This window comes from Pueribacillus theae (genome assembly GCF_003097615.1).
GTDB lineage: Bacteria > Bacillota > Bacilli > Bacillales > UBA6769 > Pueribacillus > Pueribacillus theae.
The window spans coordinates 1-44,379 of record NZ_QCZG01000031.1; the positions used below are offsets into that span (position 1 = coordinate 1).

At 39.8% G+C, this 44,379-nt stretch carries 33 protein-coding genes and 1 pseudogene; 3 read left to right on the top strand and 31 right to left on the bottom strand.

Features of this window, described 5'->3' with window-relative positions:
- Positions 1–95: 95 nt before the first annotated feature.
- Positions 96–1,214, bottom strand: coding sequence for a citrate synthase (gene citZ / locus DCC39_RS13505; RefSeq protein ID WP_116555428.1), 1,119 nt, complete (start codon positions 1,212–1,214; stop codon positions 96–98).
- Between the two features lie 293 nt (positions 1,215–1,507).
- Between citZ and ytvI the strand changes: the two genes are divergently transcribed.
- Positions 1,508–2,617, top strand: a complete 1,110-nt coding sequence (ytvI, locus tag DCC39_RS13510) for a sporulation integral membrane protein YtvI (protein WP_116555429.1) — start codon at positions 1,508–1,510, stop codon at positions 2,615–2,617.
- An 86-nt stretch (positions 2,618–2,703) separates the two neighbouring features.
- Here ytvI and DCC39_RS13515 read toward each other — a convergent pair whose 3' ends face one another.
- The 16 genes from DCC39_RS13515 to DCC39_RS13590 form a co-directional block, all read right to left on the bottom strand.
- The gene (locus tag DCC39_RS13515) at positions 2,704–4,626 is read right to left on the bottom strand and encodes a TRAP transporter permease (protein ID WP_116555430.1); all 1,923 of its coding nucleotides are present in this window, start codon (positions 4,624–4,626) and stop codon (positions 2,704–2,706) included.
- A gap of 133 nt (positions 4,627–4,759) precedes the next feature.
- Positions 4,760–5,929 (bottom strand): TAXI family TRAP transporter solute-binding subunit, encoded by a 1,170-nt coding sequence (locus DCC39_RS13520; protein WP_165820875.1) that lies wholly within the window; start codon positions 5,927–5,929, stop codon positions 4,760–4,762.
- Positions 5,930–6,154: 225 nt separating this feature from the next.
- Positions 6,155–7,546 carry a sigma 54-interacting transcriptional regulator gene (locus DCC39_RS13525; protein WP_116555432.1) on the bottom strand — a complete coding sequence of 464 codons (1,392 nt, stop codon included), beginning with the start codon at positions 7,544–7,546 and terminating at the stop codon, positions 6,155–6,157.
- 80 nt (positions 7,547–7,626) lie between these two features.
- Positions 7,627–8,592 (bottom strand): NAD(P)H-dependent flavin oxidoreductase, encoded by a 966-nt coding sequence (locus DCC39_RS13530; protein ID WP_116555433.1) that lies wholly within the window; start codon positions 8,590–8,592, stop codon positions 7,627–7,629.
- 206 nt (positions 8,593–8,798) lie between these two features.
- Positions 8,799–10,364: an acyl-CoA synthetase gene (locus DCC39_RS13535; protein ID WP_116555434.1), complete on the bottom strand. Its 1,566-nt coding sequence runs from the start codon at positions 10,362–10,364 to the stop codon at positions 8,799–8,801.
- A gap of 120 nt (positions 10,365–10,484) precedes the next feature.
- Complete coding sequence (gene dctP, locus DCC39_RS13540) at positions 10,485–11,603, bottom strand: TRAP transporter substrate-binding protein DctP (RefSeq protein WP_240613653.1); 1,119 nt, start codon at positions 11,601–11,603, stop codon at positions 10,485–10,487.
- An 80-nt stretch (positions 11,604–11,683) separates the two neighbouring features.
- Complete coding sequence (locus tag DCC39_RS13545; RefSeq protein ID WP_116555435.1) at positions 11,684–12,868, bottom strand: acetyl-CoA acetyltransferase; 1,185 nt, start codon at positions 12,866–12,868, stop codon at positions 11,684–11,686.
- 16 nt (positions 12,869–12,884) lie between these two features.
- Positions 12,885–14,285, bottom strand: coding sequence for an OB-fold domain-containing protein (locus DCC39_RS13550; RefSeq protein ID WP_116555436.1), 1,401 nt, complete (start codon positions 14,283–14,285; stop codon positions 12,885–12,887).
- A gap of 27 nt (positions 14,286–14,312) precedes the next feature.
- Positions 14,313–14,723, bottom strand: a complete 411-nt coding sequence (locus DCC39_RS13555; protein ID WP_116555437.1) for a MaoC family dehydratase — start codon at positions 14,721–14,723, stop codon at positions 14,313–14,315.
- 24 nt (positions 14,724–14,747) lie between these two features.
- Positions 14,748–15,200 carry a MaoC family dehydratase N-terminal domain-containing protein gene (locus DCC39_RS13560; protein WP_116555438.1) on the bottom strand — a complete coding sequence of 151 codons (453 nt, stop codon included), beginning with the start codon at positions 15,198–15,200 and terminating at the stop codon, positions 14,748–14,750.
- Positions 15,201–15,291: 91 nt separating this feature from the next.
- Entirely contained in the window at positions 15,292–16,203 is a 912-nt protein-coding gene (locus DCC39_RS13565; RefSeq protein ID WP_116555439.1) for an SDR family NAD(P)-dependent oxidoreductase, read from the bottom strand.
- A gap of 30 nt (positions 16,204–16,233) precedes the next feature.
- Positions 16,234–17,757, bottom strand: coding sequence for a class I adenylate-forming enzyme family protein (locus tag DCC39_RS13570; protein ID WP_116555440.1), 1,524 nt, complete (start codon positions 17,755–17,757; stop codon positions 16,234–16,236).
- 30 nt (positions 17,758–17,787) lie between these two features.
- Positions 17,788–18,966 carry an acyl-CoA dehydrogenase family protein gene (locus DCC39_RS13575; RefSeq protein WP_116555441.1) on the bottom strand — a complete coding sequence of 393 codons (1,179 nt, stop codon included), beginning with the start codon at positions 18,964–18,966 and terminating at the stop codon, positions 17,788–17,790.
- A 242-nt stretch (positions 18,967–19,208) separates the two neighbouring features.
- The gene (locus DCC39_RS13580) at positions 19,209–20,750 is read right to left on the bottom strand and encodes an AMP-binding protein (protein ID WP_165820876.1); all 1,542 of its coding nucleotides are present in this window, start codon (positions 20,748–20,750) and stop codon (positions 19,209–19,211) included.
- 4 nt (positions 20,751–20,754) lie between these two features.
- Positions 20,755–22,353 (bottom strand): long-chain-fatty-acid--CoA ligase, encoded by a 1,599-nt coding sequence (locus tag DCC39_RS13585; RefSeq protein ID WP_240613654.1) that lies wholly within the window; start codon positions 22,351–22,353, stop codon positions 20,755–20,757.
- Positions 22,354–22,535: 182 nt separating this feature from the next.
- Complete coding sequence (locus DCC39_RS13590; protein WP_116555443.1) at positions 22,536–24,314, bottom strand: acyl-CoA dehydrogenase family protein; 1,779 nt, start codon at positions 24,312–24,314, stop codon at positions 22,536–22,538.
- A gap of 203 nt (positions 24,315–24,517) precedes the next feature.
- On the opposite strand from DCC39_RS13590, the gene DCC39_RS13595 reads away from it, so the two are divergent.
- Positions 24,518–25,243 (top strand): IclR family transcriptional regulator, encoded by a 726-nt coding sequence (locus tag DCC39_RS13595; protein WP_116555444.1) that lies wholly within the window; start codon positions 24,518–24,520, stop codon positions 25,241–25,243.
- A 45-nt stretch (positions 25,244–25,288) separates the two neighbouring features.
- Here DCC39_RS13595 and DCC39_RS13600 read toward each other — a convergent pair whose 3' ends face one another.
- From DCC39_RS13600 to DCC39_RS19850, 7 genes are all read right to left on the bottom strand, one after another.
- On the bottom strand, positions 25,289–26,068 hold the full coding sequence (locus tag DCC39_RS13600; RefSeq protein WP_116555445.1) for an enoyl-CoA hydratase/isomerase family protein: 780 nt from the start codon (positions 26,066–26,068) through the stop codon (positions 25,289–25,291).
- A gap of 47 nt (positions 26,069–26,115) precedes the next feature.
- Positions 26,116–26,886, bottom strand: a complete 771-nt coding sequence (locus DCC39_RS13605) for a citryl-CoA lyase (protein WP_116555446.1) — start codon at positions 26,884–26,886, stop codon at positions 26,116–26,118.
- A gap of 53 nt (positions 26,887–26,939) precedes the next feature.
- A complete protein-coding gene (locus DCC39_RS13610) occupies positions 26,940–28,115 on the bottom strand; it encodes a TAXI family TRAP transporter solute-binding subunit (RefSeq protein ID WP_116555447.1) in 1,176 nt (391 codons plus the stop codon).
- A gap of 27 nt (positions 28,116–28,142) precedes the next feature.
- Positions 28,143–29,300: an acyl-CoA dehydrogenase family protein gene (locus DCC39_RS13615; RefSeq protein WP_116555448.1), complete on the bottom strand. Its 1,158-nt coding sequence runs from the start codon at positions 29,298–29,300 to the stop codon at positions 28,143–28,145.
- 27 nt (positions 29,301–29,327) lie between these two features.
- Positions 29,328–30,512: a CaiB/BaiF CoA transferase family protein gene (locus DCC39_RS13620; protein WP_116555449.1), complete on the bottom strand. Its 1,185-nt coding sequence runs from the start codon at positions 30,510–30,512 to the stop codon at positions 29,328–29,330.
- An 18-nt stretch (positions 30,513–30,530) separates the two neighbouring features.
- A complete protein-coding gene (locus DCC39_RS13625) occupies positions 30,531–32,645 on the bottom strand; it encodes an acetate--CoA ligase family protein (protein ID WP_165820877.1) in 2,115 nt (704 codons plus the stop codon).
- 461 nt (positions 32,646–33,106) lie between these two features.
- Positions 33,107–33,277, bottom strand: a complete 171-nt coding sequence (locus tag DCC39_RS19850) for a hypothetical protein (protein ID WP_116555451.1) — start codon at positions 33,275–33,277, stop codon at positions 33,107–33,109.
- A gap of 125 nt (positions 33,278–33,402) precedes the next feature.
- Here DCC39_RS19850 and DCC39_RS13635 point away from each other — a divergent pair.
- Positions 33,403–34,439, top strand: a pseudogene (locus tag DCC39_RS13635) (IS630 family transposase).
- 149 nt (positions 34,440–34,588) lie between these two features.
- Here the strand turns inward: DCC39_RS13635 and DCC39_RS13640 are convergent.
- The 7 genes from DCC39_RS13640 to DCC39_RS13670 form a co-directional block, all read right to left on the bottom strand.
- A complete protein-coding gene (locus DCC39_RS13640) occupies positions 34,589–35,365 on the bottom strand; it encodes an enoyl-CoA hydratase/isomerase family protein (protein ID WP_116555452.1) in 777 nt (258 codons plus the stop codon).
- A gap of 2 nt (positions 35,366–35,367) precedes the next feature.
- The gene (locus DCC39_RS13645; RefSeq protein WP_116555453.1) at positions 35,368–36,573 is read right to left on the bottom strand and encodes a CaiB/BaiF CoA transferase family protein; all 1,206 of its coding nucleotides are present in this window, start codon (positions 36,571–36,573) and stop codon (positions 35,368–35,370) included.
- Positions 36,574–36,586: 13 nt separating this feature from the next.
- Complete coding sequence (locus DCC39_RS13650; RefSeq protein ID WP_116555454.1) at positions 36,587–38,713, bottom strand: hydantoinase B/oxoprolinase family protein; 2,127 nt, start codon at positions 38,711–38,713, stop codon at positions 36,587–36,589.
- 45 nt (positions 38,714–38,758) lie between these two features.
- Positions 38,759–40,816, bottom strand: a complete 2,058-nt coding sequence (locus DCC39_RS13655; RefSeq protein ID WP_116555455.1) for a hydantoinase/oxoprolinase family protein — start codon at positions 40,814–40,816, stop codon at positions 38,759–38,761.
- Positions 40,817–41,671: 855 nt separating this feature from the next.
- Positions 41,672–42,979, bottom strand: a complete 1,308-nt coding sequence (locus DCC39_RS13660; RefSeq protein WP_116555456.1) for a hydroxymethylglutaryl-CoA reductase, degradative — start codon at positions 42,977–42,979, stop codon at positions 41,672–41,674.
- A 78-nt stretch (positions 42,980–43,057) separates the two neighbouring features.
- Positions 43,058–43,606, bottom strand: coding sequence for a helix-turn-helix domain-containing protein (locus DCC39_RS13665; RefSeq protein WP_116555457.1), 549 nt, complete (start codon positions 43,604–43,606; stop codon positions 43,058–43,060).
- A 196-nt stretch (positions 43,607–43,802) separates the two neighbouring features.
- On the bottom strand, positions 43,803–44,379 hold a 577-nt coding region (locus DCC39_RS13670; protein ID WP_205948515.1), incomplete at its 5' end, for an AMP-binding enzyme.

Consider the following 44,379-nt stretch of genomic DNA (forward strand, 5'->3'; position numbering starts at 1 on the left):
GCTACACTTTTTTAGTGTAAGCTCCAACGCCTTACTTTTTATTTACTGGGGTTTTGTCCCAGCCTCTATTTGCTGCTCTGCTTGAACAATATTATTTAGTTGCGTTTTTCGATTGGAACGTAAGTTTGGTTGATTTTTCCAGTGTATTCAGCACGAGGGCGAATTAATCGGTTATCGCTGTATTGCTCCAAAATATGTGCTGTCCAACCAGAGGTGCGGCTAATTGCGAAAATAGGAGTGAAGAGGTCGTGCTCAATGCCTAGGCTATGGTAAGTAGACGCGGAATAGAAATCAACGTTAGGAACTAAGCCTTTTTCGTTTTTAATAATGTCTTCAATTTGAAGGGACATTTCGTACCATTTTGATTCACCAGTAATGCTTGTTAATTGCTTAGACATTTCGCGCAAATGTTTTGCACGAGGGTCTCCTTTACGATATACACGGTGGCCGAAGCCCATAATCTTCTCTTTATTGGCAAAAGCTTTATCTAAATAAGGACGAATGTTTTCCAGTTCACCAATATCAGACAGCATCTTCATAACCTGCTCGTTTGCTCCACCGTGCAATGGCCCTTTAAGAGCGCCAATCGCGCCTGTAATTCCAGAATACATATCAGATAGCGTAGCAACACAAACACGGGCAGTGAACGTTGACGCATTTAACTCATGGTCAGCATGTAAAACAAGTGCTTTGTTGAAAGCTGTTTCTGAAATTTCATCAGGTTCCTTTCCAGAAAGCATATAAAGAAAATTCGCAGCATAACTTAACTCTTTTTTAGGTTTTACTGGTTCTTGTCCATTTCTAATTCTTGCAAAAGCTGCAACAATTGTTGAAATTTTTGCTTGGATCTTTATTGCTTTCTCGTAATTTGCTTCGTCGCTCATGTTATCAGCTTCGCTATCATATAATGCAAGAGCAGAAATGGAAGTGCGTAAAGCAGCCATTGGATGAATTTCTTTTATTGGATAAGACTTCATTTGGTCAATGATTTCTTGTGGGATTTCAGCGTTCTCCGCTAACTTTGCTTTTAAATCGTCAAGTTCAGATTTCGTTGGCAGCTTATCATTCCACAACAAATAGACGACTTCTTCGAAGCTAGCGTTATCAGCTAAATCGTCAATGTTGTAACCTCTGTATGTAAGTACATCGTCTACAATTGAGCTTATAGCAGAATTTGCCGCTATAACACCTTCTAAACCACGGGTTGCTGTCATAAATTATCTCTCCCTTTCCTTAATGAATTGTCATCTTAGACCATTTTATAAAAATAAATTAGTGATCTGCCCTGTGCTAAAACACATAAGCAACTACAGCCAAATATAATTATAAACAATTATTGAACATTTTGGAATGAATATTAAGAAATTCTTTTTATTTGGATACCCTTGTTATATAACAAAAAAACATCATTCATTCACTTTCCTTCCTTTGTCGGGTAGGAAAAATAACATGGATATTGTAAAATACATAATGATGCCTCTTATTAAAAAAAGGTGGTTACCAATACATGAACCGTAATGTTGTCTATAGTGTTATCCGTTTTATTTCATTAATAATCATCTTATTTTTAAGTTGTCTTTTGTTGTATTATGCCGCAAAAGTAACATATCCTTTCATTATTGCATTCGCTTTCGCCTTTTTAATAAATCCAATTGTTAACTTCTTTGAAAAAAGATGGAAAATAAGGCGGGCTTTTTCTGTTCTTTTAACGATGTTACTTATTTTGCTCGTTGTTGCCGGCATTGTTACGATCATCGTGATGGAAGCGATTAATGGATTTATTTATTTGGCTGATATTGTTCCAGGCAAATTCCAAATTCTTGTCCGCTACTTAGAAACGTTCTTCGTTGACAGCATTTTGCCGTTCTACAATCAACTGGCGTTGATGCTTGACAATTTAGATCCATCTTATCAAAATACGATCATTGAAAATGTTGAATCGATTGGTTCCCAAATTACAGACGGCTTTAAAAATGCAATGCAGGCACTTGCCACTGGCATTTCCGCCATCATTGTCAGCCTGCCTAACTTTGCGACTGCGTTTATCATCTCACTTCTAGCAACGTTCTTTATAAGTAAAGACTGGTATAAATTAAAAGAAATGTTTCGCAAAATCACTCCAGAGAAAGCAGTGGAAAGCGGTGGAAATCTATATAATGAATTAAGAAAAGCCCTTTTTGGCTTCATTAAAGCCCAGGCGACACTTATTTCCATTACAGCTGTTATCGTATTGGTCGGTCTTTTAATTTTACGGGTGGATTATGCCATTTCAATTGCGCTTATTATCGGTTTGGTTGATCTGCTGCCTTACTTAGGAACTGGCCTTATCTTTGTTCCATGGATTATCTACAGTTTCTTTACAGAAAATTATTTTCTAACGATTGGATTGTCTGTTCTATACAGCATTGTCGTTGTCCAAAGGCAAGTGATGGAACCGAAAATTCTTTCATCTAATATTGATATGGATCCGCTTGCGACACTTATCGCTTTATTCGTCGGATTTAAGCTTTTCGGCTTTTTAGGATTGATTCTCGGCCCTGTTCTGCTTGTTGTCGGTAAAACACTTTACAAAACGGGTGTGTTTAATGAATTGTGGAGATTTATCGTTGTGAAATAAAGAAGCTGCTTGTCCCCAGATACCGTGGGACAAGCAGCTTCTTTAAATTTTCAACTGATTTTTAATGCCCAAAAATAGTTTGAAGCTTATGCTCCTTCAAGATTTTCTTTTCCTGATTTTGAACGTGTCATATATTTAAAAAGGAAGACAAGTATGATGATGACAATCCCAGATATTTCTACTGCAGTTTGAGGGATGAACATCATAATTCCGGCTACAAACAAAATAATTCTTATGATTGGATTTATCTCGCCTCCCCCTAACAAATATCCTTCTAAAGCGCTGGCGATTACAAATATACCGATCGTTGCCAATATAATGGCGATTACGGTTTCAGTCCATTCTCCACGCCCAATTAGAATCTCCGGATTGTACACCATGTAAAACGGCACAATGAATTTAACAGCGCCAAGTTGGACCGCTTGAAAACCGGTTTTCATCGGGTTCGCCCCTGCGATGCTTGCCGTTGCGAAAGCTGCCAATGCAACAGGGGGTGTAATATAGGATACAGTTGCCCAATAGACAACGAATAAATGGGCTGCAATTGGATCAACACCAATCGCCACAAGTGCCGGCGCCATGATAATTGCTAAGAACACATAGACTGCTGATACGGTCATACCCATACCAAGTACGAAACATGTAATGGCTCCGCCGAGGAGAATGAGGAGTGTATTGTCTCCAGCAGCAGCTACCAATTCTCTGGAGAATGAGAAGGAAACCCCTGTAGCCGACAAGGCTCCTACGATAAAACCAACTCCAGCAATCAATACAACAATGTCAGCCAAAACTTTTCCTACATTGACTAACATATCAAAAAATTGTTCCTTGTTCATCCGCGTTTCTTTTTTAATCATTGCGATAATGATCAAAGCTAAACTTGCATAATAAGGTGCTTGTCCCTCTGAATTAAGCACAGCCAAGAAATAAATCATGAGAGCAATGGCTAGGATGTAATACCATCCTTCTTTTAGTGTTTTCCAGAAGGAAGGAATTTCTGATTTTGGCATCCCTTTCAAATGATTTCTAGCCGCATTTCCATCAATTTGTATAAATACGCCTAAATAATATAAGAGGGCTGGAATTGCTGCAGCCAACGCGATTTCATAGTATGGTACGGCCAAAAATGACGCCATAATAAAAGCAGCCGATCCCATAATTGGAGGTGTGATTGTTCCACCGGTCGAAGCAGTCGCTTCAATTGCGGCGGCATAGTGTGGCTTGTAGCCCGTCTTTTTCATCGCTGGAATCGTCATCGCTCCGATTGTAACAGCGTTTGAAACCGCACTTCCGCTTAACATTCCAAAGAACGCACTGCCGACAACCGCAACTTTCGCGGAACCTCCGCGTGATCTTCCAAAAATAGAGAGTGCCAATTTAAAGAAAAAGTCTCCGCCGCCTGTCCGGGTAATGACGACCCCGAAAACGAGGAAGCCTAGAAGTAAATTCCCGATTGTTGAATACGCGATTCCGAATACGCTATTTGAACTCATAATATGGTTTCTTGCAGTCGTTAAGAAATCATAGGATTGCCCTTGCAAAAAGCCAATGGGTACATCTGCTGCGATCAAAGGATAAAGGGAGATCAACCCACAAATGAGCATGAGCACAAGCCCCCCGACTCTTCTCAACGCCTCTAGTAAAAGCGCCCAAAGAATAATACTGAAAACAGTCGGCAGCATGGGGGCATTCCAGTCCCAGCCTTCCAAAATAATCCGGTTTCCTTGCATTCCGAAATAAGTAACGATAACCAACGAAACGACAAATAGAATGATATCAAACCATTTCACAGAGTCTGTATGCGTTTTTCTCGCTGGAAAAATCAAAAAGGATATTGGCATAAAAGCAGCCAACAAATAGTAAAGGTAAGAAGTTTCAATCGGATTGAATCCGAAAGCTTCTAAATAAAACAACTTGTTAATCGATAGGAAAATCCCCAATAGCATTGAGATGACAACAATAACTTTCCAAAACAAGTTTAGTCTTTCGTTCTCTCTTTCGTTTTCCATTCTTTAATCACCCCGCACATACAATTTTTCCAAATCTCCCCTTTTTGAAATGCTTAAAAGACATTCTGTAAAAAAGAGAAATAGAATGCCAGGAGGTAAAGCCGAGATGCTGACATTCTATTCAAGTCTAAAGTTACTTCACAAGTTCTGCTTTTTTCTCTAACCAAAATGCTGGAAAATCTTTATCAGAAATTCCTTCGTCTTTCGCTTCTTTCACAGCTTGATCCCAAGCTTCTTGAAGTTTCTTCTGCCTTTCAACTAACTCATCGTTTTTCGCTTGTTTTTCATCATCCCACATGTTATTTTCCTTGAAGAATTTAATGGCTCCTTCATGGAATGGTACGCCACGTGGTTCAGTTAATACTTCGTCTTTTGAGTATAAATAAAGTGTGCTTGTCGCATCTTTGTACTTATCAAATGTATCATTGAAAGCTTTAATTAATTCATAAACCGTATCAGGATCTTGATCTGCATAGCCTCCGATAAGATAAGCATGTCCCATAATATTCGTGTCTTTGTCCATTCCTGCGCCATCGTCAATAGTTCTTGGGAAGAACCAAGAAGCAACATGTTCAACTCGTTTCCAGCCTTCTTTATCGTCTGGATCCATTTCCAGCCAACGAACGCCGCCTTTACTATCGGCTTCAAACATTGAAGAAGCTGCCGGGTTGATACTTGCAACGTCAATTTGTCCTTGAACCAGCGCTTCCCCTTGCCCTGCATAAGAAGTTAACTCAACAACTTTCACGTCATCCCATGTTAAACCAGCGAATGCCAGCATGGCTTCCGTTTTAATATTAATCGAAGAGTTTCCGCTAATGAATGGAACTTTTTTTCCTTTTAGGTCTTCAATTGATTTAATATCGGATTTTTCTTTAACACCCAATCCAAACGGACTGATTGGCGCCCAATAACCTTGTACGTTTTGCGGACCCCATTCAGGTGAAGCAAATTCTTCGATCGCTTCAAATGAGAATTGAATCTCGTCACCCAATTTTCCAATCGAGGCTTTCCCGTCTCTCAAAGGAATCATACGGCCTACGCCACTTGCGGAAGGCAGCATTCTCACTTGTGTTCCATATTCATCAGTAAGACTGTTTGCGATCGCTGACATTTCTGCATAGCCACCAGAACCTACGTCATATACGCTCCAAGTCATTTGTTTTGGCAATCCAGATTCTGAAGCCGCGTTATTATTGTCTGAATTCCCTTTCTTTTCACCAGCATTATCATTGCCGCAGCCTGCTGCTATAAGCAATACAGCGAAAAGTGCGAAAAATAGAAAGTATTTTTTCTTAAACAATCTAGGTTCCCTCCTAAAAATATCTTTATCTTATTTTTTCTTTAACTCCATCCATTCATTCAAAATTCGATCCTCCCTTACTTCGCTAACGTTTTCATGCAAAAATAATTTTATAGATAAAAAAACTTATAGTCAATTAGAAAGAAAATTAAAAATCGGCATTTGCTTGTGAAGATTTTATATATAAATATAATAAAAAAGTAACCCTAATAAGTGTTAGGGTCATCATATGATGCCGTACTTATTCATTTTTTCATAAAAAGTGGACCGGCTTATTCCTAACAATCTGGTAGCTTTTGCCTTATTTCCATTCGTTTCGATTAACGCTTCCTCCAGCTCTTTCTTTTCATTGGAAGGTTCTATTGTTCTTTTCATGTTGTTTTCTTTCAATTCGTCCGGCAAACTTGACATCGTTATCTGCCCTTGCCCTGTTAAAGCCATTCCCCTTTGAATGATATTTTTTAATTCCCTTATATTCCCCGGCCAGTCGTATGCATAAAGAAGACCGGCCGCTTCTTCAGCTAACCCAGCAACCGAAGTGCCCAGCTCATCATTCAATTGTTGAATAAATGTATTAGCAAGCAACAGGATATCATTTTTTCTTTCGTGAAGCGGGGGAATCGTGACACTCATTACATTCAGTCGGTACAATAAATCTTCTCTAAATTTCTTTTCTTTGATTAATTTTTCCAAAGGAGCATTTGTTGCAGAAATAATTCGGACATCCACTTGAATGAGCTGGTTTCCCCCCACACGGTAAAAGCTCTTTCCCTCAATAGCACGCAATAGCTTCGACTGCAAATTTAATGGCATATCGCCGATTTCATCCAAGAAAAGCGTTCCGCCGTGTGCAAGCTCAAATTTTCCGGCATGTCCCTTTCTTTCAGCCCCGGTGAAAGCGCCAGCTTCGTATCCAAAAAATTCGGCTTCGAGCAACTGTTCAGGTATTGCCGCGCAGTTAATTGTAACAAACGGTTTATTGGAACGGCTGCTGCTTGCATGAATGGCATGAGCAAACAACTCTTTCCCTGTTCCGCTTGCTCCGCGTAGAAGGACTGGCAAGCTGCCTTTTGAAATTTTCTTTAAGGTCTGGATTATTTCTTCCATTTTGCTGTCCCGTGTTATAATGTCCTGCCATGTGTAGAGCGATGTAGAAGAACCATTTATCGGATCTTTTTTTGTTGAAAGCTGGTTAAAATTCCGTAAGCTTTGAAGTTCATTTAATTCTTGTCTGAGATGATTTGACAGCTCAGCAAATGCTCTTGTTACGCTTTGCTTTGTCAGCAGACCTGCGATTTTTCCATTTTCGTCCAAAATGACCGTTTCGCCGACTTTCGAATGCTGCACTCTATGAATCAACTGGTCCATCGTAATATCATTAGCTGTAATCGTAACATCTTTGATAATATACGGGGCGATTTCAGAATCGAGAGAAGCTCCACTCAAAATCATACGATACAACGAACTCCTCGTAAAAATACCGAGTAAATTGCCTTCTTCATCCCCGATTGGGATCGTGTTGTATTTTGTTTCCAGCATATACTCTGTAGCATCTTTTAACGTATCATGTACTTGAAGATATGTGTTGACAGGCTGCATAATATTCTCCAGTTTCATTTGAATGCCCCTCCCAAACCAGAAGTCAGATGTCAGAAGCCGGATTTAGCAAATTTTTTTCTTGTTTAAGAAAGCCCAGCTTAGTTTACTCTTTCTTGTATAAATGCTGAAGACTTCTTCGCTTCAGATACCATTTGCTCGATGAGTTCTTTCACAGACAATACTTCCTTGATGAGTCCGACAGATTGTCCGCATGACCAAATGCCGCCATCTAAATCGCCTTCAAAATAGACATGCTTCGCCCGTTGGCCTGTAATTAAAGGAAGCAGCTCTTCCAATGTTGCTCCTTCTTTTTCAAGCCGATCGACTTCTTTACTCACTTCGTTAACGGCTACCCTTGAAGGGCTTCCGATATTTCTCTGTACAACGATCGTATTTGTTTCATCTGCTTCAACCATCCAATTTTTTACATTGTCATGGATCGTTGCCTCTTTCGTTGCCATAAAGCGTGTGCCCATTAAGACACCTTCCGCACCGAGCGCGAGCGCACTGACAAGCCCTCTTCCATCAGCAAATCCCCCGCCTGCAATAACAGGGATAGCGACAGAATCAACGACGCGCGGCAAGACAACCAGTGTACCGACATCACTCATGCCTGGATGGCCGCCTGTCTCATTCCCGACAACGATGACGGCGTCAACGCCTAATCTTTCCGCTGTCTTTGCATATTTTGGACCGACAACTTTGTGCATGACTGTGAAGTTATTGTCTTTTAATAATGGCATTAACGGTTCAGGGCTTCTTCCGCTCGTTTCAACAATTCGCACGTCTTCTTCAATCATCACTTCGATAAAATCTTCATTGGGCGTTGCGGTTTGGCTTGGAAATAGATTTAGATTTACGCCGAAAGGCTTGTCTGTCAGTTTTTTGATTTTCTGGATTTCTTTACGGAGCGCTTCCGGCGTTCCTTGAGTTTTCGAGGTGATAATTCCCAAACCGCCTGCTTCAGATACGGCAGCAGCTAATTCACCTCTTCCAACTTGAAACATTCCTCCGCAAATAATGGGATATTCAATTCCGAGCAATTCAGTAATTTTTGTTTTCATGATTTTGTCTCCTTAATGTATTGTTTTTTATGAGTAAATCATAATCGATCATTCCCCGGAATTTGAAGAGTCTTTTTTACGAATTTACTTCTTCAAATCGAAGCTCAATGCCTCCAATTTCTTTTAATCAACCGCCTTCTTTCCCCTTTAATTTATTAATTGGCTCTACGTTTAGCATGTTCCCAACAAGTTCTACTCATCGTTTTTTACTCGTTAACTTTTTCACCCGCTTGTTTTCGGAGTACTTGCTTTAAAACCTTTCCACTCGCATTTCGAGGCAATTCATCGATGAATTCGACAATTTTTGGCTTTTTATAAGAAGCCAAATGTTCCGTACAGTAGGAGATAACCTCTTGTTCGCTTAAAGATTGTTCTGGCTTTAAGACAATCATTGCTTTTACGCTTTCCCCCCAATCCGCGTCAGGAACTCCTATCACCGCACATTCCAAAATGCTTGGGTGTGTATATAGCACTTCTTCAATTTCAGCCGGATAAATATTCTCCCCGCCGCTGATAATCATATCCTTTTTACGATCAACGATGTAAATAAATCCTTCCTCATCATATGTAACGAGATCTCCGCTATGGAACCAGCCGCCTGAAAAAGCTTCCTCTGTCGCTTCAGGGTTATTGTAATATTCTTTCATTACGGTTGGGCCACGGTATACGATTTCTCCGACTTCGCCAACAGCCACATCATTCATCTTATCGTCCACTACCCTGACTTCTAGATTAATAATTGGTTTTCCTACAGAGCTTGTTTTTCTTAATGCGTCTTCATGATTTAAAGAGGTTGCTGATGGGCTTGTCTCCGTTTGTCCAAACGCTTCATGATAAGAAGCGTTTTTAAACGTTTTCATAATCTTTTTCTTTAGTTCCAAAGGACAGATTGCTGCCCCTGCGGTACATTCTGTCATTGACGTCAAATCATACTTTTCCAAATTGGGAACTTGAAGAAGGAAGTTCCACATTGCTGGAACCAACATCATCGAATTAATTTTTTCTTTTTCAATCGTTTCGAGAATGTGTTCCGGATTAAAATCCCTATGGATGACAGCTGTACCGTTAAGCAGACAGTTTTTAATGACGTTAGCCATTGCTGCCACATGAAACATCGGAGGAACAATTAACTGTTTTGTGTATAATGGACTCCTTGTCTCCCACATTAGCAAAATACGATTAATGACTAAATTTTTATGTGTCAGAACAGCACCTTTTGGCCGCCCAGTTGTACCGGACGTATATACAATCATGCCGGGGTCATTGTCACTAAGCTGTTCACATGGCTGATAAGCAACGTTTGTTTCAAAAATAGAATCATAATTTATGAAATTACTATTTTTCTCACGATTTCCTGCAACAACGATTGATTTAACTTTAGGTATTCGCTTCCGAATTGAAGAGATTGCATCGGTGTATTCCTTGTCGATAATTAACATTTTTGAGTCAGAATTGTTGATGATATACTCCATTTCAGCTGGTGCCAATCGAAAATTAATCGGCACACCTACCGCCCCTGATAGAGAAACGCCAAAAAAAACTTCAATAAAGTGAAGCCCATTTTTAAAAATGAATGCGACCTTATCATCGTGCTTGATCCCTTGGGATTGAAGCCATCCAGCAATATGTGTCGCCCGGTCATCGATTTCCTGATAGGTTAATCTTTTGTCTTCAAAAATGAATGCTTCTTTATTTGGAGTTTTATGTGTTGCGCGCTTAAGCTGTTCTCCAATTAAAAGCTGTCTGGATAATAGCAGGGAAGATGTAGTCATTTCAATACCTCACTTTATGTGAATTACCGCCAATTGGCGGTAATTACTCATCTTACAATTATGCTTGCAATCAAATTCATTCCATCCTATTCGACTGTGCCGTTTTTTATATAAAGCAGCTTAGTTTTCTTCTAACAATTTTCGGAAATCTTCTATCATCTTATCGCCTTCGTAGCCTCTTTCGTTGGCATCTTTGACCCAAGCATCCCACGCGGCTTCACCTGCTTCTTTAAAATTTTCTAATTCTTTTTCAGGTAATTCAATAATTTCACCGCGGTCACTTAAAACTTCTTCCAATTTATCAAAAGCACCGGCAAGTTGGTCTGAATAAGACTTCACAAAAAGTTCTGTCAATGCAGGGTTTAATTCTTCATCAAACAGTTTTTGCAAATCATCTGGAAGTTTGTCATGGAATTCTTTGTTCATAACCGGAATTAACGTTGTAGTAGCTATATTGGCCTTCGTAATGTATGGAGCTGGTTCGTAAAATTTATAGCCATATGCCCCAACAGGCGAGTAAAACGTCGTTTCGATCGTTTTTTTCTGAAGCCCTTCATACGTATCATCTACTGTAATTGATACTGGAACACCGCCTAAAGCTTTTATAAGCTCTGTTTCACTTTTACTGCCTGCACGTATTTTTGCCTTTTTCATATCTGTAGCTGCTTTTACAGGCTTAGTCGAAAATATGTTGTAAGGGTCTGATGTAAACGCATCCATAGCAATAACGCCAGTTATGCCTTCTTTAACAAATTTTTCGGCAAATTCCTTTAAGACAACGGCACCTTCTTCTGGACTTTCAACAGCAAAAGGGAGATTACCGATTGAGTACGGAAAAAATTCGGTGTCATAGGAATAAGCTGCCGCCAATAAGCCAACTTCATACAACCCGCCTTTTACATCTTGATACACAGATGGTGTTTTACCTAAAGTCGCTCCATGATAAATATTTACTTTTACTTGGCCATCTGTTTTTTCCTCCACCATTTCCTTCCAAGGCTCATAAACATTGGTTGCAATATGATGGGTAGAAGGTGCCCAGTTGTTTATATTTAACTCAAATACTTCACCGTCTTTAGACTGGCTTGACTCGTTTGACTGGTTTTCCGTTTCATTTTTTTCCGAGCCTGTACTGCTGCTCTCAGTTTTACCGCCACCACAGCCGACTAGGAGAATGCCAATTAATAAAAATAGGAATGTTGCAAATATTCTATTTGAAAAAGCTTTGTTATTCATCATAGTTAACCCCCTAAAAAAATATCGTTTGTTTTAAATCTGTCCTGGGTGGTGGATGAACCACCCAGCAACAACGGTTTAAATTAATCGGATTTCTCTTTCCCCACGATGGACACAAATGAAACACACTGCCATGGGGTACCACCAAGGTTATGGGTTAAGCCGATTTTAGGATTGTCAAGCTGCCTCTGTCCTGCTCTTCCTTGAAACTGAAGATACATTTCATACAGCATCCGAAGCCCGCTTGCTCCAATTGGATGGCCGAAAGATTTCAAACCGCCGTCAGGATTGACTGGAAGCCTTCCTTCGAGCTCAAATGCGCCATCAAGGACGTCTTTCCAACCTTCGCCGCGCTCACTAAAGCCTAAGTCTTCGTAAATGACGAGTTCTGTAGGAGTGAAGCAATCGTGCACTTCCGCCATATCAATTTCTTCCCGCGGGTTTGTGATCCCGGCTTCCTTATAAGCCGCAGTAGACGATGCGACGTTTTCCTGGATCGAAGTGAAATCAAAATCTTGCCTTATTCTTCCGTCGCCTGGGCCTGCGGCAATCGAAAGCGCTTTGACGTACATTGGGTCTTTGCGATATTTATGCGCATCCTCTGAACGGACGATAATTGCCGCGGCAGCGCCGTCTGCAACGCCGGAACAGTCCATGATACCTAGTGGGGCAGCAACCATTGGCGACTTTTTGATTTGCTCGATTGGTACTTCGTTCCGGAATTGGGCTTTCGGGTTTAAGGATCCGTTATAATGATTTTTCCAAGCGATTCTTGATAATACTCCTTTCCCTTGCTCAGGATCCAAACCATACTTTTTAAAATATGCGGGCGCAAGAAATGAAAAGCTTGCCGGCGCAGTGATGTTTGGAGCGGTACCGTCTGAAGGTGGTTGAGGCCTTGTCAATCCGCTATAACCGGAATCCTTTAGCTTTTCTACTCCAATCGCAAGCACGATATCATAAACGCCTGAAGCAACAGCGTAGCACGCGTTACGGAAAGCTTCTGAGCCAGTTGCGCATAGGTTCTCGACTCTCGTAACCGGAATATATTGTGTTTTTAGAGGGCCGGCCAAAGTGAAGCCAGCATAACCTGATGCCATCGTACCAAGCCATGCTGCTTCAATATCAGTTGGCTCAATTCCCGCATCTTCAAACGCGTCATAGGCCGCATCAACGAGGAGGTCATCCACACTTTTATCCCAGTGTTCGGCAAATCTTGTACACCCCATCCCGATAACAGCGACTCGATCTCGAATTCCTTTACTCATTTCGTTTCCACTCCTTTCACCTTTTCGGTCTTGCTTTCCAGAAGTAATTATGGATTCCGCCTGCTTCAAACAGCTTGCGGAAGGTTAATTCAACTTCCATGCCAATCTCTATTTCTTTCGGGTTGCAGTCGGTAACCTCACACATAATCCGCCCGCCGCCTTCAAAGTCGATGACAGCGATAAGTGCAGGAGGCGCGGGAGTTGGTGCAAGAAAGTCAAGTGTATAGGTCGCAATTTTTGCCGTGCGCCCAACGAATCTGTAATCTTCCATTTGATCTTTTGTTTGGCATTCTGCGCAGACGCGCTGTTTGGGAAATTGCGGTGTTCCACACGCTTGGCATTTCGAGCCGTAAAATCCGAGATTTTGATCGTAATTGCGGTACATTGCTGGCGCCGATGGTCGATCAGTCGCAGGCCTTCTTGGCGGTTCGGTTTCGAGAAGCCCTTTCCGCTTAAGATAGCTGCTGTATGGGAGTTCATTATCCTTAATATCAAGGTAACCTTTGATGCCTCTTCGTTCAGACAGTTTCGATATGCTATCTGTCACTTCAAAAAGCATAAGGTCCGTCCCTTCCGCGTAGGAAACAAGCAAAATCTTATCTCCTGGCTTTGCTTCTTCCAGTGCAGAAACAAGCACCATTCCGGGATGGGCACTCCCCGCTTGCCCAATTTGGTCAAATAATGGATTTTGAATTTGATCCTTATTCAAACCTAATTGTTGCGCCACCTTTTGATAACCTCTTGTGCCTGGTACGGAAATGGCTGCTTTTGAAAGATTAGCGATTTCAATATTGTTCTTCTGCAGCAACTCAGCTACCAATTTATTGATGCTTGACAAAAAAACGGTTGAAACAAATCTCTCTTCCCAGTTGTGAACAAAAGAATCGCCTTCATTTCGCCATTCTCCTACAATTTCTTCTTGCATACTGACAGAATCTATGAGCTTAGCGATGATATCTTCTCCATCGCCTACTAAAAATGAGACGGCGCCATCTCCAAATAATTGTTCATTTGAACCGCTCGGCCCACCTATTTGCGAATCGGATGCAACAACGAGTGTCGTGCCATTTTGGTTTAGTGCCGATAATAAAGAAGAAGAACCTGCTCGAAGAGAATGTGCTGCTTCAATTCCCCGTACATTTTCTTGAAGATCGAGCGCCTTTGTAATGGTTGAAATGGATGATTTTTCAACGTAAGGCCCGCTTGTTGTAGCAAAATAGACCGAATCAACTTTCTTTTCATCCAATCCATCCAAACAGTCAAACGCTGCTTCAACACTCATTGACACCGTGTCTTCATCAAAGTTAGCGACTGCTTTTTCTCCTGCAAAAGTTGACGTACCAAAGAATTCTTTAATCTTTTTTCGTTGAAGACGGTTATATGGTATGTAAGCACCATAAGATAGAATTCCTCGCATGCTTTTCCCTCCCTATTTTTCTTATCGTTAATCATTTTTTGAAGGGAGCACCCCTTCAAATATCCCTGCCAATTTGACTTCCCCTTCACTGTTCATTGCCAAAACTTCACCAACAATTATGTTGTTTTCTTTTTTCTCCAGCACTTTCCCAGTTATTTCGATTGATTCCCCAGGCTTGGTCATTTTCTTAAAGCGCACTTGGAATTTTTTAACGTTTTTCCGTGGAATCCATGTTGTCACGCCTTGGGCTGCCATTCCCATAATAAGCATGCCGTGCGCAATGATTCCTGTACCAGCTTGTTCACCCACTTCCTCTACTGTATGAAGAGGATTAAAGTCCCCTGAAGCTCCTGCATATTTCACAAGCTGAACTCTCGTAATCTCATCTTTTTGCAGCGTTGGAAAACTGTCACCTACATTGATCTCTTCATAATACATACTTGCTTGCCTCCTTTTTTAAAATTAATGGCGATGGACGGTTACATTTCTTGAAATGGCAACTAAGTCGCCATGTTGGTTTTTATATTGGTTTTCTGTTGTGATTAAATCCATCCCACCGGATGAGCCCTTTTTAATGTCGACGTTTATCACTTTTGAAGAGACGGTCAGTACATCCCCTGCATAAATATCTTCTAAGTATTCAAAATGCTGTTCTCCGTGTAAAATTTTTACGGGATTCAATTTGAGCTTTTCCATTTTCTCTTGGAATGAATAACCGCCCCATAGATCAATAACTTGCAGGAAGGTTAAAGGGATTGGAATCCCTTGAAACCCTTCTTTTTTCGCTGCCTCCATATCGAAATAAATAGGATTGTCGTCCCCAATCGCTTGAACAAATTCTCTTATTTTCCCTTTTTCAATTTCAAAGCAATACGGCTCGAATTCAAGCCCGACTAGATCGTTAACATTTGACACTTTCTCTCACCTCTTTAAAATTTTTATGAGTTATGCCGACACAGCTTAAGATGTTCAACTAAAAGCATCTACGAAATTTTCTGATTATCTATTAGACTAGTGGATCATACGGGAATACATCGGCACTTACTTCAAGCGGTGTAAAGCTGGATTTTAATGCCCCTTTGATTTGGCCGATGCTTTCGACTGTCCAGCCTTCGGAATTGTAGGCGGAACGAACTGGACGCGGTTGAGAAAATACCATAATTTCTTTTCCTCTTACACCAAAAATTTGCCCTGTTACATCTAGTGCATCATCTGTTGCTAGATAAGCAACGATTGGCGCGATATGGGCCGGTGACATTTGTTTAATCTTTTCAACCCTTGCTTCTTCACTTTCAGATTCTGTCGGAATCGTGCCAATCAATCTGCTCCAGGCAAATGGCGCAATCGCATTGGCTGTGACGTTGTAGCGTGCCATATCCAAAGCAGTGCTGTTTGTCAGCCCCCAAATGCCCATTTTTGCTGCCGCATAGTTCGCTTGGCCAATGTTTCCGATTAATCCTGATGTAGAAGTAAAGTTAATGAATCTTCCGCTTTTTTGTTCTTTAAAATGAGGAGCAGCGGCTCTTGTCATGTTGTATGAACCTTTTAAGTGAACGGCGATAACGAGATCCCACTCTTCCTCACTCATTTTAAACACCATACGGTCTCTTAAAATTCCAGCATTGTTGACGACAATATCAATCTTGCCAAAGCTATCAATGGCTTGCTTAACCATTTTTTCAGCATTTTCAAATTCAGCGACAGAGTCGTAATTCGCAACGGCCTCTCCGCCAGCTTCCTTAATCTCATTGACAACTTCATCTGCAACTTTTGCATCGCTTCCTTCTCCTGCTCCCGTGCCACCCAAGTCATTAACGACAACTTTTGCCCCTTCTTTTGCCATTAGGAGCGCGATTTCACGGCCAATCCCGCGGCCGGATCCTGTGACGATTGCCACTTTTCCTTCTAAACTTTTCATTTTCAACAACCTTTCGTTTTTTATATTAATTTAAGCAAACTGTGAATCCCAAAAAGGTTTGCGCAATTCTGTTTTTAAAACTTTGCCTGCGGCGTTACGCGGTAAATCTTGGACAAATTCGATGCTTTTCGGTTTCTTATAACTTGCCAGGTGTTGCTTGCAATAATCAATGATGTCGTGTTCGTTAACGTTATTACCTCTTGGAACAATAAATGCTTTTAATGACTCTCCCCATTTTTCATCTGGGACGCCAATGATCGCGACTTCCCTGACATATGGATGTTTATATAGCACATCCTCGATCTCTTCGGGGTAAATGTTTACACCGCCGCTAATAACCATGTCTTTTTTTCTTCCGACAATGTAATAGAAACCATTCTTATCCTTTTTAGCTAAATCTCCTACTGTTGTATAACCTTTGTGCGATGCTTTTTCTGTTTCTTCAGGATTGTCAAGATATCCACTAAATCGAAAAGGATTTTTAACGTAAATCTCGCCGACTTCACCATCCGATACTTCGTTTCCGTCTTTGTCTAATATTTTTATATCATTAAAAAGCGCCGGCTTGCCAACTGATCTTTCTGTTTCCATCTGTTGATCAGGACGTAAAACAATGTTCACTCCAATTTCTGAGGCTCCATAAAATTCAAAAAGTCCGGAATGGGAGAAAAATGAGATAATCCTTTCTTTCGTCCTAGTCGGCAAAGATGAGCCTGCTGATATCAATGTTTTTACACTGCTTGTATCATATTTTGCTTTAACGTTTTCATCCAGCTCCAAGACAAAGTTATACATCGTTGGTGCCATGAAGAAATTTGTCACATTGTATTTGTCTATATTTTTCAATACTTCCTCTGGTTCAAATTCTTTCATAATAACAAGCGTTCCACCCATGACGATTTGAGTTATCAAAAAACTATGTGGAGCAGAATGATATATAGGAGCGGTGATTAACTGAATGTCCTTCTCCCCTATACCGAATTCGATCGCTTCAGATAATACAAGCATTTTGCGGGATTCGTGTGTTGAGATTATTCCTTTCGGATTACCGGTTGTCCCGGATGTATATCCAATATAATAGACATCTTTGTTATCCACTGAAATATTTGGTCTTTCTGTTGATTGGAAGTTCAAGAGTTTGCTATAAGATTCTTTTATACTTTCATTGCAATCAATATTAAAATAATCCTTAACTTCAACATGGTTTTTTACAGATTGAACAATGTCGACAAATTCCTCAGAAAAAAATAAGCCTTTTGGGTTACAATGTTTTAACAAGCTGGTAACTTCTGTACTTGTCATCCGATAATTTATAGGTGTAAAAGTAACACCTGCTTTTACAGCACCGAAAATAATGACAGGATATTCAATATGGTTTTTGGAAAGGATTGCAATTCGATCATTTCTCTTATACCCCATGCTAATTAATAGGTTAGCGAATTGATTTGTCCGTTTTTCAAATTTACTGTGGCTTAATACCTTATCTTCAAAAATAACCGCCGGTTTCTCTCCTAGGTCCGAGCCATTCAATGAGTACAAATCAGCTATAGTCACTTAATATGCCACCTTCTTCTTAGAATTTGCTTAAAGATTCAAATTCTTTGAAATGATCACTTTCATAATTTCATTTGAACCTGCAAAAATGGATGTGACTGGAATGTCCCGGTAACGGCGTGCAATTTCATATTCTTCCATATAGCCATATCCTCCGTGCAGCTGCATACATTCACCCGCAACTCGCTTAGCCATATCTGTGATCCACATCTTCGCCATTGATACTTTTGTGACAATATCTTCTTTATTTATATGTCTCATGATGAGATCATCAAGGAAAGTACGTCCAATTTGGACTTCGGTCGCCATTTCAGCAATTTTAAATTGCGTATTTTGAAATTTACTGATCGGCCGTCCGAATGCTTCCCGCTCCTTCACATACTTCGCCGTCATTTGCAGCATATCTTCTGCAGCGGATTGTGCGTTGATTGCACAGACTAATCTTTCTTGTTGAAGTTTTGTCATTAAATAATAAAAGCCTTTTCCTTCCTCACCAAGAAGATTCGATACTGGAACTTTTGCATCTTCGAAAATAAGTTCGGCTGTATCCTGGCTGTGCATTCCCACCTTGTCTAATTTTCTTCCCCGTGAAAATCCCGGTGTATCTCTTTCCACAAGAATTAGGCTTATTCCTCGGTGTGCCGGATTGGCTTTTGGATCCGTTTTACAAGCCACGATAATTAAATCAGAATGGATGCCATTCGTAATAAACGTTTTTTGTCCGTTGATGATATAATGATCGCCGTCTCTTACCGCTGTCGTACTAATTCCGGCAAGATCTGATCCCGCGCCTGGTTCTGTCATCGCTACAGCTGTGACAATGTCACCGTTTACACAACCAGGTAAATATTTTCTCTTTTGTTCCTCTGTGCCAAAAGAATCGATATACGGAACGATGATGTTGCTATGCGTGCCAAAACCACTCAATCCAGCACCGATTCTCCAAATTTCTTCTCCCAGAATGGCTGCGAAACCGAAGTTCACTCCCATTCCTCCGTATTTTTCATCAACCCACGGGCAGAGGAATCCTTTTTCTCCCATTTTCGTCCAGACTGAACGAGGGATGATTCCGTCTTTTTCCCATTGATTGAAGTTGGGAACAACTTCTTTCTCTAAAAATTTGCGCAACGATTCCCGGAACATGCGATGCTCTTCTGTAAAATAAGGACGGTCTTCTTTCTGCACTTCTAAAATGGTTGTCTCAGCCATCCCTAATCCCCCTAACAAAAATTTATTTGTTTTTTTCGATTATTTATAAAGCAATTTTCATGCCAAAAATAAACCGAGCGCTATTAAGATATGTTTATTTGGTTATGTCTATTAATTTGTACATTTATTGTAAACTGTCCGGATTTACGGACATATCTTCAACATCTGTCTGTACTATCTTTTTCGTTATTCTTAAACCGTCTTAAGAATCGAACACTTTTACACGGGCTAGTCTTGAAGGATTAACTGTATCTTTCTCGCAATTCCCTTTTTAAAATTTTCCCTAATGCATTTCTCGGGAAATCTGAAATAATTTCAACGTCTTGAACTCGCTGATATTTATTTAAGCGTTCATTAAGCCAGTTTTTTAACTCTTGGTGAGAAACTCTTGATTCATCCTTTACCGTTGCAAAGGCAAGCGGAGTTTCACCCCATTTTTCGTGTGGGATACCAATCACTGCACATTCAGAGACATCACGGTGTGAAGCAAGGACATTCTCTATGTCTGCTGAATAGATGTTTAACCCTCCTGAGACAATCATGTCTTTTTTTCTTCCTAAAATATATAGGAAGCCATCTTCATCGAATTTTCCCATATCACCTGTTTTGAGAAATATTTTCCCATCTTTTATCCACATCACTTCTTTTGTTTTGTCTGGAAGTTTGTAATACCCTTTCATCATGACTGAGCCATACCCAACGATTTCTCCCGCTTCCCCTTTAGGCAATTCCTTTCCTTCCTCATCAATAATTCGAATATCTGTACCGAATGTAGGAATTCCAACTGAGTCGGGCTTTTTCAAAACGTCTTCGGGCAAGAGAATGGTTCCTATCCCTTCGGTTAACCCGTAAAGTTCCGTGAATTCACAATTAAACTTTTCAATAATTTTTAATTTCATTTGTTTATGAAGAGGAGAAGCTACTGAAATAAGACGCTTATAAGATGACACATCATATGAATCGAAATCCTTTTCATTTAACACCATATAATATTGAGTTGGAACCATTAACGAATGTGTCGGTTTTTCTTTTTCGCTCAATTTAAGAAATTGAGCAGCATCAAATTTTTTCATACTAATGATTGTTCCACCAGTAACTAATGTCGGCAGCATAGGGGCCCAAGTACTATTTGTATAAAAGGGCGTCGTTAACAGCATCTTCGTCCGTTGGTCAATCCCTTTACTAATCGCAAGCCTTATCGAAAAAATAAAGCGTGAATAATGAGTGTGCAAAATGCCTTTTGGAACCCCTGTCGTTCCAGAGCTGTAAAGGATGATGCAGTCATCATTAAATTCTAAAGTCACATTAGGTTCTTCTGATGAAGCATTCGCGATGAACGTCTCAAATTTCATACATTTTTCGCTGCCCAAGCCGACTGTGATAATGTTATGATCCGAAAGACGAAGTTTGTCTTTCATTTCATTAATTAAAAATTCGTAATCTGAGCTAATAAATAACATCTGAGAATCCGCGCTATGAATCATATTAAGCAATGTATTCGCTTCCAACATTGTTGAGAGCGGAACCAGCACGCCGCCGGCTTTAATAATCCCGAACATGATTTCAATGCTTTCAACCATGTTGGACATAAAAACAGCAACTTTGTCGCCTTTTTTTAATCCATTTTTAATCAATGTATTTGCAACTTTGTTTATTCGCGTATTTAATTCTTCCCATGAAATGCGCTTTTCTTCAAAAATAAGAGCCAGTTTATTAGGTGTGTATTTTGCATGGCCCGCCATCAAATCTGTAATAATTGCTGGAACAGCATCAAAGGTCGCCAACTTTTTACCCCCCAAATTTAACTCCTTCATATTTTTGTTTTTCTTCTTCTATCAACTTTCGCTTCAAGATTTTCCCTACTGTTGATTTAGGCAATTCTTCTCTAAATTCAATGATTCGTGGTACTTTGTATTTTGCTAACCGGGCCGTACACCAATCCTTGATTTCATCTGCGGCAACTTCACCTTTTACAGAAAGAACCGCTTTCACTGTTTCCCCGCGATAGGCATCCGGAACTCCGTAAACACAGGCTTCTTTTACAAGCGGATGTTCATAGAGTACATCTTCAATTTCGACAGGATAAATGTTATAACCGCCCGCAATAATCATTTCCTTTTTGCGGCCAACGATATAAAAATATCCGTCTTCATCCTTTGTTGCAATATCACCGGTATAGAGCCAGCCATCCCGTATTGTCTCTTTTGTAGCTTCAGGCTTTTTCCAATAGCCTTTCATGACTTGCGGGCCTTTAATAATAAGCTCTCCAGAACCTCCAAGCGGAACCTCCTGCGTCCCTGTCTCAATATCAACAATTTTAGCCTCCGTACTAGGGATTGGGATTCCGATGCTGCCAATTTTGTTTTTTCCTTTTAAAGGGCCTCTATGTGCTGAGGTAGTTGCTTCTGAAAGTCCATATCCCTCCACAAATAACGCATCAGATATTGCCTTAACCTTCTTAATGATTTCAATCGGCATTGGAGCTGAACCGCCTACAAACAATCGAAAACTTTGCAGATCTTCCTGTTTAAAATCCGGATAATTCAACAAAGCGATATACATTGTCGGCGATCCAAGAAAAAGGGTTGGCCGATGTTTTCGAATAAGCTGGAATACATGATTAATTTCAAACCTTCTTACTGCTATATATGTTCCTCCTGTGAAAAGGCATAGAATCATACTCGTCATTCCCATTGCGTGAAACATTGGGGCAATGCCTAAAAGTCTGTGGCCGGACTCGCGGTAAACTTCTATTCCATATTCATAGGTTTGATGCAAGTTCGCAACGATATTATAATGGGTAAGCATAACGCCCTTTGGCTTCCCTGTTGTTCCGCCTGTGTATTGAAAAATTGCAACATCCTCTTTGAGATTCATATCAATCACAGGAAGACTGGTAGATTTTTCTTGAATGAGGTCATAAAAAGATTGTTCCCCATCACCATCGACATAATAAACTTTCAAAGTATGAAGTAAACCAATTTCTTCTAACTTTCTTGCTTCTTCTTTATATCCTACAAACCAAGCCGCTTCTGAATCTTTTAATATATGATCCAATTCATGCGGCTGGTACATCGGATTTACTTGAACGATGGTGCCACCCAATCGATGGACGGCAAAAAAGGTAATTAAATATTCGATGCTGTTTGGCAACATTAAAGCTAGTTTGTCACCCTTTTTAAATCCTTGTTTGAAGAGAGCAGATGCCAAGTATTCTGAGGACTTCTTTAACTCACGAAAAGTTAACGCTCGCTCTCCGTCAACGGCCGCTAAATGATTAAAATATTTGGACTCCATTCTCTCCAGCAATTGAAAAATTGACAAATTCGGTACTTCAATTTCATATGGGATTCCTTCTGGATAAAATTTGTGCCAATATCTCTCCAAAATGACTCACTCCTTATAGAAGTTTTTCTTTAAATGAATAGGATATCGGATCCATTATCACTATTAGTTTACATTTAAATAATTTTTTAATAAAGTGACTTTAAACAAACATTTAAATTTTTAGATATTTCAATAAGAAGATGATAGGGTGCTGAAGGAACACACCCTATCACGATGATTTTTTATTTTATTTCTTCTAAGATTTCCTCAATTGCATTAAAAGGGATAATCTCCCAATCCATTACTTCATCCAACCATTCATTCAACGACTTATCAAAAGTAAAAGTATCTTCCGGTTTCAGTAAATACCTTTGATAATAATGAATAAACAAAAATAATTTACGGTAGCTGTTTTCTTTCGAAAGTTGATAGTCAGCTTCTGTCAACAATACACTTGCAGCACAAATATGGAACATTTTGTCCATGAATCTTCTAGCTGCTATTTCTTGTTCTGCAGTTTTTTCACGCTTGATGATGTCGACTTGCTTTCTAAATGTATCGATCGTCGAGCGTAAAATGCCGGCCGCCTCTTGAACCTTGCTATTCTTCAAATCAGAAAGCCTTCTGTCCAAATCGTTTAAAAATGCTACATCTGCATTGTCTTTGTTAAAGGCACGAATAATATCAAGAGCAATGATGTTTGTTGTTCCTTCCCAAATTGAGCCCAAATGGGCATCTCGGACAAGCTTCGGATTCACCCAGTCCTCAATATAGCCATTTCCACCGCGGATTTCCATCGATTCGGCAGTGATGTACCTTGCTCGTTTGCAAATGTAACCTTTTAACAGAGGCGTCATGACTCTAAGCAATGTTTGATACTCTTCGCTTCCGCTATCTGCTTTATCATAAACAGCAGACGTATAGAAAATCATCGATGCAGCCGCTTCAGCATCCAGCATCTGTTCAAAAATGTTCTCTCTCATTAATGGCAAATCAATCAGCGTTTTGCCGAAAGCTTGTCTTCCTTTGGCGGTAACAGCTGCTTCTAAATAGCTTCTTCTCATCATGGCTGCAGAACGAACCGCATTTGAAAGTCTTGATGAGTTAACCATTGACATCATTTGTTTAAAGCCGGTATTCAACTCTCCAACCACATACGCCACTGCACCTTCAAATGTAATTTCGCCTGATGCCATATCTCTTGTTCCTAATTTATCTTTTAATCGATTAATGCGGTAACGGTTATGTTCGCCATTTTCCAATGTTTTTGGAACGAGAAACATTGCCAATCCTTTCGTCCCTTCTGGAGCTCCTTCAGGACGTGCTAACGCCAATGCAAGATCCGCAGAAACATTTGAACAGAACCATTTATCTCCCCACAGTTCCCAATGATCGCCTACTTTTTTAGCTGTTAGCGTATTTGCACCAACGTCTGATCCGCCTTGCTTTTCTGTCATAAATTGGGCAGCTGACCAGCGCTCTTCCTTATTCGTGCTTGTTAAAAGCGGAAAATACTTTTCTTTCATTTCCGGGCTAGCGTATTGGTCCAAAATGCGAGCTGCAGAATCTGTCATATTCATCGGACAGCAAAGCCCAAATTCTGATTGCGCAAACAAATACCAAAATGAATATTTTAAAACTTTCGTAAAAGGTGTTGGCCATCCAAACACACCCGGACGATTTGACATCGCCGCAAAGCCAAATTGTTCAAAGCCAATCTCCTCCATGCGAGTATAGGAAGGATGGTATTTCACTTCGTCAACCCGCCCGCCTTTGTGATTATAATTCATTAACTCGGGGGTATAACGATCGGCATCGCGAGAAAGTTGGTCAAGTTCATCACCTGCAATCTCTCCCAATTCCTTCAAATGTGGCAAAGCTTTGTTCAAGTCCTCTTTAGGCAAATACATATTTAAAAGAAATTGTAAGTTAGGATCGGTTTCAAAAAAATTCATACCTTTCGTATCAGGCATTTCAATAGTTTCAGATTTAGGAGTTCCTGTCGTTTTTTCAAGGTTCAATCATAACATTCCTTTCTGAAATTTTTTCGGAATTCAAATTCCTATATTTTTAATTATAAATTCTCTTTTTGAGAAGTCAATGAGTTAAAACATCATTGACTGTTGGCAATTGAAAGAAAATTTAAATGGTTATATTGTGCTATACTACCTTTAAACAACGATCAATACGCGTACTAAAAGTATTGGAGGATTCCTACCTGATTATGGACACAAAAATATCAACAACGGTGCAACGCGCAATTAAAATTTTAAATTATTTAAGAGACACCTCTGGTCCGAGGGGAATAAAAGAAATTAGTGAAAGCCTGAATCTTTCACCCCCTGTTACACATCGTCTCCTGACGACATTAAAAATGGACGGATTGGTAATCCAGGATTTAACTTCTAAAAAGTATTCACTCGGTACCGTTTTTATCGATTATGCAAATAAATTAATTTGTGATATACCGATTATTATCGATTCCCAACTAATCAAATTAAGAGATGCGACACAGGAAACAGTTGGATTTTATATGCTAAGCGGGCTGACCCGGGTGTGTGTCATTGAACATGAAAGCCAACAGGAAATCAGCAGAAAAACGAAAATTGGAAATCGCATTCCCCTTCACCTTGGGGCAAGCGGGAGAGTTATCCTCGCATTCCTAGATAAAGATTTGCAAGAAAAAGTTTTATCTCTTCTTCCAGACGATGAGCAAAAACTGCTTATTCAAAAGCTTGAGGTGATCTCCGAAACAAAATATTCAATAAATGAAGAAGAACTAACAAAAAACGTTGCAGCATTAGCCGCTCCGGTTTTCGGAGGGAAAGGAAAAATCATTGGCGCCATTTCAATTTCAGGGCCTTTTTTCAGATGGAATAAAAAAGCGATGGAAAGGCATATCCCGTTGTTATTGGAGACTACTGAAGCGATCTCAAAATCACTTTATTAAAAAACACGTATTCTCCAATATTTCTGGAGATACGTGTTTTTGCTTTTACTTGCCTTTAAACTCCGGCTCTCTTTTTTCGAAAAATGCTTGCACACCTTCTTTAAAGTCTTCTGTATTAAACGCAATGCCTTGTCCTTGCGCTTCCATTTCCAAGAGCACCCGTAAATCACGGTTTAAATGCTGGTTCATGATTTTTTTCGCCATGCCAATCGAAACCGGCGCTTTTTTAGACATTTTTTCAGCGAATGATTCCGCTTCTTCAAGCAAACGATCAGCCGGAACTACGCGATTTACAAAACCTAGTTCCTTTGCCTCTTCTGCAGTGATTCGTTCACCCATAAACATTAATTCCTTCGCCCTTTGATGCCCAATGAGTATAGGAAGAAAATGAAGTGCCGCAAAGTCAGGAATCAACCCGACATTCACGAAGCTTTGTACGAAAAATGCATTGTCAGCTGCGATAATTAAATCGCACAATAAAGTTAAACTAAAGCCAGCCCCCGCAGCTGCACCATTCACGGCAGCAATAATCGGCTTCTCGATTTCAAGCATTTTTAAGATGAGCGGCTGCGACGCTTGAAGCCTCTCTCTGCCTTGAAGCGGTGTCAGTTCTTTAAGTGCCGTTAAATCCCCGCCTGCTGAAAAAGCTTTTCCTTCACCAGTTAGAATGATGCACTTGATCTCATCATTTTGCTCGGCATATTCCAAAGCTTTTTGCAGTTCAAGCCTCATTTCCATAATCAACGCATTTCTTTTGCTTGGTTCATTCAAGCGGATGATATATGTACCGCCTTTTTTCTCTGTCAATAACGATTGAAATTCCATGGAAATCTCCCCTTTCTAAATTATTATCCCCTTTCGAAGCGCAGCTTTCAACCAGTATAATCCGTATTTCTTTCTACATAATCATAGATTTGCTGGCCAATGCTTTCTTTTCTTCCGTATTCGATTTCTTCTACGATATGGCCAACTAATCCAACCGCACGCGAAGCAACAGCAAATGACTTTACGACTTTATAATCTAATGCCATATCCGACATGATCGCACCGATTGCACCAACAGCATTCAATGTGACCGTTTTTCCTTTCGATTCGCAAAATTGCCGGTGGATTTCTTTTAGAAGCTTCGAATTTTTACCGAAAAACCCTAACTCCTTAGCAATCTCAAATAATTTTGTTGTCCTTGGATCTTCCGGCTTGTGCATTGGATGGCCAAAGCCTGGCAGCTGAAGGCCGTTTTCTTTTCTTTCTTTAATAACAATAGAGGCAAGTTCTTGAATTTCTTTATCTTCACCATGTTTTTTGAAAGCCTTTTGAAGCATTTCCGCAACATATTCCATCGCACCGAGATAAACTGTTCCAGCACCTAATAATCCTGCAGCAACTGCAGCTTGCACAGCTTCCGGCGCACCGAGATATGTTAATCTTGTCGAGATGGAGCTCGGTGTAAAACCGTGTTCACAAATCGCAACTAAAATGGCATTTAACATTTTTGATTCATTTTCAGTTGGCTTTCTGTGCTTTGCACCTAAAAATGCCATATCGGCTAACGTAATTTTTCCAATTAAATCCTCTGTCAAATCATAGCCATGCACATAAATTTTATCTGGTGTTGACTTTCCAATGCTAGTTTTGAATTCCATCGTTTCTGTCCACTCCTAATGTAATATTTCTTTCTAATCGTATTTTTTTATTATTACTTTACAAGCTCTGCCTTTCTTTCGAACCAAAAGTCAGGGAAATCACTTTCAGAAATTCCCTTTTCACTTGCTTCATCAATGACGGTTTCCCATGCCTCAGCCAATTTCTTTTGCCTTTCTTTTAATGCATTATTTTGTTCTTCTTTTTCATCATCCCAAAGGTCATGTTCTTTAAAGAACTTCACAGCACCGTCATGGAATGGGACACCAAGCGGAGTTGTATTAATTTTATCAATTCCCCATTGCTGTGTTCCTGATGTAGCATCTTTATAACTGTCAAAGGTATCGTGAATTCTCGTCATCAATTCATAAACGATGTCTTCATCAACATCTGCATACGAAACTAATGGATAAGGATACGCCATAAATGTTTGCGGTCCTTCGCTCAAGCCGGCACCAACTCCCCACTTTTCAGGGACAAGCCACGGAGCTGCTTCTTGAATCGCTTTCCATTCATCTGAGTTCACATCATCAGGAAGAGTCATCCATTGAATGCCTTTTGCTTGCTCCACTTCAAGAAGTGCTGCTGCACCAGGCAACATGAAAGCGACATCAATTTGCCCTTGCTTCAAAGCATCTGCTTGTGCAGCGTAGCTCGTAATTTCTACGGCCTTCACATCATCCCAAGTAAGCCCGCCTGCAGCTAGAAATCCTTCGGTTTTTACGTTAATAGATGCTCCAGCTGTAATATGAGGAACTTTTTTCCCTTTTAAATCTGCTGGTTTTTCGATGCCTGATTCTTTTAATACAACACCATTAATATGTGTCATCGAAGGCCAAATGACTGTCATATTTTGTGGTCCCCATGAATTTGCGGCAAATTCTTCTGTTCCTTCAAATGCAAATTGGTATTCGTCACCTAAGCGGCCAAAGGTTGCTGTTCCATCCCTAAGTGGCGTCATTCTCCCTACCCCATTCCCTGAAGGAAGCAAGCGGATTTGCATGCCATATTCCTGAGTGAGTGCGTTGGCAACCGCCGAAAATTCTGCATAACCTGAAGAGCCAACATCGTACACGCTTACTGCGACTTTATCTAGGGATGCTTCGCCTCCAGTTTTCTCTTCTTTATTGTTTTCTGTACTTGCTTTTTGATCCCCGCTGTCACTGCCGCAAGCTGCGAGAGCAAGTAAAAAGATTACAGTGATAATAGACAGAAATAATTTTTTTGCCATTCTCGTCTCTCCCTTAATTCTCTATTTTCAATTATTTTTAAAGTAATTTTTCTTTATTTGGGCTGCAATAATATTTTTTTGGATTTCGGAAGTTCCTTCGTAAATTTTTGTAATGCGCGCATCCCGGTAATATCTTTCGATTGGGTAGTCACTCATGTAACCGATTCCGCCGTGTATTTGAACAGCTTGATCTGCGATACGACAGTACACTTCGGAACCTAGCAGTTTAACCATCGCCGCTTCTTTAATGACGTTCATCTTTTGGTCAACCATCCATGCCACCCGGTAAGTCATGCTTCTCAAAGTTTCAATGTCAAGATCCATTTCAGCAAAATAATGCTGAATCACTTGCTGTTCAAAAATTGGTTTTCCAAATTGTTCCCGCTCCATCGCATGTTTTAACGTAAGTTCCATTAATTTAACACATGATCCTAAGTTTCTTGCAGCTAATCCAGCTCGTCCATTCGCTAATATTTTTAAAGCGTTTACATAGCCTTGCCCTTCTTCTCCAAGCACGTTTTCTACTGGAACTTCGCAATCTTCAAAAAACAATTCTACCGATTGTGAAGCGTGAAGCCCCATTTTTTGTTCAACATTTCCAACCATGAAACCTGGGAAATCTTTCTCAACGATAAAGGAAGTGATCCCTTTTGCTCCTTTACTCGGATCGGTTACCGCCATCACAGTAAAAACATCGGCGATGTTACCGTTTGTAATGTAATGCTTGGAACCATTCAAAATATATTTATCGCCTTTGCGAACTGCCGTTGTTTTTATATTGCTGGCGTTCGAGCCTGCACTGGGCTCTGTTAATGCAAAAGCCCCGATATATTCACCCGATGCGAGCTTAGGCAAATATTTTTGTTTTTGTTCTTCGTTTCCCATTTCAACAATGCCGACTGTGCCGATCCCTGTATGTCCACCGATGAGTGTCGTATACCCGTTGATTGTTTTGCCTAGCTCTTCATAAATGGCCACCTTGCCGACCATACCAATTCCTAACCCTCCATATTCAGCAGGGATGCTCAATCCAAAGAGTCCCATCTCTTTACTCATATCCATAATTTCTTTTGGAACATAGTCTTTTTTCTCCATCTCATCTGCTCTCGGATCGACCGTGTTGTACACAAAGTCCTTAACCGTCTGCTTGAGCGCCAACAACTCTTCATCTAATTGAAAATCCATTTTCTCATCTCTCCCTTTTTAAAAAAATTAAATAATGCCTTCCTCATTTAATTTGGAAATTTCATCTTTCTGTAATCCCAATTCCGACAATACCTCTTCGGTATGTTCCCCCAGTCTTGGCGGATAGTGCCTTACTGATGCAGGAGTGTCTGATAATTTAATCGGAAAAGCAGGTGTTTTCAGTCCTTTAATGGTTGGATGGTCAATCTCAGCCATCATTCCCCTCGCAACAGCTTGAGGCGACGTAACGACTTCGCCGACTGTATTGATTGGGCCGCAAGGTACCCCGACGTCATCTAGTTTTCCGCAAACTTCATCGCTTATAAGCTGTTCTATTCTCTCGCTAAGAATGGGAACCAATTTTTCCCTATTTGCGACTCTTTGTTTATTTGTTTTGTATTCTTCAATTTCCAATAAATCTTCCCAGCCTAATGCTTGGCACATTTTTTGCCATAGTGAATCATTAGCAGCGGCGATAACCACATCTTTGTCCTTCGCTTTAAACACTTGGTAAGGAACAATCGTATGATGCCCTTGCCCCATCGGCTCTGCTGATTTACCTGTTGCAAAGTATCCTGTAGCCAAATGATTCAGCATCATAACCTGGCCATCCAATAAACTGCAATCCACATACTGGCCTTCGCCCGTTTTTTCCCGGGCCATGAGAGCAGCCATCGCCCCTAATGCACCTAAAATACCTGTAGACATATCAACAACTGACGGGCCGGCTTTATATGGTTTGCCTTTTTCACCTGTTGTGCTCATTAATCCGGAATACGCCTGCAAGAGAAGATCATATCCGGCACGATATTTTTCAGGGCCTGTCCGGCCGAATCCTGAAATCGACACATAAACCAATCTAGGATTGATCTTTTTTAATGTTTCATAATCAATTCCAAGCTTTTCCTGTGCCCCCGTACGGAAGTTTTCGATTAAAACATCGCTTTTCTTCACGAGCTCATAGATGATTTTCTTGCCTTTTTCACTTTTGAGATCAACCGTAATGCTTCTTTTGTTCCGATTTGAGCTTAAAAAATAACAGCTTTCCCCGTCCCAGTCCGGCGGGCTAAATCTTCTAGACTCATCACCGATATTCGGCTGTTCAACTTTAATGACATCTGCTCCTAAATCTCCTAGCAATTGACCAGTTACAGGACCGGCAAGCGTCCGGGCCAATTCCAATACTTTTATTCCTTCTAATGGTGTAACCACAGCTTTCACTCCATTTTGTTATTCTTTCCAAACAATCATTCCGTCAAGAGCCGCAATGCCTTTGCCCTCTTGAAAGACCCATATTGGATTAATATCCATTTCCTTCATTTTGCCTTCATTAGTATGTGCGAAATTAGATATTTGTACGATTGCTTCTGCAAGCGCTTGAATATCGCGCTTTACGGATCCCCTTACACCTTCCAATAGGGCGTACCCTTTTAATTCCTTTAGCATTTGGTGCGCTTCATTTATGGATATTGGCGTCTTTCTTATCGAGATATCATTTAATATTTCAATAAATACACCGCCAAGGCCACAGACGATGAGTGATCCAAAATCAGGATCATCTTTTATCCCGATAAACATTTCAACGCCTTCTTCTTGAATCATTTCTTCCACAAGCACACAAGTCATTTTGGCGGTGGGAGAGAACTTTTTCACAGAGTTCATCAAGTCTTCGTAACTTTTTTGAAGCTCTTGTGGGTTTCTTATATTTACCTTTACACCTCCGGCATCGGTTTTGTGCAAAATGTCATCTGATATTACTTTACAAACAACCGGAAATGAAAGCGTATCCTTTACTTTTTCTAATTGTTCTTTACTTTTAATAACCGTTCCTTTCGGAACCCGTATGTTCATTTCAGCCAAAATTTGTTTAACCTTTTCCTCTGTCCAAACGCCCGATTCGGGAAACTCAATTTGATAAGTGATCGCATGATGAATCTCATTCTTTTCTGTATCCTTACAAGCTAAAGAGAACTCAACCAATCTTTTTAAAGCAACCATTGTTTTATATGAGGTTGTATAAACGGGAACCCCCTTTTCTTCCAAATATGCCTTCCCATGCCCTGTTATTTCTTTCGATCCTGTTACGGTAACAATGATTGGTTTGTCTGTTGTTTTATCAATCTCTGCAATTTTTTCACAAATTTTCTTTCCAAGCTCTCCGCCAAATGTTGTTTGAACAATAATGGCGTCTATGCCAGGATCGTCGATGACAATTTTAAGTGTATCAATGAATATATGCTGTTCTTTCAACGCTTGTGCAGTGATATCAACAGGGTTCATCGCAGAACCGTATGGCGGAATGACCTGTTTTATTTTTTCTTCGGTTTCTTTCGATAGAGTGACTAGCTCAAGGCCGAGCTCTTCGCTGTAGTCTGCCATCGCAATTCCTGCTGCACCTGAATTTGATATTGTTACGACACGGTTGCCATTTGCCAACTTGCCGCGTGAAAAGATTTTCATCGCATCGATCATGTCATCGATATCATTCGCAGTTATGACCCCGTATTGTTTTGCTATTGCTTGGAAAGCCTGCTCTGACCCAGTTAAGGAAGCCGTATGTGACATAGCAGCTTGTTTGCCTAGTTCTGAACGGCCTGCTTTTAATAAAACTAACGGCTTTTTCAATTGCTTTGAACGTTCAGCGAGATTAATGAGCATGTTGCCGTCCGGTATGCTTTCTAAGTAACCGCAAACAACCGTAGTATCTTCATCTTCCAGCATATATTCCATGCAATCCAATGTATGGATATCAATCTGGTTACCTGTATTTACAATGTATGAGAAGCCAATGTTTTCTTCTTGCGCGATACCAAAAAGAGAAAAACCGAGCGCACCGCTTTGCGAGGCAAACCCGACATTGCCTGTCACAAAGCCTTTATCCGTTTCAAAGGAAGTCGAGAAACCTAAAGGTATGCTTTCTTTCGCGTTTAATAAACCAATACAGTTTGGCCCAAGCAGATGCATGTTTGCCCTCTTCGCTTCTTCCAGCAATTTTTCTTGAAGAATTCGGCCCTCTTCACCAGCCTCGGCAAAACCCGCTCCAAAAAGAATCAAATGTTTCACCGATTTTTGCTTACATTCTTCAAAAATTTGCATGATTCTTGCTTGCGATACCGCAATAAGCGCCACATCAATCTCACCCGGAACATTTAATATACTAGGGTAACAAGTGATGCCACCTATCTCATCATATCTTGGATTGACAGGGTAAATCGCCCCTTTATAGTGATGCCGAATAAGATTTTTAAGTGGTTTGCCGCTTATGGATGAAAAATCTTTTGAAACTCCAATAACCGCTACTGATTTTGGATTTAAAAATTTTTCAAGTACTTCTTTATTTCGCATTGTTTCCCTCCGTTCTTTCAAGTTACCTATCAAATTTGACGTAGACATCCTTAAAAAATTTCAGTAAATTTTCAATACTCATGGAAATAGAAACAGTAACCGTTTTCATTGGTTAAAAAGCCTTTTCTATTAGGATATCGGATCCAAAACTATTTGTCTATAACTTCTGAATGTTTTAACGAAAATCATCACTATGCTTAGCTAGTTAATTGAATTTAAAATGAGCGGAAAAAGTTAGTCTACATATAAAAAAACGCCGAGCTATTTCGCATTAACATACACGAAAAAGATGGCGATTTTCATTAATTGGAGATTGGAATCTTTTTTAACTTGACTCTTGCAAAAAACATGTTGACAACTTTTGTTGAAAGTGATTAGTTTTGTAATGTTTACACGGAATGAATTGACACCTCACTTTTTTTGTGGTATTGGAAGGTTGGGACTGGTGTATCCAATTCCTGTTATATAATTTTTTGGACATCAGCATCAGGGATGGGAGAAGCCAGATGTACAATAAACCATTGAAAATGTTGTTCGGTGAATGCGACTACAACAAATGGTTCCTCAACAGCCATTGATATAATGTAATCTTGCTCATTTATAATTAAATTTGTTGCAATTCCTAATGGCAGGGGGAATGCTAATCACATTCCAAACTTAATCCATCATCTGATTCTATATAAAATGAACTAAACTACATTACTCCCTGTTCTAACCGGGTATAGAATACTAATACTCGAGAAGGGACGGGAGATTAATGACTAAATGTAATGAAATCAAACTGCTTGAAGAAGCCATGCGATCCACTAATGATAAAAGACTTTACGAACGTTATCTTGCTGTTAAACTTCGTTTGGAAGGCCATACGCTTCCCGCTATTGGAAAAGTCATAGGCCGTAGCCGCCAAGCGGTAGGCCGATATTGGGCTGCCTATCAAAAAGACGGTATTTCAGGGCTTAATTTAAAAAAATCTCCAGGAAAACCTCAAAAATTAACAAAAGAACAACAGGACCAGCTGGCAGACACAATTATCAATAAGGTACCAGCTGATGTTGGCTTTGAAGCGAAATATACGTGGACGCTGCCTTTGATTGCTTCCTGGATTGAAAGGGAATTCAACCAATCCTTTACCCCTAGAGGTGTGTAAAAGATGCTCCACCGGCTTGGATTCAGCTATACGAAAGCCACCTATACACTGGCTAAAGCTGATGCGGAAGAACAGAGAAAGTTTAAAGAGGAAACCTTTCCGGCTCTAAAAAAAAGCTTGAAGATGGCATGATTGATCACCTGTTGTTTGAGGATGAAGCTTTCATCCGTGCTTATCAAGCTCTTCAATACAATTGGTTTCCAAAAGGGCAACGGCGCAAGATTCCTACTTACGGGCAACATAAGGAGGCCAAGCTGTATGCAGCAATAAACTATGAAACCGGGCAGATCACCCACCGTGAAGAACAGGACAATACCTCCTTATCCTTTAGACGATTTCTGGAAGACATCCTAAATGAGTATCCGGATGGGGAAATTGTTATGATCCTTGATAACAGCAGGATGCACCGAGCCAAATCCATTGAAGCATTTCTGGAAGAGCACCCCCGTTTGCACTTCATCTTTCTGCCTAAATACAGTCCGGAGCTGAACCTGGTCGAAGGACTCTGGAAGTGGCTGAAGGAAGACGTAATTAACAATGTTTTTTTCAGCAAGTTTTACCTCATCCATAAACACGTCACTGCTTTTATGGATAAAAGCAATCAAAGACCTTGGAAAGTGATTGACCGGCTTCTTGTCAAATTTTAACGTTACATTCAAAAGTTCATTTTATATAGTTCCCGACTTATCTAAACCCGTTAAGTCAATAACTCTCTTAAGCCGTTATGATATAGTTTCTTGATAAAATCCTTCAACACGAGAAGTAGAAACAGACATAGTATATCCTCTATTAGAAACTACCAATTTTTTGAAGGGAATTTAGGTTTTCTATTTTCAAAAAATGCCTTGATCCCTTCTTCTGCATCTTTATTTGTAAAAGCTCTTTGTCCCCAAAGTGCTTCTTCATGAAACGCTGCTTCCATTGGTAAACTCATTAATCGAATCACGGATTCTTTGGCTACTTGAACTGCATTGGCACTGTTGTCAAGAATCATTTCCGCGTAACATAATGCATGATCCATTAATTCTGATGGTTCAACGACTTCATTTAAAATCCCGTAAGACAGAGCTTCTACTGCTGAAAATTTTCTCCCAGTGAGAATCAATTCCATCGTTCTAGCATAAGAGATTTGTCTTACTAATCTTACCAATGTGCCACCAGCTGGTACAACACCAATCCCTACCTCTGGAAACCCAAATAAAGCAGTATTGGAAGAAATTCGGATATCTGTTGAGAGTAGGATTTCTAGTCCTCCACCAAAACAATACCCATTCACTGCACCAATAATTGGTTTAAACATCTGCGTGTTCTTCAAATGAGTATCGTCCCACTCTGAAATATCATGGTTCCCTTCCATGAGAAAGGGGATCGATTCATCAAGATCTGCACCGACGCAAAACGACTTTTCTCCCTCACCCGTTAAAATACAGACTGCCACTTTGGGATCGCCAGCTGCCCGTTTGAACGAGTTAGCTAGCTCTTCGTACATCGCTAAGGTTAAAGCATTCAATTTTGCAGGATTGTTAAATTTAATAATGGCAATCCCGTCTTGTACGTCATAAGAAATTGCCAATTTTAAATCACTCCCTTTCTATTTAGATCTTCCAATTCCTGAATAGACAAACCGAGTAAATCACCAAAAATCTTCTCATTGTGTTCGCCTACTTTTGGTGCCAAGCCTGTCGGATCGCCAGGGGTCGAACTAAGCTTAATCGGTAAACCGAACATCTCGATTAATCCTCCTGGATAAGTGCTTCTGATAATCATCTCTCTTGCTTTAATTTGCGGGTCTTCAACTACCTGTTTAATATTTTTAATTGGTGAAAGAGGAACTTCGTCAGCCAGACCTTCTTCCAATTCAGCGACTGTGTAACGAGCAAACCACTCTTCTAATTTTGGCTTTACTTTTGTAGCGTAAGTTTCTTTATCGAATCGTTTATCCATCGTATCGATTTCCGGAACAGTGGCAAATTCGGGTTCACCAAAAAAACTGCAAGTGATTTTCCAGAATTTATCTGTATATCCTCCAAAGAAAATATAGCCGTCGGCACACTTAAATAATTCATATGGACGAACAAATGGATGCTCGTTACCCAAAGGTTCCTGAATATTTCCACCAACTGTATAATTAACCACAGCGGACTCTGTCAGAGCAAGCACCGAATCCTGTTGTGAAATATCAACAATTTGTCCTTCTCCTGTTCGTTGGGCATGCATATAAGCTGCAAGCGTTCCAAATGAACCAAACATAGAAGCGGATAAATCACCTATAATCGTACCCACACGTAACGGGGGATGATTAGGTAAGCCGTTCATCGACCATAATCCACCTGTTGCTTGAGCGCTATTATCATAGGCAGGGCGCTTAATATATGGCCCGTTTTGTCCATAACCAGAAATTGCAGTATAAACAAGTTTTGGATTAATTCCCTTAAGGACTTCATAGCCAACCCCTAATTTGGTCATAACCCCTGGTCTGAAGTTTTCAACAAGAATATCTGCTTTTTTAACCAATTTCTTTAACAATTCTTTGCCCTCTTCTTCACGTAAATTAATTGTGACACCAAGCTTATTACGATTATACTGAGCAAAAAATGCACTAAATTTTGTGTCTTCACTCTCTTCTCCAATAAAAGGAGGGAACCCCCTAGTATAATCAGGGGCTTGTGGATCCTCCACTTTGATAACAGTTGCACCTAGGTCTGCAAATAACATGGAACAGAAAGGTCCAGCTACAACTCTTGTTATATCTATGACTGTTACTCCTTCAAGTGGTTTCATGAATAAACTCCTTTCATCCTACCTTGATTGTTGCTCTGACTGCAGTACCGCAACCAGGACAAAATTGCTCTATTAATGAAATGGAAGGCTTCGTTTCTCGACGACGTACCCGAACTCCAAATTGACCCAATTTATCAGCAATATTTGATGTTACTTTTTCAGCGCACTCAAACTCATAGGAACCTAAGTGGGTACAGCAATATTTACATTCATAGGTTCCGTCTGACCTCTTCAAAGTACCAATACTCTGCTCTGAATCTCTACTGTCCAAACGAACTTCCTTTACCTCACTAACCGGAACGTTAATCCTTTCTGCTCGTAAATTGCGACGATTTGCCTCCGACTTATCTTTATCAATTTCGAGTGTTTTTTCTACGAAAACAATTCCGTATGCAAATCTTGCTATTTCTGGTGTTACATAACCGCTGAGTACATCATATTCTACTTTGTATAATGGTCTTAATAGTGGATCACCAAAGCCACCACCACCTGCATTATTTTGAACGAAAACATCGCCCACTTTCACATAGCTATTATCATTAATTGCAAGTAGTTCATCCTCCTGACTTATTAGAGAATTAGCATCTGGCACTTGTCCTGACTTAAATAGCTCATTCACATTTGTTTCACGTTTAATAATGTGCTGGCTGCTCCCACCTGGATAACCGCCACCATAACCTTCAGCTGGAACTTGGGAAGTTGGAGAAAAAACAGTTTGAACCGCTTCTTCACAACCCCAGAGCGTCCATGCAAAGTCCAATCCAAGTCCACCCCTAAAATAACCTGGTCCAGCACTTTTCGGGTCTAGCTTTTTCCATAAATAAAGGACAGGATACATCATTTCGTTGCTCTCAACGTCTGGTAGAACATTGTTAACCTGTGTCATCATCCCAGAAGAGTCAAGTCCATCTCCATTGTACTGTGCACCTGCTCCCATTCCACCGCCATCCATGTTGAAAAGTACGAAATAGTCACCTTTGTCTGAACTACCCGCAGTTATTCCACCAGTCCAAGAGTCAGACCATTGACCTTGTGTACGACGGTTAAGAACTTCGTCACTTGATTTTGCACAAGCTTGATTTAACACCTTAATCATGACACGTGTAACCTTTCCTCCTGTTGTTAAGTGTCCATTACTAACAGGTGCAGGAACAACTGGATTTACAATGGTGCCTTCTTCTGCATGAATCGTAAAAGGCATCATAACCCCATAGTTAAATGGTATGTCCCATGCCAATACGGGCATAATTGCTGAAGCAACACTTCCTAAAGTCGCTCCAAAGCTACAGTTTACAAATCCGTCTGTTTGCTTACTAGATTGCGAAAAATCAAGGGTAATTTCGTCGCCCTTTACTTCCATTCGACAATGAATGCGATAAAGTTCATCCACGTGCCCATTATTTTCTGTCCATTCTTCAGCTTCATAGACGTCCTCTTGAATGCTTTCAATACGTTTGCGGACAACTTCTTCCGCTAGTTCAATTGATTTTTGCGTATAATCCCAAAACTTTTGGTTACCAACTTCATTAATCGTAGCAGTCAGTCTCTTAATTCCCGTATTGTTAGCTGCAACAAGACTTCGAACGTCATTCCAGAAAAGAACAGGTAGACGAAGATTGTTTAAAATCATATTTTTTACAAACTCAATTGGACGGCCGTTCTCATAAATCTTTGTGCCAGGCGGCATGCGGATCGCTTCACTGAAACAATCAACTGCTTGTGGTGCAAAACCACCTGGTGTCATTCCCCCAACATCCATTAAGTGTGCTTGCGATTGTGCCCATGCGATGATTTCACCATCATAAAATATTGGTGAAAGTAACGTAACATCAGGTGGATGAGTAGAACCAGAAGTATGCGGATCGTTACTAATAAACGCATCACCTGGATTCACATCGGTTAAGGTAATCGCTTTCAAAAGGTTTTGAATCGCAATGCTCCCAGAGCCAATGTGGAACTGAACGTAATCAGAGTAAGCAAGCACTCTTCCTTCTTTATCAAAAATGGCCGTATTAAAATCCCCAGCTTCTGTAATAACTGGTGAACCTGAAGAACGTATCATTGCAATGCCCATTTCTTCTACGATGTTATTGAGCCGCATACGCAATACTTCCAATGTTACTGGATCGAAATTTTTCATGGAACAACCTCCTATTTATTTTATTCAAATTAATTGTTAGCCAAACTATTTAAGGACAAGACGGTAGCCATCCAATGAATCAAGTGGCTCCAATGTACCTCCTTTAGGAACAAAAATTGTCGTATCTGGCAACTCTAAGATACACGTTCCCGAAACGGCTGATTCGATGCCATCTCGATAAACTGGTATATTGAGTAATTCACCTGACATCGGTTCAAAAACATCTCTCATATCTTTACGAAGCAATTCTACTCCTGTTCTAAGCTCCTTCATTTGCTTCCCTGCTGCTTCTTTAGAACCACCAACAGCGCGAATGCGTGCATTAACTAGAAGGATTTCTGCATCTTCCCAAGCGGTCCCTGCTCCGAATTCTTTCTCATAATCCTCAATGAATGATTGACGGATAACTGTTTTATCTTCCTCAGTAAGGACTCCATTAGGAATTCTTGTTGCAACTTCAAAAATTTGACCGTTAAATTTCATATCTACCTCACGAATAAGAATGCGAGTTTCTTCAGGAATGGATTCTTTTTCAAACCATTCAAGTGCTTTTTGATCCAATTCGTTAAAAACTGTATTCAAATAGTCAATGGATTGGTTAAAAGTCCATGGTGCTGTTTTTGAAGTTGTATAAATTGCTTCTGCCTGTAAGAGACCTGTAGCAGAAAAAACGGACGCTTGTTTCGGAATAATAATTTCATTAATTCCGAGTTCATGACCAATGGCAGCAACAAACAATCCAGTCGCTCCACCAAATGAAACGAGACTAAAATCACGAGGGTCATATCCACGATTAATTGTAATCGATCGAATTGCATTTGCCATTTGATGAATCGTTAATTGGTAAATGCCTGATGCTGTTTTTTCAATGGAAAGATCTAATGAATCAGCCAGCTTGTCTTTTATAGCTTGAACCGCTTTGTCACGATTAATTTCCACACTTCCACCTAGGTAATAATTTGGATCGAGTAGATTTAATACGACCGCAGCATCCGTGACAGTTGGTTCCGTTCCGCCATTGTCATAACATACTGGTCCTGGATTTGCCCCTGCACTCTTTGGACCTACTCTTAGTAAACCTCGACTATCTAACCAGGCAATACTACCCCCACCTGCACCGATCCCTTCGATATCAACGACAGTTAAGCTCGTAGAAAATTCACCAATCTCTGCACGTTGAACGATTCTCGCTTCACCGTCAGAAATAAAGGACGTATCAAAGGTCGTACCACCCATGTCTGCCGTGATAATTTTATCAATATTTAACTTGTTACCAATTGCTTTTGAAGCTACTACTCCTCCTACTGGACCAGAATTGAACATATAAATTGGCTTTTTAATAACATCTCCAATTGAAGCGAAGCCTCCGTTGACTTGCATAATTTTAATTTCACACTGTAAGCCATACTTATTAAATTTGCGTTCCAATTCTTCGAAATGGCGCTCTACGATTGGCTTGACGGCAGCGTCAAGAACCGTTGTTACCATTCTTTCGTATTCTCTATACATTGGAGCAATTTCTGAAGATAAAGTACAAGGCACTTCAGGAGCAAGTTCAGCTAAAATTTCTTTTACACGCTGCTCATGCTTAGGATTTCTAAACGAAAACAAGAAACATACAGCGATAGCTTGAACTCCTTTATCTAAAAGGTTTTTTAATTCATTTCTTATCTGTTCTTCATCTAATTTAACAACTTCATCACCGTTCACATCGACGCGCTCAGTAATTTCCACAATGTTTTGTCGATCAACAATATCAGGTTTCGGCTTTTGTAAATGGGGGTCATACTCGCTCCCACGAGCTGAACGTGCAATACGTAACGTATCAGCAAACCCCTTTGTTGTTAATAACCCAACTTTTGCGAGACGCATTTCATCAATTGCATTGGTTACAATAGTATTCCCCAATACAAATCGGTTAATTTTAGGCACAAGCTGTCGAACACCTATATCCATTCTCTTTGACACTTCCTCTAGTCCAACTAAGATACCGCTTACAATATCTTTTGTAGAGAGTGCCTTAGCTGTCCAAAGTTGGTTTGTACCCGTTACAACAACATCTGTAAACGTACCCCCGATGTCAATACCTACTTCATACCCCACTGAATACACCTCCGAATAAATTTTTTGATGGTTTCCGTTGAGAAAATAAAAGTTTTACATCAAAACCATCCCACTCAATATTTTGTCAACCAACTAGATTGATATTTTGGCTGAAACAGTCAAAATAGACCTTTAAAAACTCCGTTGTATCATTTTATTCAACTTTGTTGAATAAAATACACATTGATTATATTATATTCTTTTTATAAAGTAAATACTTTTTCTATTTTTTGAATGTTCTACAAATAAATTACTAAAACTGCACATAGAGTCGGCTTATTCAGAAAGTTTACTTGTTCTTTAAAAGATACGTTTTCTTTTTTTGTAACTCAATAATGCATAATTCTTTCGTGTAAAATAAGCGACTATTCTGCTGAAATAAGATAAGAGTTGTAATTACGTTTCACTATAAGTCATGAATCTTTTCGTTATACATTTGAAGAGCAGCTACTTGCATATTTTAAAATCATAGAGTTAAATAGAAGTTCTGTAGACACGCATGAAGGGGAAGCATAGGATCGCCGATCTGAGTCCAAGTGGCTTGAAATTAATCTCGAAATTACACATACTTATCGAAATGAAACTAACCATTCGCTTTGTTTTAAATGAAAACAATTACAGTACTAATACCTAATAATAAAGAATACGAATTTACCATTTAGGGATCCGCTATTTTGAGAAAGATATATTGCCCTAACTTATATCCCCCTAGACTAGTTGCCATACTCGCTACAATTCAAAAATAAGCTGTTTACTAGAAATCGTATCTCCCAAAATTTCAATAAATTGTTCCTTGTCCCGCGCATTCTCTTGATTGACTCCAGAATTTTTGGGATTTGACATATTTCGCCCCCCTCACTTAAGCGAATTAGTAATCTCTAAAATACGATCATAACGAAAATCCTTTTCTTCAATCGCCTTTTGCACTACCTTTTCAATAAGATCACCTTTCGCACCAGCCATAATCGCTAAATTTTTAGCATGTAAACGCATATGACCAGTTTGGATCCCTTCTGCTGATAGTGCACGTAAACTTGCCGCATTTTCTGTTAATCCCACTGCCGCAATCATTCCAGCTAATTCCTCTGCTGTTTTTACCCCCATTATTTTCAAGGCAACTTGGGCAACCGGATGTGTTTTCGTAGCACCCCCAATAATCCCGACTGCCATTGGAACCTCTAAGGTTCCTACTAAATTTCCTTCCTTATTAAGCTCCCAAGTTGTAAGAGATCGGTATCTACCAGTTCTTGAAGCATAGGCATGTGCTCCTGCTTCTACAGCCCGTGTATCATTTCCAGTCGCTAGAACAACGGATGTAATCCCATTCATTACTCCTTTATTATGTGTTGCTGCGCGATAGGGGTCTGCATCTGCAAATTCAAAAGCGCTTACAATATTTTTAACGATTTCTTCTCCCCCTAGCATCTCCGAAGAAAATACGCCTCTCGCTCTAACGACTCTTTTGTCGGCTAAATTCGTTATAATACGTAAAACAACTCTTCCACCTGTCATTTTTTCAATGAATGGGGAAACATATTCTGCCATTGTATTTACTGCATTTGCTCCCATTGCATCTTTTGTATCAACAATTAAATGGATAACTAACATTGTTTCCTTTACCGTATTTATGAGATGCACTTCAATATCCTTTACGCCACCTCCTAAGCTCACCAAAGTAGGGTCTTTTAAATTGCATTGTTCTATAATTTCTTCTTTATTCTCATAGACTCTTGCCCTTGCAGCATAAGGATCACAAATATCTAACACTTGAATTTGCCCGCGCATTATTGTTCCAGATGTTGCTGTATAAATGCCGCCTAAATCATATGCGGCTCTTGCTGCATTACTTGCTGCCGCAATAACGGAAGGCTCTTCCGTGGCCATCGGAATGAATACGTCTTTACCATTTACTTTAAAATTAGCAGCCACCCCTAATGGAATACTAATTTGTCCAATCACATTCTCCACCATTGCGTCAGCCAAATCTAGCGACATACCATTAGACAAAATATTTACTTCATCATGTGTTAAACCTACATCCTTCGCAATAAGATTTACTCTTTCCTCTACAGACAATTGATAAAAACCTTTCACTCTTGAACCCTTCATAAAATCCTCCCTCAATTTAGTTTCTTTAAATTCAACTTTGTTGAATGGTGACATAATCAATTTATAATAAAATTGATTATCTGTAAAGAAATTTTTTATAAAAAAAGATAATTCAAAAGAAAAGATTATAGTTTATTCTTCGACATATATTGTAAGTACCTTTGAAACTTCGTCGCTATTGTTAATAAATATATGTGGTTTCTTTCCAGAAAAATACGCAGAGTCACCCTGAACCAAGTTAAAAGTTTTTCCATCATACTTTAGTTGAATAGCCCCGGTAATAACATAAATAAACTCGTCATTATCATGGACATAAGGTTCGATTTCTTCTGCCCCTTTTAAAACAGTAACAATGGTTGGGTTAATATTACTCATAAAGTTTTTATTAGCTAATAATTCATATTCATAACCAATCTCATTCTTAGCAACATTCTCATTGCGATCACTTTTTCTTACGATTGATAATCCCTCATGCTCTTCTTGAATAACAAACCAAGACATCGGAGAACCTAATGCTTCGGCAATCTTGGAAAGTGTAACTAAACTAGGTGTCGCAACCCCATTTTCAATTTTTGAAATATGACTTTTTGTAATGCCCACTAATTCAGCAAGGGATGCTTGTGTAAGTTTTTTCTTTGTTCGCATTAGTTTAATTCTCTTGCCTAATTCTTTAGATCCCATTATTAATACTCTCTCCTATCTATTTTTCTTACAATCTTAAAATATAACAGATAAGCTAAAAACCGTGAAGTGTAAAATTGTAAGTAGATTCTATCTGAAATCAAAAAAGCCCTGATTATTATCCAGTATGGTAGCTTATACCGAAAGATAGATCAAGGCGTTCTCATATGTATCGTTGAGTATTTACTATTTCACTTTAGTTAATTTTTCTACCGATATCACGAAGCTTATTTCTTTGAATTTTTTCTCCATTCGATCCGGCTGTTGTTGGAAATTCATCAATAAACAGGATTTCATTAGGGCACTTAAAGTCTGCCAAACCAACTTTACAATAATCTAAAATTTGGTGTTCAGACAACTCATAACCGTCCTTTACTTTCACAAATGCAATCAACCTTTCGAAGCCATCAACAGCAACTTGAACAACTTGGACGATGTCAATTTCCTGCATTAAACAAATGTAATCCTCAATTTCTTTAGGAGAAACGAGAAAACCCTTCAACCTAATTGCTTCTCTTAAACGTCCTTTATATATAATTGATCCATCCTCAAGCATTACGCCTAAGTCACCAGTCTTAAACTTTCCATCTTGAGTAAATGATTCTTTTGTTTTTTCAGGATTATTATAGTATCCTTCCATGACACTATAGCCACCGATAACAATTTCACCTTCTTCACCCGTTTTTAACGGTGCCCCAGTTTCTTTATCTAAACATACATGACCCGCCGGGTCACAAACTTGGGATGAAAATGGTTCCATCCAATAGTTACCA

What these genes read in the sequence shown, in the direction of transcription:
- citZ (WP_116555428.1), bottom strand. Translation starts at nt 1,214, where the DNA reads ATGACAGCAACCCGTGGTTTAGAAGGTGTTATAGCGGCAAATTCTGCT.
- ytvI (WP_116555429.1), top strand. Translation starts at nt 1,508, where the DNA reads ATGAACCGTAATGTTGTCTATAGTGTTATCCGTTTTATTTCATTAATA.
- DCC39_RS13515 (WP_116555430.1), bottom strand. Translation starts at nt 4,626, where the DNA reads ATGGAAAACGAAAGAGAGAACGAAAGACTAAACTTGTTTTGGAAAGTT.
- DCC39_RS13525 (WP_116555432.1), bottom strand. Translation starts at nt 7,546, where the DNA reads ATGAAACTGGAGAATATTATGCAGCCTGTCAACACATATCTTCAAGTA.
- DCC39_RS13530 (WP_116555433.1), bottom strand. Translation starts at nt 8,592, where the DNA reads ATGAAAACAAAAATTACTGAATTGCTCGGAATTGAATATCCCATTATT.
- DCC39_RS13535 (WP_116555434.1), bottom strand. Translation starts at nt 10,364, where the DNA reads ATGACTACATCTTCCCTGCTATTATCCAGACAGCTTTTAATTGGAGAA.
- dctP (WP_240613653.1), bottom strand. Translation starts at nt 11,603, where the DNA reads ATGATGAATAACAAAGCTTTTTCAAATAGAATATTTGCAACATTCCTA.
- DCC39_RS13545 (WP_116555435.1), bottom strand. Translation starts at nt 12,868, where the DNA reads ATGAGTAAAGGAATTCGAGATCGAGTCGCTGTTATCGGGATGGGGTGT.
- DCC39_RS13550 (WP_116555436.1), bottom strand. Translation starts at nt 14,285, where the DNA reads ATGCGAGGAATTCTATCTTATGGTGCTTACATACCATATAACCGTCTT.
- DCC39_RS13555 (WP_116555437.1), bottom strand. Translation starts at nt 14,723, where the DNA reads ATGTATTATGAAGAGATCAATGTAGGTGACAGTTTTCCAACGCTGCAA.
- DCC39_RS13565 (WP_116555439.1), bottom strand. Translation starts at nt 16,203, where the DNA reads ATGAAAAGTTTAGAAGGAAAAGTGGCAATCGTCACAGGATCCGGCCGC.
- DCC39_RS13575 (WP_116555441.1), bottom strand. Translation starts at nt 18,966, where the DNA reads ATGGCTGAGACAACCATTTTAGAAGTGCAGAAAGAAGACCGTCCTTAT.
- DCC39_RS13595 (WP_116555444.1), top strand. Translation starts at nt 24,518, where the DNA reads ATGGACACAAAAATATCAACAACGGTGCAACGCGCAATTAAAATTTTA.
- DCC39_RS13600 (WP_116555445.1), bottom strand. Translation starts at nt 26,068, where the DNA reads ATGGAATTTCAATCGTTATTGACAGAGAAAAAAGGCGGTACATATATC.
- DCC39_RS13605 (WP_116555446.1), bottom strand. Translation starts at nt 26,886, where the DNA reads ATGGAATTCAAAACTAGCATTGGAAAGTCAACACCAGATAAAATTTAT.
- DCC39_RS13610 (WP_116555447.1), bottom strand. Translation starts at nt 28,115, where the DNA reads ATGGCAAAAAAATTATTTCTGTCTATTATCACTGTAATCTTTTTACTT.
- DCC39_RS13615 (WP_116555448.1), bottom strand. Translation starts at nt 29,300, where the DNA reads ATGGATTTTCAATTAGATGAAGAGTTGTTGGCGCTCAAGCAGACGGTT.
- DCC39_RS13625 (WP_165820877.1), bottom strand. Translation starts at nt 32,645, where the DNA reads ATGCGAAATAAAGAAGTACTTGAAAAATTTTTAAATCCAAAATCAGTA.
- DCC39_RS13645 (WP_116555453.1), bottom strand. Translation starts at nt 36,573, where the DNA reads ATGAAACCACTTGAAGGAGTAACAGTCATAGATATAACAAGAGTTGTA.
- DCC39_RS13650 (WP_116555454.1), bottom strand. Translation starts at nt 38,713, where the DNA reads ATGAAAAATTTCGATCCAGTAACATTGGAAGTATTGCGTATGCGGCTC.
- DCC39_RS13660 (WP_116555456.1), bottom strand. Translation starts at nt 42,979, where the DNA reads ATGTCACCATTCAACAAAGTTGAATTTAAAGAAACTAAATTGAGGGAG.
- DCC39_RS13665 (WP_116555457.1), bottom strand. Translation starts at nt 43,606, where the DNA reads ATGGGATCTAAAGAATTAGGCAAGAGAATTAAACTAATGCGAACAAAG.